Below are 57671 nucleotides of genomic sequence, written 5' to 3' on the forward strand. Positions count from 1 at the left end.
TGCCGGGCTTCCGTTCGTCGGGCGGGTCGAAAAATGCGCAGGCATTCATCGTGTAAAAACAGCCGTTCGTCCAAAATGTCAGCGCACGGCTGTCATGCTTCTTTGGCTGCCGCCCATGCGGAAAGCCACTTGCAAAGTGAAGGCATTTTAACAAAAAAAATTATTCCACACAAGTATTGGCAGGTGTTTTTTTCATTAAAAATGAAAAAAGCGACACTCATGGTGAGTGTCGCTTGGGGTGTGGGTTCTGCAGGATTCGAACCTGCGACCCCCTGCTTGTAAGGCAGGTGCTCTGAACCAACTGAGCTAAGAACCCTTTTGCTCAAATGCTGATGCAAAGGTACGGCAAGGTTTTATTTCGTGCAAATTATTTTTCAAGTTTTTTCTTCACAAAAAAGCAACCGGCTCAAAAGCAAGCGCTTGTAAAAAGCTTTTTGAGCCGGTGAAACAGCACATGGGCCGCCGCTTTATTGCAGCTGTGTCAAAATAGAGCGGAACGATACTGCTTCGCCAATGATGCGGGGCAGCTCGGCAATTGCCACGCGTTCTTGCTCGGTGGTGTCGCGGTGGCGCAGTGTCACGGTATTGTCTTCCATGGTTTGGTAGTCCACGGTAATGCAGAAGGGCGTGCCTATCATGTCTTGGCGGGTGTAGTTTTTGCCTATGGCGCCACGCTCTTCATAAATGGTGTTGAAGTCGTAGCGCAACAGGTTGAACACTTCGCGTGCTTTTTCGGGCAGCCCGTCTTTGCGCACCAAGGGGAATACGGCTGCCTTCACCGGTGCTATGGCCGGGTGAAACTTCAAGTATATACGTTTTTTCTCATTGCCTTTGGCATCCACGCCTATGTCTTCGGTGTAGGCATTCGACAAAACAGCCAAGAAAAGACGGTCGGCACCAATCGAAGTCTCAATCACATAAGGAATGTAGCTTTGCTTGATTTCGTCATCGAAATAGCGCAGTTTTTTCTTTGAGTACTGCTCGTGGTTGCGCAGGTCGAAATCGGTGCGCGAATGGATGCCTTCCAATTCTTTGAAGCCAAAGGGGAATTCATATTCTATATCGAGGGCGGCATTGGCATAGTGTGCCAGCTTTTCGTGCTCATGAAAACGCAACTTGTTTTCGGGCAAGCCTATGGCACGCAAAAAGTCATAGCGTTTTTGTTTCCAGTATTCGTACCACTGCATCTCTTCGCCGGGGCGCACGAAAAACTGCATTTCCATCTGCTCGAACTCGCGCATGCGGAAGATAAACTGCCGTGCCACAATTTCGTTGCGGAAGGCTTTGCCTATTTGTGCAATACCAAAAGGTATTTTCATGCTGGTGCCGCGCCCTGTTTTTTGCACATTCAAGAAATTGACAAAAATACCTTGTGCCGTTTCGGGGCGTAAGTAAATGGTCATGCTGTCTTCGGCTACGGCTCCTGCCTTGGTCGCAAACATCAGGTTGAACTGGCGCACTTCGGTCCAGTTGGCAGTGCCCGACACCGGGCAAACAATATTTTCTTCGATGATCAGATTGCGCAGCCCTTCGAAGTCTTCCCGGTTGAGCAGCTCGTTCATCTTGTCGAGCAGGGCTTGCGCCTTGGCTTCCTCGCCGGCTTGGCGGTATTCTTCGGCTTTGCCCTCGATGAGGTGGTCCACGCGGTAGCGCTTTTTAGAGTCTTTGTTGTCGATAAGCGGATCGTTGAAGCTGTCCACGTGTCCGGAAGCTTTCCATGTGGTAGGGTGCATGAAAATGGCAGCGTCCAGCCCCACGACGTTTTCATGCAGTTGGGTCATGGCTTTCCACCACAGTTGCTTGAGGTTGTTTTTCAACTCCACGCCATTCTGCCCATAGTCATAAACAGCCTGCAGCCCGTCGTAAATTTCACTGGAAGGGAAGACAAAACCGTATTCTTTGGCATGCGATACGATTTTTTGCAAGTTGGCTTCCTCCAAGGTCAGTGCTTGTTGCTTCTTCGACATATCGATTGTGTTTTTGTGTTCCTTTGTATTTTGCTAAGAAACAAAAATAAGCAAGTTTTAAGAAAGGCACGCCGGCCGTGCGTAAAAAGAAAACATCCGTACCGCTTTTTGACGTATTACATTTTACCGGCTGACCGAATGTAAACACAGCAACACACATTTACACATGAAACCACACGCTCTTTTCTTTCACATGCGGCGTTTTGCTTCCTTGCTGGGTGCATGGACGCTCCTGCTATGCAATGGCGGACAGACTCAAGCCCAAAGCCCTTGTTTTTATGCGCAGGGCTACCCGGCAAGTGCCACGCGCATACGGGCTTGTGTGCCTTTTACCATTGAACTGGTCGATTGCACCGGGGGTGGGCAAAATATTGCCTATCGCTTTCAGGAAGGGGGCGAGCGCACCGCTTCCAATACTTTTACCTATACTTCGCCGGGCTTGTACAGCGTGACACAGTACGGCAATTTTCCGGACGGCAACGGGGGCTTTACCGGTGACAGTCTGACCAAAAGTGCCTATGTGGAAGTGTTGGCTACGCCCACGCCCCAAGTACGTATGGAGCGCTGCAACGGCAGACGCCTGCGGATTACTGCCCCTGCTGCCCCTTATGAGCAATATGTAGTGAACTGGGGCGACGGCAGCCCCCCGCAAATACTGACGCCCGGCAACACACTGAGTCATGTCTATGCCACAGCTGGCAGCTACACGCCTGTTGTGCGCGGCGAGTACCTACTCAACCGCATCGACGGGCAAAATTGCGGCAAAGACACCACCATTACTTTGGCTATTTACGAAGATATAAACACTTCGAACTTCAACTTTCAAATGGAAGTGCAAAGCCCTTTGTCTGTTTGCGAAGGGCGTGTGCTGCTTTCTTGGGAAAACCTGCGTGCCGACTGGCAATATAGCTTGGAAGTATCGCGCAACAACGGCGCCTATGAGCCCGTCTTGCAGCTCGAAGACAGCACCGCCTCTTCGGTAGAGTATGTTTGGCAGGGCAATACGCTCACGCAAAGCCTGCGCTTCCGGTTGAATGTGCGCAATGCATGCGGCGAGTCGGTGTCTTTTGTGTCGGCTACCTACACGCCCCCCCTCTCGCAACTGCCCGTAAAAGTGCGGGACTTGCAACTGTCATTTACAAATGATAACCGCCTGCAGGCAAGCTGGAACGACAGCGAGAAGGCTTATCCCGAACTGCAAGAGCTGGAATTATGGCAAAACGGGCAATCGATAAAAGTGCTTCCCAACAGCGGTAATTTCACCGGTGAAGAGCCACAGGACATGCCCGCATGTTGGCAACTGAAAAAAGAAGGCAGCTGTGGACCTATAGCCCACAGCGATGTGGTGTGCCCCTTGTGGTTGACCATAGAGCAACAGGGGCGCAACCAATACAATCTGTCGTGGCAGCCTTACCGCCGCAACGACACGATCATCAGCAGTACCTACGAAATTGTGCTTAGCGATGAAGGGGGGGCTGAAATTGAACGTATTGCCGCAGGCAATAGCCTGCAAAGCAGCCTCGCGCCCACCGACACACTGCGGCAGTTGCTGTTTGTGCATATAGAAAGCGTTTTGCCGGGCGGCTTTGTGAGCCGCTCGAACCGGCAGCGTCTCGAACGCCCCCTGCAGCTGCATTTCCCTACGGCCTTCACGCCCAATGGCGATGGTTTGAACGACATTTTTCGCCCCAAAGGGACCTTTGTGCGCAGTTACCGCCTGCAAATCTACGACAGCAAAGGCAGTCTGCTTTTTGAAAGCAGCAATATGGAAGAAGGTTGGGACGGTGCCCAAGCGCCGCCGGGCAGCTACCTGTATCGCGCCGTAGCCGAGGATTACCTGGGCAGGCAATACAGCTTCGAAGGGGTGATAACCCTCATACGGTAAATGCTTTTTAAAGGCACATGCCGCTCAATCAGGCACGGCTTATCTGCTCACAGAACTCATCATTTCGAACGGAGCACAGCCTGTCATTTCGAACCGAACGCAGTGAGGTGAGAAATCTCAAAGCCCAACAAGCAAAAAGAAGTAAAAGAGATTTCTCGCTTGCGCTCGAAATGACAAAAGGGCGAATGTTAAAAAGGATACTTTTTGAAAGAGGAAAAAGCTATTTGTCATTTCGAACGAGCGAAGCGGAGTGAGGAATCTCTTCAAACCAAACACAACAAGAAAAAAGCGGTTTCCCGCTTGCGCTCGAAATGACAAAGAACAAACGCCCTAAGAATAGCAACAGGCGCTTTTTGTGCAGAAAGCGCCTGTTGAAGGTCTCACAAAGAAACAAAGCAAGTGTTTAGCAGGCTGTTTCAGGGCTTCGCCGGCACGCCCTCTTCATAGCGGCGCAATTTCACTCCGAAGCTCAGCACCTCGGGCAAGGGGTCTTCGCGCATATATTGCTGTATGAGGTAGATATACTTGCCCGGCGCCGGAAACTCGTATGCCGGCAAGGCAATGAGCTCATGCTCGAAGATGTCGCCCAGATTGGTACCATAAGGCTCGCCCGTCTTGGGGTCCATCAGCTCTATGTGCTGCAGATGCTTGGCAAGCACCTTGCCGGTGCTGTCAATCAATGTGTATTGCACATACATGTTGTAATAAGGGTAGTCGAGCGTGTTGCGTATGTGATAATATACATCGTATTTGCCGGCTTGAGCAATGGGCAGTTCAAAGCGCAAGACGGAGTCGGCATACCACTTGCCGCCCGGCAGCGAGTAAATTTTTTCATATACCAAACGGTCATCGCTGCAAGCCGTCAGCAGTAGTAGCCCCAAAAAGAAAGCAACAAGGTTTTTGTAGCTGTTCATGGTGAATTGTGTCTTATGATTTGTTGTTGCGGCGGTTGTTGTTGCGCCGGTTCCGGCTACGCCGTTTTTTATTTGAAGACGAAGTATTTTCGCCTTCCCCGCTCTTCGACTTATGGGCAGCGCCCTGCTGCTCTTTGTCACTTCTGCTTTTGTTTTTCTTGCGGCGTTTCTTTTTGCGCTTGGCATTTTCACGCCCCTTGATGCGCTCTTCTATACGTTCCAGGTCTATACTGATGTCGTTTTCTATGGCTTCGTCATCATCGAGCAAGGTGGTTTCCTGCAACGCATCGGGCATTTGCCCCGCTTCGTTCATTTCCATGATTTCGCGCACACGCTCCACACTAAGCGGATACCAGGTGCTCTCGTTCTCATAGGCAAACCACAATATCTTTTTGAAGATATCGGTTTTGCGCAGGTAAGCATTGCCTTTGGCTGTTTTGAGCACCTCCACCTCGGGGATGTCTTTAAGCGCTTCCACGTAGGTATCCAGCTCGTAGTTCAAGCAGCACTTCAGGCGCCCGCATTGCCCGGACAACTTTGCCGGGTTGAGCGACAAGTTTTGATAACGCGCTGCCGACGTGGCTACGCTCTTAAAGTCGGAAAGCCAGGTAGAGCAGCAGAGCTCGCGCCCGCAAACGCCAATGCCGCCCAGGCGTGCCGCCTCTTGGCGCAGGCTTATTTGCCGCATCTCGACACGTATTTTGAACTCCGACGCCAGTATCTTGATAAGCTCGCGGAAATCCACACGCCCGTCGGCCGTATAGTAAAAAGTAGCTTTGGTTTGGTCTGCCTGATACTCTACGTCGTTGAGTTTCATTTGCATGCCCAATTCGCGTATAATCTCGCGTGTGCGAAACAGCGTGGGCATCTCCCTGTTTTTGGCTTCTTGGAATTTCTGCATGTCTGCTTCGGTAGGCAGACGCAAGATGCGGGGCAGCTCGGCATCTTCTGCCAGTTGTTTTTTGCGCATCTGCAGGCGCACCAGCTCGCCCCGCAACGACACATGCCCAATATGATAACCGGTGGGCATTTCTACCACCACGGGGTCGCCGGTTTCCAACGCAAAGCCTTCGGTATTGCGGAAGAAGTCCTTGCGTCCGTTTTTGAAACGCACTTCTACGACGTCAAACTGTTCGTCGGGTGGTATATCCAGATGGCTCAGCCAATCAAATACATTCATTTTATTGCATCCGCCGGTGGCGCAGCTGCCGTTGCTCCGGCAGCCTGCGGGCTTGGCGGTCCCACAATTCGTACAAGCCATAGTGATTCTACGGTTTAAATGAAAAAGGTGAAGTACTTACCTCAACAAGGCAAATACGGTTTTAGTTTTGCTTTGAAGCCTCTGCTTCTTGCTGCCAGCGCAACAGGTCCAAGCCTATGTCGCGGCGATAATACTTGTTGTCGAAATGGATGCTCCCGGCCGCTTTCATAGCCAATTCACGGGCTTCGGGCAGGCTTTCAGCCAAAGCAGTAACAGCCAACACACGCCCGCCATGGGTCAGTATTTCGCCTTGGCTGCCTTGACGGGTGCCCGCATGGAACACAATGGCTTCTTCTACTTCATCGATGCCGGTAATCACCTTGCCTTTTTCATAAGCCTCGGGATAACCTTGCGATGCAAGCACTACGGTAACGGCCGTGTAAGGGCTAATCTGCAGACTTTGCTGCCCCAAGGTGCCTGCTGCCGTGGCTTCGAGCAACACCAGCAGGTCTGATTCGATACGCGCAAAAACGGCTTGTGTTTCAGGGTCGCCCATGCGCACGTTATACTCAATCACATAGGGGTCGCCTCCCACATTCATCAAACCCAAGAAGATAAAACCAGAGTAAGGGGCTTGCTCTTGCTGCAGCCCTTGCAAAGTGGGGCGAATGATGCGCTCTTCCACCTTGCGAATAAAATCCTTGTTCACGAAAGGCACCGGCGACACTGCCCCCATGCCGCCCGTGTTCAAGCCCGTATCGCCCTCACCTATGCGTTTATAGTCTTTGGCTTCGGGCAATACCATATAATCTTTGCCGTCGGTAAGCACAAATACCGACACCTCAATGCCTTGTAAAAACTCTTCGACCACCACTTTGCGGCTTGCTTCGCCAAATTTGCCGGAAAGCATGGCTTTCATTTCTTCCATTGCCTGCTCGCGCTGCTCGCAAATCAACACGCCCTTGCCGGCAGCCAAGCCGTCGGCTTTCAAGACCACGGGCAACGGATGCTGCCGCAGATACTCGAGCGCTTCGTCCAGCTGTCCTGCTTCAAAGGTGCGATAACGGGCAGTAGGAATGCCATAGCGCTGCATGAATTGCTTGGCGTAGTCTTTACTGCCTTCCAAGCGTGCCCCCGCTTTCGAAGGACCTACTACCTTCAGCCCTTTCAATGCAGGGCGTGCACTCAGCGCATCGCGGATGCCGGCCACCAAGGGGGCTTCGGGACCTACCACAAGCAAGTCGATGGATTGCGCTCCGCAAAAGGCGGCCACCGCTTCAAAATCCATGGGGTCCAAAGCCACATTTTGGGCGTGGCGGGCAGTGCCTGCGTTGCCCGGTGCAATGAACAAAGCCTCGCAAAGGGGGCTTTGTGCGATTTTATATACGAAGGCGTGCTCTCTGCCGCCGCTGCCTAAAACAAGAACTCGTGCCATAACAACAATCGATTGGTAAAAGTTATTTTATTGAGATTCGGATTCACCGGAATGACCGGAAGCTTGTCCTTTTTTCAGGACGCCTTCGGTCGAAAGACTTTCTTCGAGCAGCATAAAGAAAGTATTCATGATGCGCTCGCGCTCAATGTTCAAGTACTTCTGCAGCAAGGAACTTTTGTGATAAACCAGCTGCATGATGCCGTTTGCCATTGCCCACAAGCACTTCGATACCACCTGCGGATCCACGCCTTTTTTAATGCTGCCATCTTGTATGCCCCACTCGATGCACTCAGCCAGTATGTCGTCCATGCGCAACATTTCGCGCTCCAGGTCTTCGTCCAATTCGAAGTTATCGCCTGAAGTAAAATAAGCAATCACCTTGTAATAATCGGGGTAGCGGGTGGCGAAATCGAAGTAGGCATATCCGATGGCACGCACCTTATCTACTCCTTTCTCATGCCCTTCGATGGCTTCGCGCAGATGCTTCTGCAATATTTCATTACCCTTTTGAGCGATGGTAAAGAAGAGCTCGTCTTTGGTTTTGAAATAGCTGTAAAGGGTGGCTTTGCTCAAGCGTGCCCGCTTGGCCACGTCGTCCATGGTGGCTTGCCGGAAGCCTTTGGTAAAGAAAACCAATTCTGCCGCCTTCAGAATCGCTTCACGGCGATTCTGCTTTGCCTGTTCACGTCTCGATAGATTCTTTGACATTTTCTTTAACTTTGAAGGACAAATCTACAAAATTTATAAAGGAAGGGCACGGCCTTGTGCCTGTCCATTCAATCAAGCAAGTGTAAATCTGCATCAAAATACCGGTCATTATGCAACAGTGGGCAAAGTTATTGAGCGAAAAAAAGTTAAGCACGGAAGAGTTGAAACAGTTGTGGGATTTCCTGAGTCACTACATTACACCACGCCGCAAAGCACTGTTTGAAGAAAAGATAGCCCACAGAACTTATCACATCACCGTAGCCGTAGAAGACATTTACCAAGAGCGCAATGCCAGCGCGGTGGTGCGCTCCGCCGAATGTTTTGGTGTGCAGTCGGTGCATATTATCGAAAATCATAACGAGTACAAGATAGCCAAAGGCATAGCCAAAGGGGCTGACAAGTGGGTGGACCTGCACCTCTACGACCGCAAGGGGCAAAACAATACCGAAGCATGCCTGCAAGCGCTCAAAGCCCGGGGCTACCGCCTGGTAGCTACCACGCCCCACCAAGACGACTGCTATATAGACGAACTGGACCTCAGCCAACCGACGGCTTTTATCATGGGGGGTGAAAAAGACGGCCTCACACCCACCGCCATGTCCATGGCAGATGCTTTCGTGAAAATTCCTATCTACGGCTTTACCGAGAGTTTCAACATATCGGTGGCCACGGCTATTATCTTGTATGAAAGCACACGCCGCCTGCATCAGAGCACAGACATTGCCTGGCAGCTCGATGAAACCACACGCCTGCAAAAGCTGGTCGAGTGGGCACTCAAAAGCGTGTCGGATGGCAGCCGCTTACTGATGCGCTTTTTTGAAGAACAGACAAACGGCATAGGCTAAAGCATGGATATATCGAAAAAAAAGCCGGCTTATCCCATTCAGGGCTTTTTGCGCAAATATTTGTGGCATTACGACCGGATTAGCCGTTTGCCACTGCACTACGACGACCTCTTGCGTTATAGCGAAAGCTTTCCGGTCATCGACCAGTTTGGCAATGACACACTCTGGGAAAGTGTCATTTATCCTTCGTATATGTACGAAGAGCTCAACCATAAATTGACCACCATCTATGCCATTTTGCGCACCGACGGCGACATGGCTTTCAGCGAGCACCTGTCGGTGGACCGCATCGATTACTGCACCTTTGGCAATTCCAACCCCTTCCGCATTCGTATCATCAACCGCTACAACGACAACTACGATTATTTTTATGTAAAACGTGCCGACGCCTCGCGCATTTACGGCTTGGAACTGGAGCACTTGCTCTCGCCCAACCGTATCAATTTCTTGGTGTTTCGCGACACGCTCATAGAAGAACACATTGCCGGCATCCCGGGCGATGCCTTCATCAAACGCTACCTTGAGCGCCCCGAAACCAACCTGGTGCGGGTAGCCAAGGAATTTGTCAAGTTCAACGAGCGGTGTTTTGTGCGCCTCCTGGGCGATATGCGCGCCTACAACTATGTGGTGGACATCACACCCGACTTCGACAACGAGCAGTACCGTATCCGTGCCATCGACTTCGACCAACAGTCTTATGAAGGGCGCTACCGCCTGTATCTGCCGCAGTTCTTCAAAGAAAACAACCGCTTGGTGCAGCTCAGCCTGCAACTACTCAACGAACGCACCATCAAACAATATCAACAGGAAGAGCGCACTTTGATTGTGCGGCGCCTTAAAGCAGCCCGCTACCGCCTCAAAGACCTTATCGACTGCATGCGTGCCGATACGCTGGCGCCCCCCGAAAAGGTAGAGCAGCTCAAGCAAGAGTTGGCTGCCTACCATCATGACCGCCGTTTTTTGGCATGCCGTAATATGGGCGACATCGTGCGCCAACAACTGCGCAATGCGCTTACACGCCTGCATTAGGCAAACCTTATTTCCGGCAATGGGCTTTACTGAAGTGCTCTTTCTTGGGGCTTCGACACGGCCGCAGGCGGTCTTGCGGGTGTTTCGCGGGTGGTGTAAATCAGCAAAAAAGGCAGCACAAAAAACAACAACAACACAGCGACAAAGCCCAGCATGCGATGCTGTACGTGCAAGCGTCCCAAGCGGCTTACCATACGCACAATGCCTTCGCGTATGGGTTTCCATGGTGCCAGCAAGCACATGCCGCAAAGATTAAACAGCACATGCGTAAGGGCAATGGTAAGGGCTGCTTCGCCATGCCCCAATGATGCCAGCAAGGCGGTGAGCGTTGTGCCTATGTTGGCGCCCACAATAAGCCAAAAAGCGCGCCCCAGCGGAATGCGGTTCGAAGCCACAGCCGTTACTATCAGCGAGGTAGTTAATGAGCTCGACTGCACCAAGATGGTCAAAAACAAACCGGAAAGCAATGCACGCCAGGGTGTGCCGGTCAGCAGGTGTCCTACACGGTAAATCACCTGACGCTCCAAAAAACCTTTGAACATCAAGGAAAGCAGGCGGATAAAAGCAATCATCAACAAGAAAGCCAAGCCCAGCGCCACAAGCAAGGAGCCGCCAACCCACCGCATCAACTGCTCGGCCAGGGGATGCACCACCCAGTGGTTCAGCCCTTGAAAAGCCCACCCACCGGTGATACCCGCCATTTGTTGTGCCAGCCAATGTGCAGCCCCCGACAACACATGCCCGAAAAACTCCAAAGGAAACAACACAAGGGCAGTCAAGATGTTGAAAAGCATATGCAAGGCGCTACCACTCACTGCCCTGCGGAATTCTTTTTTCCGCATCACGTGCCCCAGCGTAACCAAAAAGCAGGTGAGCGTGGTGCCTATGTTGGCACCTATGATGACGGGCACCGCCTGTGCATAAGTGAGTGCGCCGGCTGCAGTCAGCGCCACCGTAATAGAGGTAATCGTAGAGCTGCTTTGCACCACTGCCGTGGCTAAAATACCCACAAACAGAGCTACAAAGGGGTTGTTTATCATTTGAAAAATGGCATGCACCGAAGCCTCGCCCTTTTGCTGCACCGCCACCACCATCAGTTCTATACCCACCAAAAACAAACAAACTACAGCTGCAAAGGCGAGCGTGCGCCCTATGAGCTTTAGCCAAGGCCAATCTTTCATCGTAATTATCTATCGCATTCTAAGAGGGCAAAATTAGCTAATTCATTGATAACAAAGGCTGTATGTCCAAAATTTAATATACAGCTAATATTCCCTTAACATACAGGACCGGTATCAAAGCATGGCCGACAATTCCTTCACCATCGCCACAAAGTAGCGCACACGCGCCGGGTCAGTATCCGGATACAAACCATGCCCCAAATTGGCAATATAACGCTGCTTGCCGGCAGCACTCAACACCTGTTCCACATATTGCTTGATGGCTGCTTCCGGAGCATACAAAGCGCAGGGGTCTAAGTTGCCCTGCAGCGTTTTTTGCTGCCCCACTTGTGCACGCACTTGTGCCAGGTCCATGGTCCAATCCAAGCCTATCACTTGGCAATCGGTCTGCAGCAAGTCGGGCACTATATAGTGTGCCCCTTTGGCAAAAACGGTCACGGGCACTTCTTGTATAGCCTCACAAATGCGGCGGATATAAGGCAGTGCAAAGGCTCTGTATTGCTGCGGCGACAAAATGCCTGCCCACGAGTCGAAGAGTTGCACTAAGTCTGCACCTGCTTTTATTTGTGCTTTCAGGTAAGCCGTCGTTACACGTGTGATGGCATCCAGCAAGCGGTGGGCAAGCCCGGGCGCTTCGTAAAGCATGCGCTTGGCTACGGCGAAAGTCTTCGAACCTTGCCCTTCCACCATGTAGCAGAAGATAGTAAAGGGCGCACCGGCAAAGCCTATCAAGGGCACCCGCCCATTCAACTCTTTTTTGGTCAGGCGTATGGCCTCGAGCACGTAGCTTAGGGCGTCCTCTACTTCGGGCTCCTGCAAGCGCTCCAAGTCAGCCTCCGAGCGTATGGTGTTGGGAAAGAAAGGACCGCGCTTTTCTACCATCTCATAAGGGCAGCCCATTGCCTCGGGCACTACCAATATATCAGAAAAGATAATGGCAGCATCTACCCCCAGCAAATCCACCGGCTGAATGGTTACTTCGGCAGCCAGCTCGGGCGTCTTTACCAACTCAATGAAGCCACTCAGGCGCTCACGCACCGCCCGGTATTCGGGCAGTACCCGCCCCGCCTGACGCATCAGCCACACAGGCACACGCTCCACCGCCTCGCCACGAGCGGCTCGCAACAACAAATCGTTCTTTAAAGCCATAGACAATCCATCGGTTTTGGACACAATTTTACGCAATCTTTCTCTATATTTGCAGCCGACCTGTGTTTTTTACAAAACCTGCCATTTTGACACAATTTGACAGTTCGGCAAAAAAGTTGCAGTCTTAGGCAAAAGAAAATCACCCGCTTCCTTAACCAAGGGATAGCCAGACTACCAAAAAAACAACACAAAAAGGAGGAATCCAACTATGGCAAAAAATAAAAAGAACACCCATCATCCAAACGAAGAACCCATCAAACAATCATCGCAACAGCAACCCGAGCAACAAACACACGATGAAGTAGTGGAAATACGGGAAGTGGAGGAAAAAGTGCCTTCACCCGAAGAAGTGGTGCAGGAAGCCGAAGCACACGCACAGGCACAAGCCGACAAAATAGCAGCTTTGGAAGCCGAAGTGGCAGAGTTGAAGGATAAGTATGTGCGCTTGTATGCCGACTTCGACAACTTCCGCAAGCGCACCAACAAAGAAAAGACCGAGTTTCTACAGCAAGCCAATGCCCAGCTGCTCAAAGATCTGCTGCCCATAGTCGATGACTTCGAGCGGGCACTGCAGGTCATGCAGCAAACCGAAAGCAACGACAAAACCAAAGAAGGCATTGAGCTGATTTACAAAAAGCTGATGCGCACACTTGAAAAATATGGTGTAAAGCCATTGGAAACACCGGCCGGCACCGACTTCAATGCCGACCTGCACGAAGCCATTACGCAAGCCCCGGCCCCCAACGAAGAGCTGAAGGGCAAAATCATTGACACCATAGAAAAAGGATACTATCTGCACGATAAAGTATTGCGTTTTGCAAAAGTGGTTGTAGGTAGCTAAACTCCAGGCGAAAAGTAAACAAAACCATGGCGAAAAGAGATTATTACGAGGTGTTGGGGGTGAGCCGGACGGCCACGCAGGAAGAAATCAAAAAGGCTTATCGCAAGCTGGCCATCAAATACCACCCGGACAAAAATCCGGGCAACCCCGAAGCAGAAGAGAAATTCAAAGAAGCAGCCGAAGCCTATGAAGTGCTGGGCAACCCCGAAAAGCGTCGCCGCTACGACCAATTTGGTCATGCGGGCGTCAATGGCGGTGCCGGCGGCTTCAGCAGTATGGAAGATATCTTTGAACGCTTCAGCAGTATTTTCAACGAAGGCGGCAGCCCCTTCGAAGCCTTCTTTGGCGGAGGTGGCGGACGTGGGCGCCGCCGGAAAGGAAGCAACCTGCGGGTGCGGCTGAAGCTGACCTTGCAAGAAATAGCCAAAGGGGTTGAAAAGAAAATAAAAATCAGACGGGAAGTCAGCTGCGATGCCTGCCATGGCACCGGCGCCAAAGGGGGCACTGCTTTGCGCAGCTGCTCTACCTGTGGGGGCACCGGCCAAGTGCAGCGCGTCACCAATACCATCTTGGGGCAAATGATTACTTCATCTACCTGCCCTACCTGCCAAGGTGCCGGCAAAATTGTAGATGAGCGTTGCGAGGTATGCCATGGACAAGGCGTTACTCAAAAAGAAGAAACCATCAGCGTACGCATTCCGGCAGGGGCTGTGGGCGGCATGCAGCTGTCGATGCGCGGCAAAGGCAACTACCCACCGGGCGGGGGCACACCCGGCGACCTCATCATCCTCATTGACGAGGTGGAAGATGATGTGCTCAAGCGCGATGGCAACAATGTAGTGTATGACCTTTATATTAGCTTCATAGATGCCGCCTTGGGCACCACCGTAGAAGTGCCTACCATCGACGGCGCCGTGAAAATCAAAATAGAGCCGGGCACCCAGAGTGGTAAAATCCTCCGTCTGCGTGGCAAAGGTATCCGCGACATCGACGGCTACCAAGGTGACCAGCTTATCCATGTGAACGTGTGGACCCCTAAATACCTTACCGACGAAGAGCGCAAAATACTCGAAAAGCTACGCCATTCGCCCAACTTCCAACCCAATCCCGATAAGCGGGAAAAAGGATTCTTCGATAAGATTCGCGAGTTTTTCAAGTAATGGCTACCGGATACAAAAACAGAAAGGCATCCTCTGCTGCCGGAAGGATGCCTTTTCTTTTTTCCTTTCAATACGTGAAGCCGTCTTTGGCGAGCCTCATCTGCTCCGGAACCTACTTACCCTCCTGCCCTTCAATGCGGTACACCGTGAAACGGCTGCGGTTTTGCATCTCATCTTCTTCTGTGTCGTATTCCTGCACCAGCAGGTGCTTGCTGTCGAGCAGGCATACAGGCCTACCCAGCTCTTTGGATACTTTTAAAGTAGCAAGCACGCCCCTTTCCGGGTGAATAAACGCTACCCGGTGGTCGAGCCTTACATTAGGGGCGTTTACAGGAAACTCCGGATACTTATTATGAAAATCTTTTAACATTCGCTCATCTGCCGCTACTTTGTATATGCAAGCCAGTGTGTCATTTCCAAGGTACTGCAAATACTCTACCCTTGCGCTCAAATATTGATCTAAGGCAGGCGACACAACGCTTTCTTTTTGATTTATGGGATAAGCATATACTTTAAAGCCGGGTAATTCGAGCGGCAGCGCGCGCACCTTCTTTTTTTGCTTTAAGTCATAAACAAACAACAAGGGTTCATTGAAAGGCTGCACATAAGCATGACGGCAGCTTTCATCGACTGTCATGCGCAAATGAGTAGCATAATAGGAAGTCTCCTTTCCGGAAGAAAAGCGGCTTTCGGCTTCGGGGTTTTTACCCAAAAACTCAAAAGCTGCCTTGTTGCTTTGCAAGCTGTCAAGTATGATGATTGCCGGGCGTGGATTCAAATAAGACTCCGAATCTGCAATATCGCCTGCTTCCATATGCAAGCCAATCATCTTTTCTTTGCAAAACACAGGGTCCATGATCTGCATAACCATCTGGCTGCTGCGTCGTGGCAAAGCTACATAGCGCAAAAACTTACCGTCCAAGCTGTAATATACAAGACTATTGAAAGTACTTACCACGACTGTGGTGTCATTATACACGGCTATGTTGCGCCATATGTTGTAATACTCATCGAAATTGCTGCCCCGCCTCCGGAAACTATGCGTGGTCTTTTGGTTTAAATCGTAAATTACCACGTCGAAAACAAGCATGTTGCTCAATAACAACTTGCCTTTTTGGAAGCCCTGAAACGTCAAGTTGCTTCCTTGTATCTCAAAACTGTCTGTTTTCACAAGGCGCAGCTCATCCTGCTGTTCGCTTGCCTGCTTGGCTTCCTGCTCCCGGCAAGCCCAAAAAGAAACAACGGGCAGCAAGCAAAAAATAAGTCGTAGCAATTTTTTCATGTTTGTTTAGCGTTTAAAATTTTTAAATACAACATACCAAATATAAAAAGGCAGCAGGAAAGTACATAAGGCTCTCCGTCTGCGTGGCAAAGGTATCCGCGACATCGACGGCTACCAAGGTGACCAGCTTATCCATGTGAACGTGTGGACCCCTAAACACCTTACCGACGAAGAGCGCAAAATGCTCGAAAAGCTACGCCATTCGCCCAACTTCCAACCCAATCCCGATAAGCGGGAAAAAGGATTCTTCGATAAGATTCGCAAGTTTTTTAAGTAAACAAACATCTTGTACCATTACACAAAAAGCGCCCGTCTTTGGACAGGCGCTTTTGTTGTTTGTTTTTCTTCACCCCTCCTGATTTCACCGAAGGCATTTTATTTTTAAATCATCCAATTCTCCCCGGGCCGGTTTGGAAAACATGCATAAAATATTTTCGTTGATTACTTAAACGCAAAAGCTTTTACAATTATGAAACAGCTATTTCTTTTTTTATGCACCTTATGGGCGCTGACAGCACACACGCAGCCCTCTGTTTTCGACAAAGCCAAGCTGGACAGCCTGTTGCAGCACATAGCGGCACACAACAAAGGCATGTTCAGCCTTTCTATATTTCAAGACGGACAGGAAGTATATCGAAACAGTGTAGGTTATGCACAGCTCGAAGCCCAAAGCAAAGCCCATGCAGAAACAGTCTATGGCATAGGGTCCGTATCGAAAACCTTTACGGCCATCTTGACACTGCAACTGATAGAAGCCGGCAAGCTGCGGCTCGACACGCCCCTGTCCATCTTCTTCCCCTCCCTGCCCAATGCCGATGCCATCACCATAGAACATTTGCTTCGTCATAGAAGCGGTATTTTCAACATTACCAACGAAGCCGATTATGAAGTGTGGCGCAAAAAACCCATGTCACAAGAAGCCATGCTTCGCAAAATAGCTGCCCATCCCCCACGGTTCACCCCCGGTGAGGCTTTCGAGTATTCGAACAGCAATTATATTTTGCTTTCCTACATTATAGAAAAAGTCACTCAAAAGAGCCTGCAACAAGTGCTGGATGAACAAATATGCAAGCCTTGCGGCTTGACACACACTTTTCTCGACCGGACATTTTATCCACAAGAGCAACGTGCCGCTTCCTATCACATGCAGCGCGGCGCGTGGGTGCGTGTAGAAGAAACACACCCATCGGTGCCTTTGGGTGCCGGCGGTCTTTACTCTACCCCCACCGACCTCAACCGTTTCCTCCATTGCTTGTTTGAAGGAAAATTGCTTGCCGACTCGATCCTGCAACACATGCTGACACTGCAAGACCTCTATGGCATGGGCATCACCGTTTTCCCCTTTTATGAAAAAAAGGCTTACGGGCACACCGGCGGCATCGACGGCTTCCAGTCAACAGCTGCCTATTTCCCCGCTGAAAAAGTGGCAGTGGCTTTTACTGCCAATGCTTTGGACATGTCTATGAATGACATCCTTATTGGGGTATTGAGCATTTATTTCGGACGCCCCTACCCATTCCCGGTGTTTCGTCCTAAAGTAGAAGTCAAAGAAAATGTGCTCCGCACTTATACGGGTACCTATGCAAGCGCGCAGCTGCCTTTAAAACTCACCGTTTTTCTAAAAGAAGGCACGCTTCATGCACAGGCTACCGGACAAGCCGCCTTTCCGTTGGAAGCCATTGCCGAAAATGTATTTGTTTTCGAAGCTGCCAAAGTAGAAATAGAGTTCACTACTGACGGGAAAAAGCTTATTTTACGCCAGCATGGGGGCGAATACGTCTTCCTGAAAGAAAACAATTCTGCGGAATAACCTTGTGAACAACAAACATTCCGGCCATTTAGTGGTTAAAAACCAGATTAAAACAACCATCGATTCATGAGTACACAACCTAAAGCCATCGTCATTGGTGCCGGTTTTGCGGGCTTGTCAGCCGCTACCTGCTTGGCACACCATGGGTGGAAAGTAACGATTCTGGAAAAAAACAATCAAGCGGGCGGGCGGGCACGACGCCTCTCACGGCAAGGCTTTCATTTCGATATGGGCCCCAGCTGGTATTGGATGCCCGACGTCTTCGAGCGCTATTTCCGACGCTTTGGCAAGCGTGTCGAAGATTATTATACCTTGCAACGCCTCGACCCTTCCTACCGGGTGGTATTTGGCAAAGAAGAGCAGGTGGATATACCCGCCCGCATAGAAGACTTCAAAGCTTTGTGCGAGTCCTACGAACCGGGCAGCAGCCGCCGCCTTGAGCAGTTTCTGCAAGAAGCTGCTTACAAATACGAAGTGGGCGTGGGCAAGCTCGTCTATAAGCCTTCGCTTTCAATACGGGAATTCATAGATCCCAAGCTGCTTGTGGACATGCTGCGCATGCAGGCTTTGCAGTCCTTTCACAAACACGTGCGCAAGTTTTTCAAGCACCCCAAGCTCATCGAGTTGATGGAGTTTCCCATTTTGTTTTTGGGGGCTACTCCTAAAAACACCCCTGCTCTTTACAGCCTCATGAACTACGCCGACGTGGCGCTGGGCACTTGGTACCCCATGGGCGGCATGTACAGTGTGGTGGAAGGCATGCTGCGCCTGGCACAAGAGCAGGGCGTAGAAGTAGTATATGGTGCCGAAGTGGAAAAAATAGACGTGCAGGCAGGCAAAGCACACAGTGTGCACACGGCTGCTCAAAGCTATGCCGCCGACGTGGTGATAGCCGGCGCCGACTACCACCACGTAGAAGCTGCCTTGTTGGAGCCCGCCTACCGCCAATACAGCGAAGCCTATTGGCAGAAGCGTACCATGGCGCCCTCTGCTTTGTTGTACTATTTGGGGGTAAGCAAGAAAATCAAAAATCTGCGCCACCATGTCCTGTTTTTTGATGAAGACTTTGAGCAGCATGCCCATGACATTTACACACAGCCGCAATGGCCACGGGAGCCGCTGTTTTACCTCTCGGCTTCCTCTATTACCGACCCACAGGCTGCCCCTGCCGGCAAGGAAAACCTGGTGTTGTTGATTCCCATTGCTGCGGGGCTGAATGACACACCGGCCATACGTGCCCGCTATTTCGAGCAAATCATGAAGCAGCTGGAGTACTACACCGGTGAAAGCATTCGCCCGTTCATAGAAGTGCATGAGTCTTATGCCGGCAGCGACTTTATACGCGACTACCACGCTTTCAAAGGCAATGCCTATGGGCTGGCCAATACTCTAAAACAAACAGCCATCTTCCGCCCAAGAATAAAAAGCAAGAAAGTCAGCAACTTATACTTTACGGGGCAGTTGACCGTGCCCGGACCGGGGGTACCGCCCGCACTCATTTCCGGTCAAGTGGTGGCAGATTACATCCGGGCGCAGTTCGAAAAAAATTGATTTTACACATTACACCACCGCCTTGCCGGAAGAAAAAATATTTATCCCGTTTCACAAAAGGAATGCAGTCTGTAAAGGCTGTTTCCTTTTGTTTTATATTTTTGATATTTGCTAAAAGACAGCACTACGCCTTTTTTATATACATACAACAAGAAAAAACTTACACCTGCAAAAAAACAGACACATCTCTCCTTTTTGATTTTCCCTTTTTTCTTTTTAATCTTTGTATCCCTTTTACGCATTCAAAATACAGCACAAATACTTAAAAAACAGCACTTTAAACAAAAAACCAAGATTAACAAACCATTACACGCTAAAGGCCGTTTAATAAGGCGAAGAGTCAATTTTATCATGTATAACCTAAAAAATTACATATCAAAGTGTTAGTTACGAAAAGAGACGGGCGCCTCGAATCGGTGAAGTTCGACAAAATCACGGCGCGTATAGAAAAGCTATGTTACGGACTCGATACCAACTATATCGAGCCGGTAGAGATTGCCAAGCGGGTGATTGCCGGTATTTATGACCGCATCCCTACTACAGAACTGGACGAGCTGGCTGCCAAAACGGCTGCTTCCATGGCAACCATCCATCCGGACTACGCCATCCTGGCCGCACGCATAGCCATTTCCAACCTGCATAAGGTCACGAGCCAGTCGTTTTCCAACACCATGAAGCGGCTTTATGAGTATGTGGACCCCAAAACGGGGCAAAATGCATCACTCATTGCCAAAGATGTGTATGAAGTGGTGCGCAAGCATGCAGCCCGCCTCGATGCCGCCATCAACTACGAACGGGATTACTATTTCGACTACTTCGGCTACAAAACTCTTGAGCGCTCCTATTTGCTCAAACTCAATGGCAAGATAGTAGAGCGTCCGCAACATATGTTTATGCGGGTAGCTGTGGGCATTCACAAAGACGACATCGACGCAGCCATAGAAACCTACAACCTGATGTCGGAAAAATGGTTCATTCATGCCACACCTACCCTGTTCAATGCCGGTACGCCCAAGCCGCAATTGTCTTCTTGCTTCTTGGTGCAAATGAAAGAAGACAGCATCGAAGGCATTTACGAAACCCTCAAGCAATGCGCTTTGATTTCGCAATCAGCCGGCGGCATAGGGCTCGCTATTCATAAAGTGCGGGCAACCGGTTCTTATATACGGGGCACCAATGGCACCTCCAATGGCATTGTGCCCATGTTGCGCGTATTCAACGACACCGCCCGTTATGTGGACCAAGGGGGCGGTAAGCGCAAGGGGGCTTTTGCCATTTATTTGGAACCTTGGCATGCCGACATCTTCGAGTTCTTGCAGCTGAAGAAGAACCACGGTAAGGAAGAGATGCGGGCACGCGACCTGTTTTATGCCTTGTGGATCCCCGACCTCTTCATGAAACGCGTAAAAGAAGACGGTGAATGGTCGTTGTTCTGCCCCAATGAAGCGCCGGGCTTGCATGAAACCTATGGGGAAGAGTTTGAGCGCCTGTATGAAAAATACGAACGTGAAGGGCGCGCGCGTAAAGTAGTGCGTGCACAAGACTTGTGGTTCGAAATATTGGAATCGCAAGTAGAAACCGGCACGCCCTATATGCTTTATAAAGACCACGCCAACCGCAAATCCAATCAAAAAAACTTGGGCACCATCCAGTCGAGCAACCTGTGTACCGAAATCATTGAGTACACAGCCCCCGACGAAATCGCCGTCTGCAACCTCGCTTCCATCTCTTTGCCCCGCTTTGTAAAAGACGGTAAGTTCGACCATCAGAAGCTTTACGAAATCACCAAAGTAGTCACCCGCAACCTGAACAAAATTATCGACATCAACTACTACCCTGTGCCGGAAGCACGCAAGTCGAACCTGCGCCACCGCCCCATCGGCATTGGCGTGCAGGGCTTGGCCGACACCTTCGTGATGCTGCGCATGCCCTATGACTCGGAAGAAGCGCGCGGTTTGAACAAAGACATCTTCGAGACTATCTACTATGCCGCTCTGGAAGCCTCTATGGAGTTGGCACAAAAAGACGGACCTTATGAAACCTACGAAGGTTCGCCCATTTCACAAGGCATATTCCAGTTCGACATGTGGGGAGTAAAACCCACCTCGGGACGCTGGGATTGGGAAGCCCTCCGCCAAAAGATTTTGAAATACGGCGTGCGCAATTCGCTGCTGCTGGCGCCCATGCCTACGGCTTCCACCTCGCAGATATTAGGCAACAACGAGTGCTTCGAGCCCTTCACTTCCAATATGTATGTGCGCCGGGTGCTTTCGGGCGAGTTCATTGTGGTGAACAAACACCTGCTGCGCGACCTCATCAAGCTGGGCTTGTGGGATGAAACCATGCGCAACAAGCTGATGGCTGCCAACGGCTCGGTGCAAAACATCAAAGAGATTCCACAGCACATCAAAGACTTGTATAAAACAGCTTGGGAAATCAAGCAAAAAGCCATCATCGACATGGCTGCCGACCGCGGGGCATTCATCTGTCAAAGCCAAAGCTTGAATGTATTCATGGCAGAGCCCAACTTTGGCAAACTCACCTCTATGCACTTCTATGCATGGGAAAAAGGCTTGAAAACAGGCATGTACTATCTGCGCACACAGCCGGCTGCCCAAGCCATCAAGTTCACTGTGGATCAAAAAATACAACAAGAGCTCAGCCGGGAACAACAGCAAAATGCCATCAGCTGCTCACTCGATGACCCCGACGGATGCGAAGCATGCAGCGCCTAAACAACCCAAAACGTGAAAACAGCAGCACCTGCCCGGCGGGTGCTGTTTTTATTATATGAAATGCCTATCTTTCAGTATCTTTGCACAAAGCAACCGGGCATCATGCAAAAGCATCATTTACAGCACCTTATCATTTTTTTCATGGCTGTATGTATGACAGCCTGCCACACTGACTCGCAAGAAGAAGAGCAGCCTGCCACAAACGACAGCCTGCAGACCGAAACGCAAAGCCAAAACAGCGATTCTTTGCCGATGCCACAAGCATGGGCAGAAACGGTAAAGAAAAACATACACCTCGAGCAGCCGCTCACCTTGAAAGAGCAGGCAGCTGAAGTGCAGCTAATCATCGGTAGTGATACAGGCGTGGTACGTGGGTTTTATTTAGGCGACAGCATACAAAAAGTCATGCAGCACGAGCAGGCATGGCTGATAGAAGACAGCACCGGTTTCAAAACTTTTAGCATAGACCTCAGCCGGCGACGCGCCGAAATGATTGACATACAATACTTCACCGACAGCCTGACGCATCAATTGGTCCAATCCATCATCATTGATATATACCAAGCCGATGCAGGCATGTGGTATGAAAAGATGTATGACTATTACACGGCACGTTACGGCAAACCCACCGAAGAAGAAAAAGGCAAACGGGCAGTATGGCAAAGCCCCGCCACCTACCGCGTGGTTTTAGAGAAGAAGACCATCAAACAAGCCCCCGGCATACGCATTCGCTATATGCCTCTTTAGCTTTAAAATAAAACCAATTACACTATGATGCGCATCGATATTATCACAGTTCTTCCGGAGCTGATAGAAGGCTTTTTGTTTCACTCCATCCCCAAAAGAGCCCAAGATAAAGGTTTGGTGGAAATACATCTGCACAACCTGCGCGACTATGCCACCAACAAATACCGCCAGGTGGATGACTACCCCTTTGGTGGCGGCGCCGGCATGGTGCTTATGATCGAGCCGATAGCACGTTGCATTGAAAAACTACAAAGCGAACGCTCCTACGATGAAGTCATTTATTTGACTCCGGACGGCAAACCGTTCAAACAAGCCGATGCCAACGAACTGTCCGGCAAGCAAAACCTGATACTGTTGTGCGGACATTACAAAGGCATAGATGAGCGCGTGCGCGAACATTTTGTAACCCGCGAAATAAGCATTGGCGACTATGTGCTTTCGGGCGGCGAGCTGGCTGCCGCTGTCGTTGCCGATGCAGTCATCCGCTTGATTCCGGGTGTCCTTTCCGACGAAACCTCTGCCCTGACCGACTCTTTTCAGGACAATTTGCTGGCACCGCCTGTCTATACCCGCCCTGCCGAATTTCGTGGATGGAAGGTGCCCGAGGTATTGCTGTCGGGCAATCATAAAGCTATAGATGAATGGCGCTACGAGATGTCGCTAAAACGCACCCAAGAGCGGCGCCCGGACCTGCTTTCCGGTAACGACCCAAAATAAACCAATCGATGGGGCGTTGCCTCTAACAGGTGTTTGCCTTTTTCTGTTTTTAGAAAACTCTACATCACACACAATGAAAAAAACACTATTCTTATGGCTTTGCGTGGGCATGGCGGTTTGGGCTCCCCTCCGCTGTGCTCAGGCGCAACAAGCCCCCTCGCCCCGCCATACACTCAGCGGCTACGTGAAAGATGCCGAAACAGGCGAAGATTTGATAGGAGTTACCGTATCGGTGCCTTCACTAAAAACGGGGGCTGTCACCAATGAGTATGGTTTTTACTCTTTGAGCCTGCCTGCCGGCGACAGCCTCACCGTAGAATTCTATTTCATAGGCTACGAAAAAGTAGCGCAAACAGTGTATATGGACCGCGACCGGCGGCTTGACATACGCCTGCGCCCCGAGCTGCTGTCCATAGAACAGGTGGTCATCAGCACAGACCCCTTCCAAGAGCAGCTCGATGCCCCGCAGATGAGCGTGGAACGGCTGAGTATGGAAGAGGTAAAAAGCATCCCGGTAATTTTTGGCGAAGCCGATTTGGTGAAAGTACTGCAGCTGAAGCCGGGGGTGCAGTCGGGCAGTGAAGGCAGCAGCGGGCTGTATGTGCGCGGCGGCGGTGCCGACCAAAACCTCATTCTTTTAGACGAAGCTTTGGTGTACAACCCCTCCCACCTTTTCGGTTTCTTTAGCATCTTCAATCCCGATGCGGTAAAAGATGTTACCTTGTACAAAGGTGATTTTCCTGCCAAATTTGGCGGCCGTTTGTCTTCGGTGCTGGATGTGCGGCTCAAAGAAGGCAACAAACAAAAGTTCAGCGGTGAAGGGGGCGTGGGGCTTATTTCCTCGCGCCTGACGCTGGAAGCCCCGCTTGCCAAAGACAAAGCATCATTTATTGTGTCGGGGCGCCGCACTTATTTCGACCTCATCACAAGGCAAATCAACAAAGCCAATGAGGACAATCCGGATTATGACCCTATCCCCGACTATTATTTCTATGACTTGAATACAAAGGTAAATGTAGAGCTGGATGAAAAAAACCGTTTGTTCCTGAGTGGTTATTTTGGCAGGGATGTGTTTCAATTCAACAACGACAATTTCAACTTCAATTTCGACTGGGGCAATGCTACCACCACTTTGCGGTGGAACCACATCATCAACCCGCGCTTGTTCATGAATGCCTCTTTTATCTTTTCCGACTACAAATACCAAATCAAAAACCAATTCAATGCTTTCAACTTCAATATAGGCTCGGGCATACGTGACTACAACGGCAAATTGGATTTCGAGTATAGCCCCAACAGCAAACATTTCATACAGTTTGGTTATCAACACACCTACCATCAATTTGAAGTGAGCCGTCTGCGTTTTGAAAGCGAAGACGGACGTGTGGATTTCGAATCGGGGCAGAACTTCGAAGGGCATGAAATGGGTGCCTACATACAGGATGACATAGACTGGAGCGAACGCTGGCGTAGCGAAGCAGGTTTGCGTGTGTCGGCTTTTGGCAATCAAGGCAAATGGTACTATGGCATAGAACCACGGCTATCGGTGCGTTGGCGTGCCTCAGACAAGACCTCTTTCAAAGCCGGCTATGCCCTCATGAACCAATACGTGCATTTGGTGTCGAACTCGGGCACCAGCCTTCCTACCGACATCTGGTATCCCTCGAACCGGGTAGTGGCGCCCCAGCAGTCGCAACAAATAGCCATGGGCATGAGCCGCACCCTTGCAAAGGGTAGCTTCTTTTTCAACACAGAGGTGTATTACAAATGGATGGCAAACCAAATAGATTACAAAGACGGGGCGCAGCTTTTCTTCAACGACAACCTGGATACGGAATTCGTCTTTGGCAAAGGGTGGGGCTATGGCTGGGAAGTGTATTTAGAAAAGAAAAAAGGGCGCACCACCGGCTGGATAGGCTATACTCTGTCGTGGACTTTCCGTCAGTTTGCCGACAGCAGCAACGGCAATGCCCCCATCAACAACGGAAAGGCATTCTTCCCGCGCTATGACCGGCGCCACGATGTGTCGGTAGTCTTGATGCACCGTTTCACCGAAAGGTGGTCGGCAGGTTTCAATTTTGTCTTTGGCACCGGCAATGCCTTTTCGCTGCCTACCGGGCGTTTTATATACCAAGACTTGCCGGGCAAAGACCCGGTGGTGGTGCCTGTTTATCCGGAACGCAACAACTATCGCCTGCCCGATTACCATCGCGCCGACATAAGCCTCACCTATAAACTGCGCCCGCGTTGGGGCGAAGGAAGTCTTATGTTCAGTGTGTACAATGTGTATAACCGGCGCAATGCTTTCTTCGTTTATTTTGAAGAGGTAAAAGACCCGGATACGAACCAAACCCTGTATTTCCAAGCCAAGCAGGTAACCCTCTTCCCCATCATTCCTACTTTTAGTTTAGACTTTAAATTTTAAAGCCATGCGCTACCTGCTTTTGTGGATGTTTGCAGCTATTATATGCTTACCGGCTTGTAACCTTGAAAAAGTCATTGAAGTAGATTTGCCTGCGCATGACTCACAGCTGGTTGTAGAGTGTTACCTGGAGCACGGCAAACCCTACCGCTTACTGCTTACCGAGAGTGTCAATTATTTCAGCAGCCCCACCTTGCCCGATATCGATGATGCCACGGTTGTCATCACACATCAAGGGCAAAGCGTGGTACTTGAATACAAACCACAGTTAGACACCCTCACCGGCAAAATATACAATTATGCCTCCGATGCGTTGGTGGACTCTACGGGTGGTGGCACCTACCGGCTCGAAATCAGCGATACACGCGGACGGCGTATCACCGCCGAAACGGCCTTTTTGCCCAAGGTGCCTATCACAGAAATCACGTGGGAGTTTGAAGACAAAGACAAAGAAGAAAAAGACAGCACCGCCAAAGCCCTGTTGCTCATACGCCACTCCGAAGACCCGGAGCAAGAGAATTATTACCGCATGCGCATTTTAAGGGACAGTGCACAAAAGCTTATCAACGAATTGGACTTTGTGTATCGTGGGCTCTTTGCCACCAACGGAGAACTTACTCTGGGCACTGCCTACCGCTTCGAAGACAAAGACACACTGCAGGTACTGCTTTATCATATCGACCGGCGCTTTTATGACTACTTCCGCACAATAGACGACGCCGTCGATGCCAACGGTAACCCTTTTGCTCCACCCGCCAATATCATTTCGGGGGTAGAAGGTGGCTGGGGGGTATTTGCTGCCTTAAGTTACGACCAAAAGACGGTGGTAGTTCGAAAAGACAGTATTACTCAACGACAACACCTACAACCGTTACATCGTCGTTAAGCCGGTCGCTACCTCTCCATGCCCGGATTGCATCTATCAGAAGTTGTTTTTGCTGCTCCGGTGTTTTATCTTTTATGGACTCAATCAAATGAAAAAGACAGCGGCTTCCATAACGCTTCGGGCGCTTTCCTTGTCTATGGCATAACTGATCTTTATAGCCATCTGTAAACAAATAAAAGCGATCACCGGCTTCAAGAAAAAATTCCACCTGATCACCGGGGGCATCATCGGCCGGCACTAATAAACGGTTGGCAAGTAAACCGGCACGTGAAGTGCGCAACTCATATAAAACTGCCTGTCGTGTCAATAAAAGTGGGATGCCTCTACCCGCAAAAGAAGCCTCTCCGGAAGGCGCTATTTTGAGTATACCTATATCGGCTCCGGTTTTCAGATAGAGCGCTTCATGATGTAAATAAAAATCCATTCTCTCCTCATAAAGCTCGAACAGCTGCACCGGTGACAACCTTTTGTGCCGCTGCAACAAGTCTTGCAATGCCAAAACCGACGCACAGCTGAGCAAAGCACCCGGTAGCCCATGCCCCGTGCAATCACCTATGCACACCCAATCATATCCATGGGCATGCATGCATAAGAAAAAGTCACCACTAACCCCATCTGCTCCTTGAAAAAGTAAGAACGACGAGGGAAAACGCTTTTTCAGATAGTTTTCGTAAGGCAGCAACAAGGACCGTTGTACCTGCCGGGCGCTTTCTAAAGCCTGCTTTAAGTCTTCCTGTTGTTGCTGTAATAGCTTTTTTTGTAACTCTACCAAGCGCTTTCCCTTTTCTTTTTCTTCTATGAAGCGATGTAAGCGCTCATTTTGCTTTTGCAGCACTTCTACTGCTCTTTGCAGTTTATCCTTCCGAAGTGCCACTTCATTTAGAACTTTGCTCAAAAGCTTGCGTTCTACATAGCGATTCTTGAAGTAAAAGTAACGCAGGGCACTGATAGAGTGACTTGCTACAATGCTAATAACCAGCCAACTGATTATGGGGGCATATTCTACAAGTGATAACTTGTAATAGAAAACATGCATTCCCAAATGCACCAACAAGGCATATGCACCTTTTAAAACTATGTATTTAGGGCGTAGCACAGGGATAACCGAGCCCACAAAAAACATAATGCTCAGGGATAATGCATATTGTGTGATATTGAGTGCATCGGTCCGGTAAGCGCGTGAGGTATAAAGCAACAGGCTGGTGCCCAGTAGCAACCATTCGTGGGATAAATGCTTGGTTTTATATAATACCACAAGACATGCAGTCAGCAGGATGGGTACCAGCCGCGTGTAAAACCATAGTGTTTCGTTGTCTTTGGGTACCGGTCCTTCTCTTAGGAACACCAAAGGAGAAAAGAATACAGCCAACAGAGTGCCCCAATAGTTATAAATGCTCCCTATCCGGTCGTATTCTTTTTTCCAATTGTCGTTCAGGTACGCATGAACCATTGACCTGCCTAATTACTGCTTCTTACCATATTCATACGGAAAGACATATTCTTCAAACAGTTGCGTAATGGCTTGGCGGTGCTTGCGTCTTTTGATACCTTTGAGCATGGGCAAATAATCCTCTTTCACATTCAGGCAATAGGGCGGCTGGCTCACCTCTTGGGCTTCGGGCACCCACACGCTGTGAATCGTAAAGCCAAAGAGCAAATCGGGATGCCCCAGACGGGCAAGCGGTCCTTGCGACAAATTGGCTGCATCGAACACCCATATTTCCGAGGTATATTGCCCGGCACGGCAAGGCAAAACCGTACATAAAATATAGCCGTCTTGCTGGGGGTGCACACCGGGCGTTGGCTTGCGGCGTGGCACAAACTGTAAGGACCACATGTAGGTGCCTTCATCGAAGCGATAAGCATCGGTGGCTTTCATCTGTGCCGTGTCCACACAGAAAAGCACAAAGGGGGCACCTTGTTTTGTTTTCTCCAGCACTTTCTCTACCGGCAAAAGGCGGTGCCGTTCAGGGGAGTCATAGAGGTTGTAAATGAAAGAGGTAAGGCGCTCTTCTGCCAAACCATAACTCTGCCAATAGACATAGCGTATGTCTTCCACGTTTTTCTCGGGCGAAAGCATGTCCCGGTAAGTGTAAAGCCCTATTGCCCAGGTGTGTGCCCCGGTAGGGTCTTCTTCTATATGCAAAAAGCGGCTTTCTTCTTCCAAAAGAAGCCCCTTTTCTGCATCAATCACGCATTTGCCTATCTTGCCTATGTCCATTTGCCCCACGGCAATCAAGCCATACAGCTCTTCTTTTACGGCTTTGCCGGAAATCTTCTCTGTATCGTAAGGGCGCAGCCACTCTGCCGGACACGCCGAGCAGTTGTGTGCGGTATGGATGGTTACTTTGCCGGCAGGATTGTCGTAGTTTACTGAAAAGTGCACTGTTTCGGAAGGGATGCGCACCCGCTTTGCTTTTACCTTCTTTGCACCGGGCTTGAGCGTGCGCCTGTCGATAAGATATACCGTAGAGTAGTCTGCCATCACCCCGCTCAGCAGTTTTCTAAAGAAAGCATCTATCTTGGAATTATGGGGAAATGGGTTGTTGAGCATGATGTCGAAAGAGAATTTAAAATTGGTATCGCCCAACACCAGGTAGTCTCTTGACAACCCCAGCTGATGCATATTGTGGCGTATTTCGATGCTCCGTCCCCGCTCGTCTGTCACCACCCAGGCTTCGGGGCGGCGCTGCCCCGTCCAACGAATCAAATAGACATTGTTGCGGTTGGAATAGAGGTGTCCTACGAGCCTGTACCACCAATCTTGCAGTTTGTGCAACCAACGGCTAAGCCCGGGACGGGTCTCTATTCTATCCCGTATTTTTTCAACACCTCTTCTACTTCCTCTACCAAGTCTATTTCTATATCCCTGTTGAGCCAGCCTTCCACTTTGCGCTCCAGCTCTTCTTCCAGTTCGTCGAGTGTTTCAAGGTTCCAGGCAAAGATGGTAGTTGCCTGCATGAGCGCCTTGGTTGTCTTTGTAAAATTCACAGAAAACACCTCGCGCGTTTCAGGGTCATATACGGGATGGGCGGTGGTGAGCACCATTTCAAAAGGTTGACGCATGAAAGGCGGCAAACCGGAGTGCCAGAAGGTATTTTCACCAATAGGCGTGATGCATTCCAAAGTAGCAGGGTCTATTTCAAAAGGACGCCCGGCATCGAAAGTAGCCAGCATACGCCATTCGCCATCATGCAAGCGAAAAGGCAAAAAAGCAGTATTCAGTTGGTTGCGGGTACCTAATAGGGGCGAAATGCGCGCCAACCCAAAACTGCGAAAGGCATAGCGCCAGAAGCGGTTGTCGGCGGGGTTGCACAAGGGGCTGGTTGCCACGTCGGCATGGTAACAAGGCGGGCGCAGTAAAGCGGTATTTACAACCACCTGCCCCCCATGGTTGAAGTCGAAACGAATCACATAACCATCGCCGTTGATAAGCGGCGAAGCATACTCTTGATTCACTTGACCACCGGGCAGCTGCTTTTGGTAAGGTAAACCACCGGAGTTGACGGTTCCGGCTGCCGTATTCAAAAAAACATAACCGTACCAGTCATCGGGCACGGCTCCCTCAAGTACATGCAATGCTACGTTACGAAGCTCTTTGCGGGAAGCAATAAAAGGGAAAGGGCGGTCAGGTATCATTTTTATGTGATGTTAAAGTAAGTAATAAGCCTCTGCCATAGACAATGGCAATTAAGCCTTCTTGCGAAAAGACTTAATAATTTATGAAAAACCGGCACCCCATCACAAGCAAATCCCCGCTTTTATGTTTAAAATTTTGTTAAGAACACTTATACCACCTTAAACCCTACCACCGTTATGTCATCTGTAAATGCCTTGCCTGCCCGCCACAGCTGAATTTCCTCTTCAAAAAGCCGGTGCTGACGCGCCATGGGCACACCATGTGCTTTTTCTAAAAGCCGGAAAAGACGTCTGCGGCCATAACGCTGCGGGCGCTTGCTCTCTTTTAGCTGGTCTTTAAAGCCATCGGTCAACAGGTACACGCTATCACCCCGTTCCAAAAACACATCTACCTTTTTGTCTTGTTCCGGTTCCGGGGCTGCCAACAGACGGTTGGCCAATACGCCTGCCCGGGATGTACTCAACTCGTACACATTGCCTTGACGTATCAGTATCAGGGGAATTCCCCGCCCGGCATAAGAAGCCGCACCGGATGGAGAAATCTTCAATATGCCAACATCAGCACCAGTTTTTAGATTGACTGCTTCTTTGTGCAGATAAAAATCCAGGCGCTCTTCGTACAGTTCAAGCAGCCGCTCCGGCGTCAGTTCCTTGTGCCGGTGCACCAAGTCGGCAAGTGCCATGACTGAAGCGCAGCTGAGCAGCACCCCCGAAACCCCGTGGCCGGTACAGTCGCCTACACACAGCCAATCTGCCCCGAAAGAACGTGTACACAAATAAAAATCGCCACTAATGCCCGAAGTTCCCTTGAAAAACACAAAGGACTCCGGAAACAGGCGCATTAAATGCTCCCTCGACATCCCCAACAGCCCTTCTTGCACCTGTGTGGCTTTCTGCAACATTACTTTCAACGTCTCCTGTTGCTCAAGAAGTGCTTGCTTCTGCCGTTCTAATGCCACGGTGCCTTCTTTCACCCGGATAATAGATTGCTTAAGTTTTTCGTTTTGCTTTTGCAATACCGCGGACACCCGCTCAAGCTGGTCCTGCTTGTGTAAAAGCTCACGCAACAGCTCGTTAAGCAGGCGGCGCTGAATGTACTGATGTTTGAAATAATAATAACGGGCAATACCTATTCCATGACTTACCACTATACCGGTCAACACCCACCCGGCTATCAGAGCGTGTTCCGCAACAGATTGTTTATAATAAAAGACATGCATGCCCAAATGAACCAACAGAGCAAACACCGCATTAAAGGCATAGCGGGCGGGACGCAAGACGGGAATCACCGCACTGGTAAAAAACATAATGCTTGCAGAGATGGTATATTGTGTTAAGTCTTGCGCATGCACCCGGTAAGCCCGTGAAGTATATAACAGCAGCCCTGTAAGTTGCACAAGTAACTCGTGTGAAAGCCGTTTTCTTTTATAGAGCACAATCAGTAAGGCAATAAGCACGACCGGTACCAAGCGCGAAAGCAACCACCATGTCTCATTGTCTTTTGGGCGGGCACTTTCGGTAAGAAACGCTAAAGGCGAAAACAACACTGCCAGCAGCGCCCCCCAGTAGTTGTAGATACCACCAATACGCTCATGTTCTTGCTCCCAACTGTCTTGTAAGTACTTCATTGGCTGTAATATTCACCCTGTCCTTCTCTTCCATAAAGTCAAGTTGTAATAAGTGGTCATTCCGCCCTGCAAGCATTATAGACGTACGCCTACAAGAGAAATATCGTCCAATTGCTTTTGTTGACCTTCTGCCATCCAGTTTTCCAACTGTTGTTCCAGTATTTTGCCTTGTTCAGGCATAGGCAAATGGCTAACAGACTGCAACAGCTCACGTAACCGGCGGGAACCAAACTTTCGTCTTCCCTTGGGCCCGCCAAACTGATCCTGATAGCCATCTGACAACAAATACAGACAATCGCCCGCCCGGTAATGAATCACTTCTTCCTTAAAGCGCTCATCTATAGACCGGAAGTTGCTTCCTCCCACATTGCGCCGGCTACCCTCTATTTTGTGTAATTCGCCATTCTTTACATACAAAATGGGACTATTGGCAGCTGCTACCTTCAAGACATTTTGGCGCCTGTCGATACAGACAATGCCCACATCCATTCCATCGCCGGATTGGCTTCCTGCTTGACGTAACAAATAAGGAATTTCTTTACTCATATGCTCAAGCACCGCTGCCGGACCGGTAACAGGATGGCGCAACACGAAGTTGTTCAACGAAGCATAGCCCAGCATGCTCATGAGGGCGCCGGGCACCCCATGCCCCGTGCAGTCCACCACTGCAAGCCAAAGCAGGTCGTCTTCTGTTTCCAAGAGCCAGTAGAAGTCACCGCTTACAATATCGCGTGGTTTATACAACACAAAATATTCCTTCAAAGCCTCATCAAGCTCTTCGCGCTTAGGCAGAATAGCCTCTTGAATGCGCTTGGCATAGTGAATACTATCGAGAATATGTTGGTTTTGCTCCTCAATAAGGCGCTTTTGCTCTTCTATCTCATCACGCTGTGCCATGATTTCTTCATTCTGTTGGCGCAGCTCTTCGTTTTTCTCTCTCAGCTCCGCTTGAAAGGCTTCCAGCTGACGGTTCTTTTCTTCCAAAGAAAGCAGTGCTTTCTGAAGCACCAGCTTATGCCTGAAAGCATTTTTAAAATAATAATAGCGGGCAATGCCCATGGTATAGCTCACAATAGCGCCCACCAAAAAGAGCGCAGCGATGCGCTGTGTCCAGAACTCTACAAAACTTTTTTCATTGAATACGATAAAAAAAGTGATGTTGATGACTATGGTATAAACGAAGTTCAGTACAAAATAGGCAGGGCGCATAATCGGTACCAGGGGGATAGTCAAAAATAAAGTGGCATTAAAAATTAAATAGCCCAGCCACTCGTCAGGATTTACCCAGTAGGCGCCCGAAGTAAACAAAAGCATCCCGGTCAGCTGCATCATACGGTCGTGCCGCACATAACCCAGGCGGTAAAGTACAAGCAAAAGACCAATAAGCAGAGAAGGAGCCAAACGAAACAAATACCACCAGTCCGGATCTGCTTTGGGCAGACGCATTTCAACCAAAAGGGCAAGTGGCAAAAAAAGAGCTGCCAAAATAGCGCCCCAAAAGTTATACAAAGCCCCTAAGCGTTCATATTCTTTCTCCCACTCTTTGTCTAAGTCAATCTTTAAAAACTGATCGATGGATGTCATAAAGTTTATTTGGTATTAGGCAAGCCGAATAAATACAGCCCACAATTTATAGAAAATGACGGTTTGAAATAAAACACGCCCCTTATGAAACATGTAATATTTTACAAAACAAAACACATAAACAAACTTTCACTTGCCTTAATAAAACGCCTGCACATTATTTAATTTTCCTTATATTCATAAGGGAAAAAAACAGTAGCTCATTTTTAAATTTTGCCTATCAAGATGGAAGATGTAATACTATTTTTTGAAAAGATCCCAAGCAGCTGGCGTGCCGCTTTTCTTATTGGCGGTCTGGCGCTATTCTGGAGCCTGGAAAGCATTGTCCCGCTCATGAAATTTTCTTACCATAAATGGAAACATGCAGGCATTAATATTTTCCTTACCCTTACGACCGTACTTATCAATTTGGCTTTTGCCGGCCTATTGTATTTATCAAGCCGCTGGGCAGTGGCACACTCCTTTGGTGTGATACAGTGGCTCCAACTGCCCCTTTGGGCAGAGATGCTTATTGGCTTGCTCTTGCTCGACCTGATAGGCGCCTACCTTATCCATTACTTAGAGCACCGCGTGCGCTGGATGTGGCGTTTTCATATCATTCACCACAGCGACCCCCACGTAGATACCACCACTGCCAACCGGCACCACCCTGTCGAGAGCGTATTCCGGGCTGTGTTCACCATTTTGGCGGTACTCATTGCCGGAGCACCTATGTGGCTGGTCATGCTTTACCAAAGCTTATCGGTGTTTTTTTCTCAATTTAATCATGCCAACATCAAGCTTCCTTCCAAGGTCGATAAGTGGCTCAGCTACTTCATCGTCTCGCCGGATATGCATAAAGTGCACCACCACTACCGCCTGCCACTCACCGATACCAACTATGGCAACATATTTTCTATTTGGGACCGCCTGTTTGGCACCTATGCCTTCCGCCCACCACAGCAGCTACGCTATGGCATAGATACTCACCTCAAAGAAGAAGAGCATAGCCGCATCGTGCGGCTTCTGACTATTCCCTTCGAGCCTTATCGCCCGGCTTCACCACCGGAGGAAGCAACCAAGCCTGTTAATGAGAAATAAGCTGCCACTCTACTATTGCTTTAAGATGAGCTCAGCTATTTGCTTTAAATCAGAAGCTTGTAACTGGGGCTGCGGCGCCAAGGGAAAAAGCTGTTTACCTGGTCTATGAATAAAAGCTGCTTGCCAACCTGCCCACAGTGCACCGGCTATATCCCACCCATGAGCTGCAATAAGCATAGCTTCGTGGGCCTTTACACCCATTTGGCGGGCTGCCCATTCATATGCCTCTTTAAATGGTTTAAAAACCCCCACCTCCTCTACACTTAGGCGCTCATCAAAGAGCTCCAATAAATTGGCATTCATCAACTGTTGTTTTACTCCCTCTTTCGAAGAGTTTGTGAAAGATACCAAAGTAAAACCGGCTTCTTTTAAACGTATCAGCCCCTCACTAACATCGGGATGTGGCGGCAACGAGCGCAGCGCTTGTAAAATAGCTTTCTCCCCTTCCTCTTTCGATATGTGTATTCCTTTGGCTGCCCCAACCATTTGAAGGGCAGCGGCCCCTATCTGTCCAAAATGAGCGTATTGACCTGCCGCACTCATAACCAACGAATGGTGTAACATGGTAGAAAACCACAAATCAAGTAACTCTTTTTCACCATTCAAATAAGAAGCTATTACCGCTTTCATGGCAGTTAGGTCTAAAAGCGTCTCATTCACATCGAAAAACAAAACTTTAGGTCTTGATATCATATACTTTTTCTGTTTATTACCATATACTTGATTGCTGATAAGAGAGAAGGTAGTGGCTCCCAGACCAATGGTGCCTATTTGCCGGATAAATTTTCTTCTTGAAATCATGGCCAATCTCGTTTAGGTCTAAAAATATGGGGCACCGGCTTCCCGGCACCCCATCCCTACTTTATTTTGCATACTTTTCAAACGCCTTATCCAATGGCGTATTGGCAATGTGGTTGACGTAATTGCTGATGATTTTTTGAGAAAGTCCTAAAATAATATCCAGCAAGTGGCGCTCCGTATAACCTGCTTCATAAAAAGCTTGCACTTCTTCAGCAGTGACATTTCCCCTGTTTTTCACAATAGAAAGCGTCATTTGGCGCAGCGCTTCCAATTTTGGATTCGGCAAAGGTGTTTTGTTCCGCAATGCCTCAATAATTTCATCACTTACCTTCATTGACTTGGCTATTGCCGTATGAGCAGGCACACAGTAGTGGCATTCGTGCTCCACATTAATAGTTTGCCAAACAACCGTCAATTCTTCTGCATTGAAAGAAGAAGTAGTAAACAACTCATGCAACTGCTGGTAGGCTTGTAGCAAATTGGGCGAACCAGCTAACACGGCATGTAAATTGGGGATGTAACCATAATTGCGTAAAGATTTCTCTAACAAGGGACGGCTCTCTTCGGGCGCAGTCTCAAGTGTGTGAATTTGCAGGTTTTTGTTTTCTGACGTACTTGCCATAATACTCACAATTTTAAAAGATGGAACAATATAACTAACCAATCAGTTAGAAACAATTCAAAAAAAAAGACTTACAGAGTTATACATTCATAAATACTTGCTCTATGTAGTCATACAATTGCTCTTTATCAAAGAGCTTGGTCGCTGCAGATAAGCCAAAAATAGACACCAACAAGTAATTGGCCTTTCTATTGACCTCTTCCATATCTTCATACTCCGCAGCCAATGCCTGTTTGAAAGCGCCACGCACCTGTCTGATAAAACACAATACTTCTTCTTTTACTTGCTCATTGTTTAACTTCCCCAACTCATTTACTGTATTAGCAATCAGGCAGCCTTTGCCAAAGTTGCCTTCCTTGGCCAACTCGACAAAGTCATAGAAATAGCGCTTGATAGCCTGCTTACCTAAGGAAGCATCACTCTGTAGTTGGCGTATAAACTTACCAAGAAGCTGCTCATAGCATTTCATGCTTTTCAGGAAGAGTCCATCTTTGCTTCCAAAAGAAGCATAAATAGAAAACTTATTGATGCCCATCTCCTTCTCCAGCAGCTGCATGGAAGCGCCTTCGTAACCATAAAGCCAAAATACATTCATAGCTTTGTGCAGCACCTCTTCCTCCTTATACTTCTTGGGCCTTGGCATTGTTTTTCGTTTTATGCTACAAATCTAAACAATCATTTAGAATAAAGCAAACAAAAAGCCCACTCTTTCGAGTGGGCTTTTTTTGCGTTGGCCGACCAGGGCTCGAACCTGGACTCTTCTCAGCCAAAGTGAGACGTGTTGCCAATTACACCATCGGCCAATTCCCTTGCGATGACGATGCAAATATAGAAAGGCTTTTTTTATCTACCAAATTTTTCTTGCAATTTTTTTTCACCCGAAACATGCTCAGGCGTCCGTTCGCCCAACATTTTCTTGATTTCCAAGCGTATAGATTCCACATCATATCCGCACTCTTTGTACTGTTCTTGTTGCGTTCCGTGCTCCACTACTTTGTCGGGCACACCCAAGCGGCGTACACGCACATGATAGCCATGGTCTGCCATGAACTCGAGCACCGCACTGCCAAAGCCCCCCATCAAGCAACCGTCCTCTATGGTCAGTATATTGTCGAACTTTTGGAATATCTCATGCAACAGCTCTTCATCCAGCGGCTTCACAAAGCGCATATCATAATGCGCCGGATTGTAGCCTTCGGCAAGCAAACTGCTGTATGCTTCCACAGCCAAGTTGCCCACGTGCCCTATGGTGAGAATAGCCAACTCTTCACCCTCACGTATGACACGCCCTTTGCCTATAGGAATGCGTTCAAAAGGCGTGCGCCATTCAACCATCACCCCTTGCCCCCGCGGATAACGTATGCTGAATGCCCGCTTGCCATATTCTTCGGCATCCAGCATAGCCGTGTACATCAAATTGCGCAGTTCTTGCTCATTCATAGGCGCAGACACCACCAAGTTCGGAATACAACGGAAGTAAGCAAGGTCGTAAGTCCCTTGGTGTGTGGCACCGTCGGCGCCCACCATGCCGGCGCGATCCAGGCAGAAAATCACGGGCAGCTCTTGTATGCACACGTCGTGAATTACCTGGTCATAAGCCCGCTGCATGAAAGTAGAGTAAATATTGCAAAACGGAATGAAGCCTTGTGTAGCCAAGCCTGCCGAAAAAGTAACGGCGTGTTGTTCGCAAATGCCCACATCAAAAGCACGTTCCGGTATTTCGCGCATCATGATATTGAGCGAAGAGCCGGAAGGCATGGCCGGCGTGATGCCCACCACTTTCGGATTCATGCGCGCCAGTTCCACAATCGTATGCCCAAACACATCCTGATATTTGGGCGGTTGTGGCTTCTCCACAGGCTTCTTGTGTATTTTACCGGTGAGTTTATCGAAGGTGCCCGGCGCATGCCAGATGGTTTGTTCTTTTTCGGCAGGTGCATACCCTTTGCCTTTCACCGTCACGCAGTGCAACAATTTAGGACCGGGTATTTTCTTCAGATCTTCCATCACATGCACCAAGTGCTCTACATCGTGACCATCTACCGGGCCGAAATAGCGCAAGTTCAGTGACTCGAAGAAGTTACTATGTTTCAACAAAAAGCTTTTAAAGGTATGCTCTATTTTCGAAGCCAGTTCTTGTGCATGAATGCCCAATTTATTGAGCACGCCCAGCATCTTCCATATTTCATCTTTCAGCTTGTTGTAGGTGGTAGAAGTGGTGATATCGGTCAAATATTCTTTCAATGCCCCCACATTGGGATCAATGGACATGCAGTTGTCATTCAACACTATCAACAAGTTGGCATCCGAAGCACCGGCGTTGTTCATACCTTCGAAAGCCAGGCCGCCGGTGAGTGCCCCATCGCCAATGACGGCTACATGATGACGATGCTCTTCGCCCTTGAGCTTGGAAGCAATGGCCATGCCCAGCGCTGCCGATATGGAAGTGGAAGAGTGCCCCACACCAAAATGGTCATAGGGGCTTTCTTTGATTTTCGGGAAGCCCGAGATGCCACCATAACGGCGGTTGGTGTGGAATAAATCGCGCCGCCCGGTGATGATTTTATGCCCATAGGCTTGGTGCCCTACGTCCCATACCAATTTATCATCCGGTGTATTGAACACATAGTGCAAAGCTACGGTAAGCTCTACCACGCCCAAGCTTGCCCCAAAATGCCCGCCATATACCGACACCACATCTATGATGTAGTCGCGCAACTCGAAGCAAAGCTGTTGTAGCTGCTCGATAGGCAATTGACGCAAATCTTCGGGGTAATTCACTTTTTCCAATAGCGGACCGGGCTTGAGTATATTGGGTGCACTCATGTTTCGATATTTTAAATCATCAATACTTTCAGGATAATACAACTACTTTTTCAGCAAATGGTTGCCTACACGTCAAACAAACATACACATTTTTCTAAATTTACCAACGTATTTTGCTAATTTTGAAGACGTAGGAAAGCATCTCTTTTTCAAGAGACTAAAAAAAGTTCAACTTCAACCTCTAATAAGTCAAGAAAGTTGTGAGCTTCGAAGTAAAATTACCTTTGTTTGAAGGTCCATTTGACCTGCTGCTCTTCTTTATAGAAAGAGATGAGCTGGACATTTATGACATTCCTATAGCCAAGATTACCCACGACTTTCTTGATTATATCCATCAGCTCGAGAAACTGAACATAGAAGTAGCCGGCGAGTTCATGGTAGTGGCGGCTACCCTCATGCGTATTAAATCAAAAATGCTGCTGCCCCGCCCCGAGCTGGATGAAGCAGGTAACGAAATAGACCCGCGCGAAGAGCTTATCAAGCATCTGCTTGAATACAAAAAATACAAATCGGTCATTGATGAGTTTGCCAAGCTCGAAGATGAGCGCCTGAAAAAAGAAGCCCGCGGCAACCTGCACAAAGAGCTGCAAAAGCTGGCAGCCGTCAACAATGTAGAAGCCGAGCTCCAAGGTATTGACCTGTACAAGCTGCTGAAAGTATATGAGCAGGTGATGGAACGCTACCGGCTGGAAAACAAGCGCCTCTCCCATACCATCGAGCAGTATCCGTTCACCATCGAAGGGCAAAAACAGATGATTCAACGGCTGGTTGCTCAAAAACGCCGGGTGGCATTTTCCGAAATCATTGAAACCAACCCGCGCCGGGTAGCCGTCATTTTCAACTTTTTAGCCATTTTAGAGATGGCACACTATGGGGAAGTGCGACTGATTATTGGCGAAGGTGCCAATAATTTTTGGTTGGAAGCCATGCCGGCCAAAGCCGAAAAAGCTGCCGTATAGCATGCTCCGGTGTATATTCGTTCGTCCGTATTCGAAATGCCCAATAGGTCCTGCCTTTTCACGCTGAAGAGCCAATATTGAAAAAGGCTGCCTTTCACATTCAAGAAAGGCAACCTTTTTTGTCAAGCAACAACTACAGCTTTTTTTACTCCTCAATAATATCGTCAGGAATGGGCAGGGCACGCTTCTGCTTAAATACCGACAGCACCACCATTGATTGCATGTGCTCAATTTCTTCGATTTCGCTCACTTGTTCGAGCATCAACTTTTGATAGGAAGCAATGTCTTCGGCTACGATTTTCAACAGGAAGTCAGCGGCTCCCGTCATATAGTAGCACTCAATAATGTTGTCTATTTTATTGATTTTATCGACAAAGCTTTCTATCACACTTTTCTTATGGCTGATAAGCGACACCTGCACGAAGGTCATCACGCCCAAGCCCACTTTCTCTTTGTCCACCACCGCATGGTAGCTTTGAATAATACCGGCTTGTTCCAACTTTTTCACGCGTTCCAAAGTAGGAGCCGGCGACAATCCAATGTCTTTTGATAACTGCGCATTGGTGATTCGCCCGTCTTCTTGTAAGATTTGTAGTATCTTACGGTCTATTTCATCGAGTTTCAATCTTCTGCGTTGTCCCATAGGTGATTATATTTTTTACACACAAATTTATTTTGGCAAAAATACAATTTATCATAATATATTTTTGAAAACATAAGTTTTTTTCTTGATTTTTAAAAACTTAAGTTGCACGAAGCATGGAAAAAATACAACAATACCTCGAACACACCTTGCTATCCCCAACTGCAGGGTATGGCGACTACGACCGCCTGGTGGCAGAAGCAAGGCAATATGCCTTTCTGGGGGTGTGTGTGCCTCCTTATTGGGTGAAGAAGGTAAAGCGGGACCTGCGCGATACAGCCATTCAGGTGGTTACGGTCATAGGGTTTCCGTTGGGTTATCAACGCACCGAAACCAAACTCGATGAAGTAAAGTATGCACTTCGCGACGGTGCCGACGAGCTGGACGTGGTACTCAATCTTTCTGCCGTTAAAAGTGGGGCTTGGGATTGGGTGAAAATAGAGCTTGTGCGCCTTGCCGAAAGCATTCATCAGGCAGAAAAAATTTTCAAATTGATTTTAGAAACAGCCTATCTAAACGATGACGAGCTTCAAAGGCTGTGCGAAATGTGCGGCGCCTATGGGGTAGATTACGCCAAAACCTCTACAGGCTTTGCTCCCAAAGGGGCAGAAATAGAGTGCGTGCGCAAAATGCGAAGCTGGTTGCCTGCTCACGTAGGCATCAAAGCATCGGGGGGGATATGCACCTTTACACAAGCCAAGGCTTTTATTGAAGCCGGGGCTGAGCGCATTGGCACCTCTTCGGGGGTTGCCATCGTAGAAGAAAGTCTTAAACAAACCAACACATAATCGAATAAACAACTTAAACTTTACGCTGACTTATGATTAACTACGCAGCATTGGTGCATCAAGTAGCCAGTTTATGCCGGGAAACGGGCGAATGGATTGCCGACCAAGCGATGCTCTTCAACCGTGAGCAAGTCGAATACAAAGGACGCAACGACCTGGTGTCTTATGTGGACAAGGAAGCCGAAAGGCGCCTGTTGCATGGGCTAAGCCGCCTGTTGCCACAAGCCCGCTTTCTAAGCGAGGAAAGCAATGCGCAAACCCAAGTGGCACAAGGTGCTTACTGGATAGTGGACCCACTCGACGGCACCACCAACTTTGTGCATGCCGTGCCCGTGTATGCCATCAGTGTGGCATTGATGGTAGATGGCGAACTAAAGCTTGGCGTAGTCTATGAAATCAACAGAAAAGAGTGCTTTTGTGCATACGAAGGCGGTGGCGCCTACCTCAACGATACCCCTTTGCGCTGTCATACGCATACCCCGCTGAGTGCTTCTTTGATAGCCACCGGCTTTCCTTATTACGACTTTGGTCTTACCGCCTATTATTTGCGCATCCTCGAGCGCTTCATGAAGAATACACATGGGGTGCGCCGTTTGGGGGCTGCGGCCGTCGATTTGGCCTATGTAGCCGCCGGGCGCTTCGAAGGCTTTTTTGAGTACAACCTGCAAGCATGGGACGTGGCCGCCGGCTCTTTGATTGTAAAAGAAGCGGGCGGATGCCTCTGCGAGTTTACGGGCGGCAACAATTATATCTTCGGACGCTCCATCATTGCAGCAGCCCACCCCTCTTTGCTCAATGAAATGCTCGAGCAAATACAACCTGTTTGGGAAGAAGCGCTGGCAAGTCAAAATAAGGCTTAGTCCCGGGCATTCACTATCTTCAACAAGCACTCTTGTAGAGTAGAAAAAGCAGCCGGGGGCGGCTCCGCCAAAGGGCTACTCCGATAAACCACCTTTTTGGTACGGAAACGAACGCCGCCCTTATCTTTTCCTCTTTCTTCCCATTGTACCTGTATGGTATAAGGGTAAAAACGCTGAGACGCCTCCACCCCATAAGCATCTTCCGGCAACTCCAAGAATCCGGACGTAAGCAAGCAATCCTGTAGGCTCTGTTTGTCCTCCTCTGTGAGCCATTTTGTGCTTCGTTGCAATCTCACGCCGGCAGGGGTAGCTGTGGGCTCTGCCCCATGCTCATAAACATACTTGGTTATATACAAGCTGTCGCCTTGGAAGTGAGCCTCCAACCAAGCCGACTTATAAAAGAAATCATAATCTTGGGCTTGCACGCTCCATGCCAAAAGCATAAGCGCCAAACAACCAACTGTTTTTTTCAATTGAAGGATAAGGCCCCTCATAAGGTTGAACTTTTTAGCTGCCATATTACATCAAACAGTCAAATTTAATACCATCCCCTCATGTCCTTTAAAAAGAGTTATTTCCTTTTCTTTTATTATCTTTTACATTAAATGCTTTAAGAGTCTCACACCCTATGCGCCTGTCTTATATTCTTTACATCACTATCAGTTTCATACTCATTACTCAAATATCCGGGATGGCACAAAATCTGGTGCCGGATGGCTCTTTTGAACAATATTTAGACTGCCCCCATGACTACGGCACCGTGCGTTTGGGTATCTTGCGACATTGGCGGGCAACCCCCGGTGATTGCACCCCTGACTATTTTCATCATTGTGGAAAAAATGACTTTTCTACCGAAAAAAATACATGTGGCGGACTGCCGCCGCAAGATGGACACGGCTATGCAGGCTTGATTATACGCACCGGTGAAGGGAAAAACCAAGCCGACCTTTATTACAGGGAAGCCATTCAAACCGAACTGTCGGAAGTACTGCGTCCCAATGCCCGCTATATTGTGCGGTTTTATGTAGCACGCTCGGTCTATTCTGCCTATGCGGCCGGTAACATAGGCGTGCTCCTTACGCCCCATCCTATTGAAATATCTGCCTTGAAAGACTACCCCGCCCAGGTAAAGCACCCGGAAATTATTACTTCTACCGAATGGGTGAAAATAGAAGATACCATTGTGGCGCGCGGGGGGGAACGCTATCTTACCATCGGTGAGTTTGAGCGCTATGAGAACCGCAAAATATTGCCCCTATCCGTGCCCGCCAAGTATAGCAAACGCTTCAGCTATCCCCGGGCTTATTATTTCATAGACAAGGTATCGGTCGAATTTCTCGACGAGCCGAATGCCTCACGTGAAGTAGTGCTTACCCGCGAAGCGCCCAGCAGTTACATTGTCAGCCATGACTTTGGCGATATTCAACCGGGAAAACCGGTCGTACTACAAGGCATTAAGTTTGAATACAACCAAGCCGAACTGCTTCCTCAATCCGAAGTCACCCTGAAAAAACTGTATCGCCTGCTGCTGCTGCACCCCCAGATAAAAATCATAATTGTTGGGCACACCGACGAAAAAGGCACTGCCGAATATAATCAGCTGCTTTCAGAAGAGCGTGCCCGCCGGGTAGCCATGTATCTTATCAACAAAGGCATCAGCCCCGAGCGCATTCGCTTTAAGGGAAAAGGGGCAAGCGAACCATTGAACACCGCCGACACCCCCGAAGCACATGAAGAAAACCGGCGTGTAGAATTTATCATTGAGCCTTGAGAAAAAAATTCTTGATTTTGCCAAACAGAACACCGGCAATGCATCCTGTTTCACATAAGGCATAAGTTACTCCATAACGAAACACAAAAAAGATCGTCATTTCAAACGGAGCAAAGCGTAGTGAGATTTCTCGCTGACGCTCGAAATGACAAGAGGGGAACTACCAAAGAGGTTTCTGAGAAAACAAAAGATCTTGAAAAGAAAGCTATTTGTCATGTCGAGCGAAACGTAGTGTAGCGAGACATCTCGTCAAACCAAGCTTTTATCTTGTCGCTTCGAACCAAGCGAAGCAAAGTGAGAAACCTCACACCCATCAAACCAAACAACAAGAAGCAAAGAGATTTCTCGCTTGCGCTCGAAATGACAAAGGGGATGACTCGACAGTGTGAAGCGTGGCTTGTCATTTTGAACGAAGCATAAATAAAGTGAGAAACCTTATTTTTATCTAATCAAGCCGCTTTTCAGCTTCTTGTCATCTCGAACGAGCGAAGCGAGTGAGAGATCTCCTCAATCCAAGCCACAAGAAACAAAAAGATTTCTTGCTAATGCTCGAAATGTCAAAAGGAAGGAGCACTCAAAATGACAAAGGGGGCGCCAAATAACAAACACAACAACCAAAGAGGTAAGCTATAAAGAAAGCACCTTTTGCCATGCTCAAAGCATAAAATGCTCATCACAAGCGAAGCATAAGCAAGAGCAAAAGCGCATCTATATCAAGCAACCTCAAAAAGCGGCTGCTATTCAAAGAAGAAGTACAGCGATACCCTTTGATTATAGAGTGCTTTCAACTGGCCGGAATAGGCATTTCCATCTTGCTCCAACACATTCATAATACCCTGCGAAAAACGCAATTCGGGGGCAAACTTAAACATCGGGAAAAATTTCTCCATGCCAAAACCAAACTCTATGGCTACATCAAAGGGTTTGACACGCACCAAATCCTCTTCTTCCACCTTTTTTGCCAAAGCAAAAGAAGCACTGGCACCAATCAGCATAAACATACGGGCATTGCCCCGGCGCGAAGACTTGAAACGAAACAGCAAAGGCACATCTATATAGGTGGCTTCCACCAGCTTATCCACGGTGTTGCCGTCGCTCAGGCTGGTGTATTCCAAGGTGCGCTCGTTAAAACTTGCCATAGGCGCCAAGCGCATCTCCCACCAAGGGTTTAAATGAAGCACGCCCAACAAGCCCAATGAAAAACCGGGCGATATTTTGGCTTGCACCACTGTATCGGAAGCGGCATAGCGGTCTTGAGTCTGGAAATGAAAGCGTGAAAAATTCAGTCCCAAAACAAAGCCATAGTGCAGCTTCTGTTCATCATAGTTGCGCAGGTTGATGTCGTTGCCCCGCAAATGCTGCGCATGTGCCGGTGCATAAGCCAACAAAACAATCAAAGCGGCTTGACACCCCAGTAAATAGAGCTGATTCCGAATGTTAAAGGATACCATTTTGTTTCTTTAAATCCTGTTTGGTTCAATATATCCACAAATTGCATACCATCGGGGAAAGCATCTACCGACTCGGGCAGGTAGCTATAAGCCGCCCGGTCTTTAGAAATCAATCTTCCCACCCATGGTACCCAACGCGTAAAGTAAAAACGGTAGAGTTGTTTTATTGGAAAACGCTTGGGCTTGGAAAATTCCAGCACCAACAGTACGCCGCCCGGTTTCAATACCCGGAAAATCTCTTTTAAACCTTGTTCCAGGTGGGCAAAGTTGCGCACGCCGAAAGCCACGGTAACCGCATCGAAGGTATTGTCTTCGTACTTCAAGTTTTCGGAATCGCCATATTCCAAAATTACTTTTTCACTTAATCCTTTTTGATGCACCTTCTCTCTGCCATATTCCAACATTTTTTCGGAAATATCCACCCCTATCACTTTCTGTATGGAAGGCATTTTACTTAGCTGAATGGCAAAATCAGCCGTGCCGGTGGCCACATCCAACAAGTATTGCGGCCGGCGGCGCGCCAGCATCTTGGTAGCTTTTTTACGCCAAAGCACATCAATGCCCAAGCTTAGCACATGATTCAGCAAATCATAAGTAGCCGCTATGTTATTGAACATGCGCGCTACCTGCGATTTTTTGTCTGACGGCTCTTCTTTGTAAGGTAATACAGTCATAATTGCTTCTTTCGAAATGATAATTCACGCTCCAACAACCAAGCTACACTTCTTTTGGTTTGGTCTGCCGGCTTTGTTCATACAAATAGGTCAATACTTGCTTCTCTGCTTCACTCAGCTGCTTGCCACGTCTTTGCATCATACGCCCGGCTGTGCGAAAAAGTTCTTCGAGGCGGTACAACTGCCAGCCATAGTGCGCCCCACCCCAGCTGAAAGATGGAATGTGTTTGGGCGGAAAATCACCACCAAAAATATTGGCAGCAACCCCCACCACCGTGCCGGTGTTAAACATCGTGTTGATGCCGGCTTTTGCGTGATCGCCCATGGTCAATCCACAAAACTGCAAGCCGGTGTCTATGTAGTCGTTGTGAAGATAGCTCCACACACGTACCGTACTGTAGTTGTTTTTCAAGTTGGATGTGTTGGTATCGGCACCTAAATTACACCAAGCCCCAATGACACTATTGCCTACAAAGCCATCGTGCGCTTTATTGCTGTATCCCCAGAAAACACTGTTGCTTACTTCCCCGCCCACCTTGCAATAAGGTCCAATGGTAGTATCGCCGCGCATCTTGCCGCCTATGTTTACTACCGCCCCTTCGCAAAGGGCAAAAGCGCCGTGAATGACGCTCATTTCTTGTACTTGTGCCCCCCTGCCGATATACACCGGTCCGTCTTCGGCATTGATCACACAGGCACGCAAGCGTGCCCCCTCTTCCACCAGCACATTGTCTTTGCCGTAAATGACGGTATGGGGGTCGGTCACGGCTATGGGCTTTGCCGTGCAAGCCAGCAAGTCGAAATCAAAGCGGATTTGTTCGCCATTGAAGCGGAACACGTCGGCAGGCATTTGCAAAAACATACAAGTGCCGGTCCATTCCGTAGCGTGGCTTGGCTCGAGAGGCTGGTCGTGTAAAAAAGTAGTTGCCCGCATGGCCAGCAGCTTATTGTTCTGCACCAGCCCCTCGCCGGGTGCCAATGCTTCGATGGCTTGTATTAAAGCGGCATCCGGCAACAGGTTTCCCGCAATATACAGCGTTTCTTCTGCCGTTCCGGGTACTTCGTAAAGCGGCTGCATATAAGCCGGCGTACGGCGGTAAACCTTTTGCACGCGCAAGAGGCGCTGCCATTTTTCGGCAATGGTGAGTGCCCCAACCCGCAAATCAGCCGTGGCACGGGTAAAGGTTAAGGGCAAAAGGGCGCGATGCGCTTCCGGGGTATCAAATAAAACAATATGCACAATTCAGCATGTTTTGAGAGCGTTCGCACAAATCTAATAAAAAAACGGTGTGCATGCCCCGGGGTATGCACACCGCGCACGGTGTATCCTGCTCACATGCCCTTCTTATTTCTGGTTGCGCATTTCTTTGCTCTTGGCTACGCGGCGGTTGAATTTCTCCACACGGCCGGCGGTGTCCAACACCAGCTTCTTACCGGTAAAGAAAGGATGCGACTTGGCACTTACGTCCAACTTAATAACAGGATAAGTGTTGCCGTCTTCCCACTCTATAGTTTCGTTCGAAGTCATGGTTGACTTGCTCAGAAACTTATAGTCGCTGGTAATGTCCCAGAATACAACCGGTTGATAGTTCGGATGAATATCTTTTTTCATGAGTTTAAATATTTAAGTTCCCTGCTATCCAAATCAAAGGACTGCAAATTTAAGAACATTTATTTATTCGTACAAACTACAGCACACTGATTTTCAAAAAGCTTTTTCGTGGTATCAGGCATTTTTTTAGAAATGACCGCTTCAAGTGCTAACTATAGCCCCCGGGCAGATACTAAGTAAAAAAAGGAACACTTTTTGCCGTTCATTCTTTTGAAAAAAAAGAACTTCTTTTTAAGTTAGAAAAAAACAAAAAACACAACTATGGGTATTTTCAAACGTATCGCCGACATTTTCAAAGCCAATGTAAATGATGCCTTGGACAAGGCAGAGGACCCGGCCAAAATGATTAAGCTAATGGTCATCGAGATGCAGGAATCGCTGACCAAAGCCACCGCCAGCTTGGCTAAGGCCATGGCACAAGAGCGCAAATTGAAAAACGAATATGAAAAGTATTTGAACCTGTCCGAGCAATGGAAGCAAAAAGCAGCGGCTGCCTTGCAACAAGGACGCGAAGACTTGGCGCGCCAAGCGCTGCAAAAAAAGGCGCTCTGCGACCAAAACGTAGCTCAATATAAGCAGATGTACGAAGCAGCTGCCCAACAGACCGCCCAGCTCAAAGAAACCGTTGACAAACTGAAAGCCAAGCTGGATGAAGCACGCGCCAAAGAGTCCATGCTTCTTGCCCGCAGCGAAACGGCTAAAGCACAAAAAGAAATTGTCAAACAAATTGGCGGCGTAGATACCTCCAGCATCTTTGCCAAGTTCGATAAGTTCGAAGAAAAAATACTTGAGCAGGAAGCCGAAGCACAGGCCTATTCCGAGCTTGCCAGCGATAACATGAGTTCACTTGAAGATGAATTCAAACAGTTGAATGCCGGCAGCCAAGTAGATGACGAACTGGCTAAACTAAAGGCACAGCTCAACGCCGGCAATGACAACAACCCGACCCCCTAAGCTACTTCACTTCTATTTTTTCAAACCCTAAAACACTTAAACAACAAAGCCATGCCTAAGTTCAAAGTTTTAAAAGAAGGAGTCAACGAAGCACTCATAGAAAAAACACACCAAAAGATACAGTCTTTCATACAAGAGTTGTTTCATGAAGATGAGGTGATTACACTCGACGGAACCTATTCTTTCACCTTTGGCACGGTCAGTGTCAATGTGCGGGTGTTGCCCTGGCACACCGAAGACGTCCTGGTAGAAGTTTTTTCATATGTAGCCGAAGAAATAGAGCTCACGCCTTCGGCGATGGAAGAACTCCTTCGCCTGAATGCCACCACTCATTTTGGTGCTTTTGGCCTGACCTTCGACAACTCAGTCATATTCAGCTACTCACTGGCAGGTGCCAACTTGGACCTCAATGAGTTTACCGCCGCTGTTCAAACCGTGGCTACCGTAGCAGACAGCTACGACGAGCTGCTCAAAGAGTTTAACGTATGATATATATCATCATTGGGGTGATACTGCTTGCTGTCGGTGGCTTTCTGGAATACAACCGCCGCCGGCAGCTGCGGCGTGTGCTCAATATTAAGTATCACCAAACAAGCAACATTGCCGATATCATAGCTACCTACAAGGACATTAGTCAGTCGTTGGGTGCCGGCAATTACTCGCAAATTGTGGAAGTCAAGGGCAAGGCAAAAGCCAAATCACCTTTGCAAAGTGAGTTCAGCAAAAAAGCCGTGGTTTACTGCGCCACCACGATTACGCGCGAATATGAGACCAAGGTGCAAAAACAAGACCAGGAAGGTAAGACCTACTGGGCAACCGAACGCCGCTCGGAAGTGGTAAGCCGGCAAGAAAACAAACTCCCCTTTCTGATAGAAGATGGCAGCGGTGAAATAGAAGTAAACCCTGAGGGGGCAGAACTGCATTTGATTCAGAGCGTCGATCGTTTTGAGCGCGAAGGGGAAGGTGAGTTTTTCAGCTACATCGCTCAAAACATAGGTGGCAGTGGCAACAACAAGACTTTGGGTTTTCGCTACCGGGAATGGATTATTCCGGTAGGTGCTCCTTTGTATGTGCTTGGTGAAGCGCATGACCGCGACGGCTACCTGCGCATAGGAAAACCGAAGGACGAAAACGAAAGCTTCATCATTTCTACCAAAACGGAAGAGCAATTGGTGAAGGAGTCGGAAGGCAGTGCAAAAATGTCGTTGGCAGGTGCTTTTGTCTTAGGCATCATCGGTATAGGGCTTATTATCTACGGCATAGTAAGCTAACATAAGAAGCTGCCTTACGGGCCTTTTTGCTTTTATGCAAAGCATATCATTTCGAATAAAACAAAAGTAAGACGGCTTGCCGCATGACAAGATGATGCATGAAAAAGACTTTGCCTGTTGCCGGGCGACTTGGCTTCCTTCCACCTGTTTTGTTATTGAAAAAAAAAGCAAAAGAGAGCCCGCAAAGGACTCTCTTTTTCCTCTTATAGTACTCTACCTCTTAGCGAATTTCACGGTTTTTCAACCATGCTTCACGCAAACGAAGCTGCGCCTCAGTGGGCTGTTCCATCGGAACGAAGGTGGGCACCGGTGAAGCACTGTCGCCTGTTTTGTAGTCGATACCTATTTTATTGAAATATTCTTTCAAAGGCAGCGGTTCGGCATTCTTCACATAGCGTTCGAAGAAATCGGCAATCTCCGGATAAGTCATTTCCACAAAGATGTCAAAAAACTTATCTTCGGGGAAAGGCTTCGATGCGCCGTATTTATCAATCAACTCAAGAATCACCTCTCTCAAACCACGCTCGCCATTTGATAGCTCCAGCAAGCGGATATCGAGCAAGGAAGCTACCAAAGCCCCACGGTAGTAAATGTTGCTGTACTGCTTCTGTCCTTCTTCTGTGTAGGAATTCAAGCTGAGCTGCACCAGGCTATAATTAGGGTCAAAATAGCGGCTATCTACATACACTTTTCTGCCCCATCGTTGCAAGAACTCATCGAGTGTAATCAATCCACCGCGCAACTGCATCATGTGGGCAGCCCACTCGGTAGTGCCCTCGTACAACCATAAGTGTTGCGAGGGGGTGGGCTTCACGAAGTTAAAATGCTCAATGATTTCACTGTGGATATTCAGCGGGGTTACAATATGGAAAAATTCATGTGCGGCAATGCTTACCACAGAGTTTTTCATTTGGTCGCTCCACTCGCCCTCTTTTAAGATGTATTCCGAGCTATAGGAATGCTCCCATGCGCCGGCGCTTTTGTCCGAAAAGTGGAAAAGGAAAGTATAGCGCTCTACGGGCAAGCCGTTCAGGAAATTGCTGGCTGCCGTCAGCATATCTTTCATAGCAGTAAGCAAGGTGGTAGAGTTGATTTTACCGGTGGCCGAATAGGTGTACACGTCGATTTGGGCGCCCCCTACCTCATCTTTGGCATAGGTAAGATTGCCCAGCAAAATAGGTGAGTCCACTGCATGGTCATAATTTTTGGCAAGCCAGTATCCCTGCTCGTTGCGGTTCAAAGCGGTGCCTACTTTCCAATCCTCGGGGTAAATCAGCTGAATGGTAAAAGGCTCTTGTTGCCAACCATGAAAATACCCAAAGACTGTTTGCCCGTTGATAAGCACATGATCATCTTCAATAGAAGAACCGCACATCAAATAAATAGGATGTTCTTTCACCGGCGTATCCCATGTTTCCGCTATTTCATAGCGGATGGTTCGCACCTTGGCAGGCTTCTTTATTTCCCACTGGTTTATGGATATTTGCTTCACTTCTACCGGGCGTCCTTTTTTATCGAAGGCTTCGAATTTGCGCACAAAGCGGCCCATGTCCATCACTTGATAGGTGCCGGGCGCGGTAGAAGCAAATTGATAAATAACCGGCTGCTTGCCTAATTTACCATTTACTTGCAGGGTTACTTTAAAAGTGTCGCCGGAGCGATCGTTCAGATTGACCACATAATGCAGTTGTTGAGCCCATGCCGCCACGCTCAGACTTACAGTCAACCAAAGAGTTAAAATAATTTTTGTGTTTTTCATACGGCTATTTTTTTAACTACGTTTTTGATGTGTAAATAAAACGCCCCACAGGGGGCGCATATTTTGATGCGTTAATATAAAGTTTTTCTGTGGGCTTCGCTTTATTCCTGCACCACCACGTCAAAAACCACCTCTCTGCCGGCATTGCCCTGCCCGTCCAAATCACCAATTTGACGCACCCGGATAAATCCTTTTTTGCCTTGCGCATTCACAAAGGCGTAAGTGGTATTGGTGCGCAGCACAATGACTTTCACCGCATCGTTGCCATTGATGGCTGCTACCTCTGCTGCCGATACTTTACTCAGGTCAGCCGGTCCGCCGGGCACTTCTTTAAAAACGGTACGCGTAGCATATGCGCCCATCGGGTTGTTCAGGGCACTGCCGTCGTAGCCGCTTGTTTGCTCGCGGGCATCCGGTGAAACAAAAGCGGGTTCACGCTCGGTGTAAATGCTGGCGAAGGTAATGTCTATCCGGTTCTTTTCGGTAGGTGTCAAGGTGGCGATTTCCACGGCGGGCAAGGCTTCGTCGGCAGAAGAGCTGTAAAAACTCCCCACTGCCGACCCTTGGTCACCCAACATGATGTTTCGTGCAAGGGGTTTGAGCTTGGGCACTGCCGGGGCAGGCGTTTCTGTATTGAGCTGGCAGGCATACAGACCTGCGAGCAACGCAACCGGTAAACACAGGTGTTTCAGTGATGCGTAAAATGTTTTCATGACTTGGTGTTTTTTTCAAAGGAACGAAAAAAAACACCAAAAGTTTATGAAACCGGTGCGTGCTGCTTCAATACTTGCAGCAGCTGTCCTGCCGAAAGCATGCCCGAATGACGCCATAACAATTGTCCATTCTTGAAGAGCATAAAAGTAGGCACACCGCGTATTTGATACTTCGCAGCCAAATGGGGGTTCTTGTCCACGTCTATTTTGATAATTTTAGCCTGACCGCCTACTTTTTCCGCCACTTCTTTCAATATGGGCTTCATGGCCTGGCAGGGACCACACCACTCCGCCGAAAAGTCTATCAGTACCGGTATGTCTTGGTTAATCAACTCTTCAAATTTTCCTTTCATGATAATTCCTCCTTTTTGTTTTTTCATATAAACAAAAGTTCATATAAAAAACGTTCAAAAAACAAGGCTGATTGCCTATCTTTGTCATACTTCCCGGATGCGGCTAAGCCGTTGAATTGCGTTACCTTCACTTAGTAAAAAAACAAGCCATGCAATCGCTTTTATTACCTACCTACTTTATAGACAGCGACCACCCCGCTGTAATTGCCTACACACGTGAAGTGTGTGACGGTGAACAGGACCTTCGACGCTGCGCCATCAAGTTATTTTATGCCATTCGTGACGGCTGGCGCTATGATCCCGGTGTAGTCAGTCTAAAAAAAGAAGAGCTCAAAGCCAGTCATTTGCTTAGTAAAGACAGCGGCTATTGTGTAGAGAAAGCTGTGCTTTTAGCTGCTTGTGCCCGGGCAGCGGGCATTCCCTCGCGCCTGCACTTCGCAAATGTAACCAACCACATTGGCACCGAGCGCATAGAAAAAATACTGGGGACACGTGTGCTTGTTTTTCATGGCTACACAGAGCTGTATTTGCAAGGGCAATGGGTAGCTGCCACACCGGCTTTCAACCGCTCTCTTTGCGAAAAACTGGGGGTGAGTGTCCTGGAATTCGACGGGGTGCATGATGCTGTCTTTCAGGAATACGACCCGGATGCAGGCAAGTTCATGGAATATCTGCACGACTATGGCAGCTTTGATGACCTGCCCTATGAGTTGATGATTGCCGAATGGCGGCGCCATTATGCTCATTTGTTCCGCAGGCTGGGCAACAAAGAAGTGATGGTGCTTACAGACAAGCCACACACGGCAGAATAGTTTTTGCTTGCTTTAACGGTTGAGCAGCAGAAACTTGTCTATATCGGGTTTTCTGCCCATTAAAATCAAAATATCGCCTTCATAAATCATGGTGGTGGGCGTAGGCACGCCAATGATATGCTCTACCCGGCGGGGTTGTTCTTCACCCTCCACGGTTTCTTCATAATAACGTTTGATGGTAATAAGGTTCAAATCGTATTTTTCGCGCAAGCCAATATCCGCCAACTTACGGTTGACAATCTTGGGGGGCGGGGGCACCTCTGCAATTTCATAGCCGTCGGGTAAAGGCAGGCGCACCAGTACATCGGGGTTGAGCAGCCCCTCCGACACGGTTTTGGCTACCTCGCGCTCGGGTGACAGTATTTTGGATACTCCCAGTTGCCGTAAAATCTTCTCTTGCTGGTCGCTGGCCGAGCGTACAATGATTTCTTTTACCTGTAGCTCAAGCAAGTTAACCGTGCACAACAAAAGGGCCTCGAAGTCTTCGCCTATGGCTACCACCACGGCATCCATTTCAGAAATATTTTGCGCTTGCAAGGCACGCTTATCGGTGGCGTCGATTTGCACAGCATAGGCCACTTCGTCTTTGATGGCTTCGATGTGCCCCATGTCATTATCCAAGGCAAGGACTTCTGCGCCACGGGCTGCCAAGGTGCGGGCAATCTCCATGCCGAACTGCCCCAAACCTATTACGGCAATTTTTCTCTTAGGCATTTTCTTTAATCTTTTGCTTCAAAAAAGCCTGTACCATTTCCAGGGCTGTGTCTATATGCTTGTTGTTGGGCACTATAATATCGGCATCTTCACGGAAAGGTGCAATATAACGCTCATAAGTGGGTGCCACGTGGCGTTCATAACGATAAAGCACGTCCTCTAAATCGTAGCCGCGCTCTATTTTGTCGCGTATGATGCGCCGTTTCAGTTTGATATGCTCTTTGGCCTCGATAAATATTTTCAAATCGAGCAGGGAAGCCACATCAGGGTAGTAAAACACAAAGATGCCTTCTACCACAATAATAGGGGTTGGTTTGAAAACCAATTCTTTCGGGATAAGGTTGGGGTTATTGAAGGTGTATTCTTTACGGCGTACCGTTTCGCCCCGCAGCAGGCGCTGCAAATCGCGAGCGAAGGCTTCGTGGTCTAACGATTGGGGGGTATCAAAGTTGGCAACGTTGTTCTCGTCGCGTGGCTGCTCTTCCAGCGGGCGGTAGTAGTTGTCTTGTGATACCAAACAAATTTCGTCTTCGGTGAAATGATTTAAAAGACTGCGAAGGAAATAAGTCTTACCGGATGCGCTACCGCCTGTAATTCCAACGATATAAGGCTTTTTCATTTGTATGAAAGAATTGGTCGAAAAGCAGTGCGAAGATACAACGCTTTATGCAAAGCTGCTAAATAAGCCGGGAATTACTTGTATTTTTGGGGCAAAATAGAAGCAAATGGGAAAATTATGGCTTGTCGCTGTGGGTGTGTTTACAACCGCCATGCTTAAGTTTGCCTTTGCCCCGCCGGCGGCTTTCATAGGGGGCTTGCCTTTGTGGAGTGCCATATTGCTGACCATTGCCGGCATGATGACCACAGTGGGGATAGTAGTAGTTGGCGGTATTCCGCTGCGCAACCGGATTGTTGCCCGGCAACGCAAGCGCAACCAACGACGCTTCACACGCCGCAACCGCATGATAGTGAAGGTATGGCGTCGCTTTGGCATTTGGGGTATTGCTTTTCTTACGCCTGTTTTATTAAGCCCTCCTATTGGCAGTATCTTGGCTGTAAGCTTGGGGGCGCCGCGCCGTGCCATCCTGCTTAGTATGTTTGTGAGTGCCTGCTTTTGGGCGGTGGTTATGTGTTTGGCTATCTATTGGCTCAATATAGATTTGCGCAAACTCAATCCGTTTTCATAGATGAATGAACTTTTTTAAATTCGCAGTCGTTTTCATTTGGTGAAAACACAAAGGGGGCCGACCGGTTTCGACAGCATGGACCGGAGGCATGCCTGCACGCCGGGCGATGGGAGTATCCCGTAAATCTACCTCCCGAACAATAAATGGCGAATCTAACTACGCCCTTGCTGCCTAATCAAGGATTACGGTAGCAAGTACCCGGGGCTTGAGGCGCCCTGCTCCCGGCGCTTCGCCCACTTATAAGGGTATCAAACCGGAACGGAGCTATGCCCAAAGGAGTGCCGCGCTCCGGCGGGCGAGACACACACGCGGCTTGGGGGTGTTTCAGGTGGTTGCCTACCATGGCACCCCGACATAAGAAGTGGCAACTAAGCGTGTAGACGGCATGTTGCCGGCATGCCTGGACGAGGGTTCGAGTCCCTCCGGCTCCACAAAGCAAACACCCACCCCGCCCATGAAAAGGCGAAGGTGGGTGTTTTTTTATGAGTGGGTTGGTGATGCGATGCCCTCGTTTCAGATAACGACACGGGTGCTTGAAGAGAGCACACACCTTAAGCGGTCGTCAATTCGCCGGCAATCAATTCGGCTTGTTTCAAAACGGTCTCTGTTGCCAGTTTTGCCATATCCGGCGGGTATCCATATTGGCGAAGTGTGCGCTTGATGATTACTTTTAGTTTTGCACGGACGCTTTCTTTGATGGTCCAATCAATTGTTGCATTGTTCTTCACTTTTTCAGTTAAGACAACGGCAAGCTCTCTAAGCTTTTCTTTTCCCATGAGCTCTCTTGCGCTCTTGTTTTCAGCCACAGCCGTGTAAAAAGCATATTCAAAATCGGACAAGCCCAGCTCTTCGGCTTGTTTGTCCAAGGCAACAATTTCCTTACTGATTTTTATAAGTTCTTCGATGACTTCGGCAGCCGTTAAAATTTTGTTGTGGTATTTTTTTATGGCGCTCTCCAGCATTTCTTTCAGCGACTTGCTTTTTACCAAGTTTGTTCTGGAGCGGGCTTTTATTTCGTCATTCAATAATTTTTTGAGCACCTCCATTGCTACGTTTTTGTGCTCCATGCCCTTTAGTTCAAGCAAAAACTCTTCTGAAAGAATGGAGATGTCGGGTTTTTTGATTCCTGCCGCATCGAAAATATCAATCACTTGCTCGGATACCAATGCTTTATCGATTACTTGCCGGATGGTGGTTTCAATTTCTTCATTCGTTTTTCCCGAGCCGGTAGCGTCAAATTTTGCCAAACGTGCTTTTACTGCCTGAAAAAATGCCACTTCGTCCTTTACGTCCATTGCCTTGTCGTGGGGCACAGCCAAGGCAAATGCTTTTGACAATGCCGTAACCTCATTGATGAAGCGTTTTTTACCGTCTTCCAAGGACAGAATATGTTCTTGTGCCTCTAATATGATAGAAAGTTTTTTTGAAGTAGCGGCACGGAAATAGGCTTTATAGTCAAAGCCATAAAGCATTTGTTGCACTACCTCCAATTTTTCGAGCATCAAATTCACTGCCTGCTCTTGCGCAATGGCAGGCTCTCCTCTTCCGCCCGAGTCAGAATAAAAAGACAGGGCTTTTTTCAAGTCGGAAGCGATGCCCAGGTAATCAACCACCAAGCCACCCGGTTTGTCTTTGTACACCCTGTTTACGCGCGCTATCGCCTGCATAAGGTTATGCCCTTTCATGGGCTTGTCGATATAGAGCGTATGCATGCAGGGGGCATCAAAGCCGGTAAGCCACATGTCTCTTACGATGACCAACTTCAGTTCATCGTTGGGGTCTTTCATGCGCTCTGCCAGTATTTTCCGTTGTTGTTTGGAGGTGTGGTGTTTGGCAATTTTTGGACCGTCGGAAGAAGAAGAGGTCATCACTACTTTTATAGCGCCCTTATCCAATTCATCGGAATGCCACTCGGGACGCAGCTTGATGATTTCTTCATATAGCTCGGCAGCGATGCGGCGTGACATGGTAACAATCATTCCTTTTCCTTCGAAAATTTCTTGGCGCTTTTCGAAGTGCTCCACAATATCTTTTGCTACGTTTTTTAAGCGGCTTTCACTTCCTATCAGCGCTTCCAGCTGTGTCCATTTGGCTTTTACTTTTTGGGTTTCGGTGAGGTCTTCTTGCTCGAGTTCTTCATCGAGTTGCTCCAGTAGTTTTCGCCCTTCTTCCGAAAGGTTTACTTTGGCTAACCTGCTTTCGTAATAGATGGGCACGGTGGCGCCGTCTTCCACGGCTTGCGCGATGTCGTAGATGTCGATGTAGTTGCCAAATACCGCGGGGGTGTTTTTATCGTCTTTTTCCACGGGTGTACCCGTAAAACCTATATATGTGGCATTGGGCAGGGCGTCGCGCAAATACTTGGCAAAACCATATTTCAGTTCGCCGGTAGATTTGTCTATTTTGCCTTTGAAGCCATATTGGGTGCGATGGGCTTCATCAACGATGACAATGATGTTTTCTCGTTCGGAAAGGGTTTCAAAGACATTTCCCTCTTCGGGTTGA

51 protein-coding genes, 2 tRNA genes, 1 other RNA gene and 1 pseudogene (1 of these 55 running past the window's edge) are annotated in these 57671 nt (G+C 48.6%); 24 read left to right on the forward strand and 31 right to left on the reverse strand.

The annotated features are described in order from the left end of the window. Positions 1 to 241: 241 nt before the first annotated feature. Positions 242 to 316 (reverse strand) — tRNA-Val (locus K384_RS07265). A 151-nt stretch (positions 317 to 467) separates the two neighbouring features. Beyond that, entirely contained in the window at positions 468 to 1967 is a 1500-nt protein-coding gene (locus K384_RS07270; RefSeq protein ID WP_038030906.1) for a glycine--tRNA ligase, read from the reverse strand. Positions 1968 to 2133: 166 nt separating this feature from the next. Between K384_RS07270 and K384_RS13365 the strand changes: the two genes are divergently transcribed. Continuing rightward, positions 2134 to 3852, forward strand: coding sequence for a T9SS type B sorting domain-containing protein (locus K384_RS13365; RefSeq protein WP_084147154.1), 1719 nt, complete (start codon positions 2134 to 2136; stop codon positions 3850 to 3852). 416 nt (positions 3853 to 4268) lie between these two features. Here K384_RS13365 and K384_RS07280 read toward each other — a convergent pair whose 3' ends face one another. From K384_RS07280 to K384_RS07295, 4 genes are all read right to left on the reverse strand, one after another. After that, on the reverse strand, positions 4269 to 4766 hold the full coding sequence (locus K384_RS07280; protein WP_038030908.1) for a gliding motility lipoprotein GldH: 498 nt from the start codon (positions 4764 to 4766) through the stop codon (positions 4269 to 4271). A 13-nt stretch (positions 4767 to 4779) separates the two neighbouring features. Beyond that, positions 4780 to 6027, reverse strand: coding sequence for a PSP1 domain-containing protein (locus K384_RS07285; protein ID WP_071837470.1), 1248 nt, complete (start codon positions 6025 to 6027; stop codon positions 4780 to 4782). A gap of 61 nt (positions 6028 to 6088) precedes the next feature. Then, complete coding sequence (gene purD, locus K384_RS07290; RefSeq protein WP_038030913.1) at positions 6089 to 7402, reverse strand: phosphoribosylamine--glycine ligase; 1314 nt, start codon at positions 7400 to 7402, stop codon at positions 6089 to 6091. A gap of 27 nt (positions 7403 to 7429) precedes the next feature. Continuing rightward, positions 7430 to 8110: a TetR/AcrR family transcriptional regulator gene (locus K384_RS07295; protein WP_071837471.1), complete on the reverse strand. Its 681-nt coding sequence runs from the start codon at positions 8108 to 8110 to the stop codon at positions 7430 to 7432. 110 nt (positions 8111 to 8220) lie between these two features. Here K384_RS07295 and K384_RS07300 point away from each other — a divergent pair, with 110 nt between their 5' ends. After that, positions 8221 to 8955, forward strand: coding sequence for a TrmH family RNA methyltransferase (locus tag K384_RS07300; RefSeq protein WP_051633221.1), 735 nt, complete (start codon positions 8221 to 8223; stop codon positions 8953 to 8955). Positions 8956 to 8958: 3 nt separating this feature from the next. Continuing rightward, on the forward strand, positions 8959 to 9984 hold the full coding sequence (locus tag K384_RS07305; RefSeq protein ID WP_038030916.1) for a hypothetical protein: 1026 nt from the start codon (positions 8959 to 8961) through the stop codon (positions 9982 to 9984). Between the two features lie 26 nt (positions 9985 to 10010). Here K384_RS07305 and K384_RS07310 read toward each other — a convergent pair whose 3' ends face one another. Continuing rightward, entirely contained in the window at positions 10011 to 11165 is a 1155-nt protein-coding gene (locus tag K384_RS07310) for a Na/Pi symporter (RefSeq protein WP_051633222.1), read from the reverse strand. Positions 11166 to 11279: 114 nt separating this feature from the next. After that, positions 11280 to 12314: a uroporphyrinogen decarboxylase gene (hemE, locus tag K384_RS07315; RefSeq protein ID WP_038030918.1), complete on the reverse strand. Its 1035-nt coding sequence runs from the start codon at positions 12312 to 12314 to the stop codon at positions 11280 to 11282. Between the two features lie 208 nt (positions 12315 to 12522). On the opposite strand from hemE, the gene K384_RS07320 reads away from it, so the two are divergent. Next, complete coding sequence (locus K384_RS07320; protein WP_038030920.1) at positions 12523 to 13155, forward strand: nucleotide exchange factor GrpE; 633 nt, start codon at positions 12523 to 12525, stop codon at positions 13153 to 13155. Between the two features lie 26 nt (positions 13156 to 13181). Next, positions 13182 to 14315, forward strand: a complete 1134-nt coding sequence (gene dnaJ, locus K384_RS07325; RefSeq protein WP_038030922.1) for a molecular chaperone DnaJ — start codon at positions 13182 to 13184, stop codon at positions 14313 to 14315. Positions 14316 to 14427: 112 nt separating this feature from the next. Here the strand turns inward: dnaJ and K384_RS07330 are convergent, their stop codons facing one another. Then, positions 14428 to 15597, reverse strand: a complete 1170-nt coding sequence (locus tag K384_RS07330; protein WP_038030925.1) for a hypothetical protein — start codon at positions 15595 to 15597, stop codon at positions 14428 to 14430. Between the two features lie 67 nt (positions 15598 to 15664). On the opposite strand from K384_RS07330, the pseudogene K384_RS13660 reads away from it, so the two are divergent. From K384_RS13660 to K384_RS07370, 8 genes and pseudogenes are all read left to right on the forward strand, one after another. Beyond that, positions 15665 to 15874 (forward strand): annotated as a pseudogene (locus K384_RS13660) (molecular chaperone DnaJ); the annotation flags it as partial. A gap of 192 nt (positions 15875 to 16066) precedes the next feature. Then, positions 16067 to 17407: a serine hydrolase domain-containing protein gene (locus K384_RS07335; protein WP_051633223.1), complete on the forward strand. Its 1341-nt coding sequence runs from the start codon at positions 16067 to 16069 to the stop codon at positions 17405 to 17407. A 66-nt stretch (positions 17408 to 17473) separates the two neighbouring features. Continuing rightward, positions 17474 to 18958: a phytoene desaturase family protein gene (locus K384_RS07340; RefSeq protein WP_038030930.1), complete on the forward strand. Its 1485-nt coding sequence runs from the start codon at positions 17474 to 17476 to the stop codon at positions 18956 to 18958. 380 nt (positions 18959 to 19338) lie between these two features. Then, positions 19339 to 21693 carry a ribonucleoside-diphosphate reductase subunit alpha gene (locus tag K384_RS07350; RefSeq protein WP_038030936.1) on the forward strand — a complete coding sequence of 785 codons (2355 nt, stop codon included), beginning with the start codon at positions 19339 to 19341 and terminating at the stop codon, positions 21691 to 21693. A 12-nt stretch (positions 21694 to 21705) separates the two neighbouring features. Next, positions 21706 to 22440 (forward strand): hypothetical protein, encoded by a 735-nt coding sequence (locus K384_RS07355; RefSeq protein ID WP_038030941.1) that lies wholly within the window; start codon positions 21706 to 21708, stop codon positions 22438 to 22440. Between the two features lie 27 nt (positions 22441 to 22467). After that, positions 22468 to 23157: a tRNA (guanosine(37)-N1)-methyltransferase TrmD gene (trmD, locus tag K384_RS07360; RefSeq protein ID WP_038031128.1), complete on the forward strand. Its 690-nt coding sequence runs from the start codon at positions 22468 to 22470 to the stop codon at positions 23155 to 23157. 73 nt (positions 23158 to 23230) lie between these two features. Continuing rightward, entirely contained in the window at positions 23231 to 25582 is a 2352-nt protein-coding gene (locus tag K384_RS07365; RefSeq protein WP_038030943.1) for a TonB-dependent receptor, read from the forward strand. 4 nt (positions 25583 to 25586) lie between these two features. Then, positions 25587 to 26465, forward strand: a complete 879-nt coding sequence (locus K384_RS07370; RefSeq protein WP_038030945.1) for a DUF4249 domain-containing protein — start codon at positions 25587 to 25589, stop codon at positions 26463 to 26465. On the opposite strand, the gene K384_RS07375 is transcribed toward K384_RS07370, so the two are convergent. The 5 genes from K384_RS07375 to K384_RS07395 all read right to left on the reverse strand — a co-directional run bounded on the left by K384_RS07375 (position 26425) and on the right by K384_RS07395 (position 33316). Further along, a complete protein-coding gene (locus tag K384_RS07375) occupies positions 26425 to 27915 on the reverse strand; it encodes a PP2C family protein-serine/threonine phosphatase (RefSeq protein WP_038030946.1) in 1491 nt (496 codons plus the stop codon). The two genes, K384_RS07370 and K384_RS07375, sit on opposite strands and share 41 nt — an antisense overlap. Positions 27916 to 27927: 12 nt before the next feature. Further along, on the reverse strand, positions 27928 to 29244 hold the full coding sequence (locus K384_RS07380) for a carotenoid oxygenase family protein (RefSeq protein ID WP_157630094.1): 1317 nt from the start codon (positions 29242 to 29244) through the stop codon (positions 27928 to 27930). A 26-nt stretch (positions 29245 to 29270) separates the two neighbouring features. Next, complete coding sequence (locus K384_RS07385; RefSeq protein ID WP_038030952.1) at positions 29271 to 30104, reverse strand: carotenoid oxygenase family protein; 834 nt, start codon at positions 30102 to 30104, stop codon at positions 29271 to 29273. A 149-nt stretch (positions 30105 to 30253) separates the two neighbouring features. After that, entirely contained in the window at positions 30254 to 31732 is a 1479-nt protein-coding gene (locus K384_RS07390) for a PP2C family protein-serine/threonine phosphatase (protein ID WP_038030954.1), read from the reverse strand. 75 nt (positions 31733 to 31807) lie between these two features. Continuing rightward, complete coding sequence (locus K384_RS07395; protein WP_038030955.1) at positions 31808 to 33316, reverse strand: PP2C family protein-serine/threonine phosphatase; 1509 nt, start codon at positions 33314 to 33316, stop codon at positions 31808 to 31810. Between the two features lie 225 nt (positions 33317 to 33541). Between K384_RS07395 and K384_RS07400 the strand changes: the two genes are divergently transcribed. Next, positions 33542 to 34396: a sterol desaturase family protein gene (locus K384_RS07400; RefSeq protein WP_038030957.1), complete on the forward strand. Its 855-nt coding sequence runs from the start codon at positions 33542 to 33544 to the stop codon at positions 34394 to 34396. Positions 34397 to 34408: 12 nt separating this feature from the next. Here the strand turns inward: K384_RS07400 and K384_RS07405 are convergent, their stop codons facing one another. The 5 genes from K384_RS07405 to dxs form a co-directional block, all read right to left on the reverse strand. Further along, the gene (locus K384_RS07405) at positions 34409 to 35197 is read right to left on the reverse strand and encodes a haloacid dehalogenase type II (RefSeq protein ID WP_038030959.1); all 789 of its coding nucleotides are present in this window, start codon (positions 35195 to 35197) and stop codon (positions 34409 to 34411) included. Positions 35198 to 35258: 61 nt separating this feature from the next. After that, positions 35259 to 35819, reverse strand: a complete 561-nt coding sequence (locus tag K384_RS07410) for a carboxymuconolactone decarboxylase family protein (RefSeq protein ID WP_038030961.1) — start codon at positions 35817 to 35819, stop codon at positions 35259 to 35261. A 79-nt stretch (positions 35820 to 35898) separates the two neighbouring features. Further along, the gene (locus K384_RS07415; RefSeq protein WP_038030963.1) at positions 35899 to 36462 is read right to left on the reverse strand and encodes a TetR/AcrR family transcriptional regulator; all 564 of its coding nucleotides are present in this window, start codon (positions 36460 to 36462) and stop codon (positions 35899 to 35901) included. Between the two features lie 87 nt (positions 36463 to 36549). Next, positions 36550 to 36622: transfer RNA gene (locus tag K384_RS07420), tRNA-Gln, on the reverse strand. Between the two features lie 40 nt (positions 36623 to 36662). Beyond that, positions 36663 to 38645, reverse strand: a complete 1983-nt coding sequence (gene dxs / locus K384_RS07425; protein ID WP_051633224.1) for a 1-deoxy-D-xylulose-5-phosphate synthase — start codon at positions 38643 to 38645, stop codon at positions 36663 to 36665. 200 nt (positions 38646 to 38845) lie between these two features. Here dxs and K384_RS07430 point away from each other — a divergent pair, with 200 nt between their 5' ends. Continuing rightward, positions 38846 to 39604, forward strand: coding sequence for a segregation and condensation protein A (locus K384_RS07430; RefSeq protein ID WP_038030965.1), 759 nt, complete (start codon positions 38846 to 38848; stop codon positions 39602 to 39604). Between the two features lie 145 nt (positions 39605 to 39749). Here the strand turns inward: K384_RS07430 and K384_RS07435 are convergent, their stop codons facing one another. After that, complete coding sequence (locus K384_RS07435; RefSeq protein WP_038030967.1) at positions 39750 to 40247, reverse strand: Lrp/AsnC family transcriptional regulator; 498 nt, start codon at positions 40245 to 40247, stop codon at positions 39750 to 39752. 116 nt (positions 40248 to 40363) lie between these two features. Between K384_RS07435 and deoC the strand changes: the two genes are divergently transcribed. Both deoC and K384_RS07445 read left to right on the forward strand, forming a co-directional pair. Next, positions 40364 to 41035 (forward strand): deoxyribose-phosphate aldolase, encoded by a 672-nt coding sequence (gene deoC / locus K384_RS07440; protein ID WP_038030968.1) that lies wholly within the window; start codon positions 40364 to 40366, stop codon positions 41033 to 41035. A gap of 32 nt (positions 41036 to 41067) precedes the next feature. Further along, positions 41068 to 41895: an inositol monophosphatase family protein gene (locus tag K384_RS07445; RefSeq protein WP_038030972.1), complete on the forward strand. Its 828-nt coding sequence runs from the start codon at positions 41068 to 41070 to the stop codon at positions 41893 to 41895. Here K384_RS07445 and K384_RS07450 read toward each other — a convergent pair. After that, positions 41892 to 42389, reverse strand: a complete 498-nt coding sequence (locus tag K384_RS07450) for a hypothetical protein (protein ID WP_157630095.1) — start codon at positions 42387 to 42389, stop codon at positions 41892 to 41894. The genes K384_RS07445 and K384_RS07450 overlap by 4 nt on opposite strands. Before the next feature lie 134 nt (positions 42390 to 42523). On the opposite strand from K384_RS07450, the gene K384_RS13370 reads away from it, so the two are divergent. Continuing rightward, positions 42524 to 43666, forward strand: coding sequence for an OmpA family protein (locus tag K384_RS13370; protein WP_051633225.1), 1143 nt, complete (start codon positions 42524 to 42526; stop codon positions 43664 to 43666). A 737-nt stretch (positions 43667 to 44403) separates the two neighbouring features. On the opposite strand, the gene porT is transcribed toward K384_RS13370, so the two are convergent. The 4 genes from porT to K384_RS07475 all read right to left on the reverse strand — a co-directional run bounded on the left by porT (position 44404) and on the right by K384_RS07475 (position 47403). After that, positions 44404 to 45117: a type IX secretion/gliding motility protein PorT/SprT gene (gene porT / locus K384_RS07460; RefSeq protein ID WP_084147155.1), complete on the reverse strand. Its 714-nt coding sequence runs from the start codon at positions 45115 to 45117 to the stop codon at positions 44404 to 44406. Then, positions 45060 to 45791 carry a bifunctional demethylmenaquinone methyltransferase/2-methoxy-6-polyprenyl-1,4-benzoquinol methylase UbiE gene (ubiE, locus tag K384_RS07465; protein ID WP_038030975.1) on the reverse strand — a complete coding sequence of 244 codons (732 nt, stop codon included), beginning with the start codon at positions 45789 to 45791 and terminating at the stop codon, positions 45060 to 45062. The genes porT and ubiE overlap by 58 nt, the downstream gene beginning before the upstream one ends. A 43-nt stretch (positions 45792 to 45834) precedes the next feature. Then, on the reverse strand, positions 45835 to 47031 hold the full coding sequence (locus tag K384_RS07470; RefSeq protein WP_038030977.1) for a GlmU family protein: 1197 nt from the start codon (positions 47029 to 47031) through the stop codon (positions 45835 to 45837). Positions 47032 to 47136: 105 nt separating this feature from the next. Further along, entirely contained in the window at positions 47137 to 47403 is a 267-nt protein-coding gene (locus K384_RS07475; protein WP_038030979.1) for a type B 50S ribosomal protein L31, read from the reverse strand. Between the two features lie 261 nt (positions 47404 to 47664). On the opposite strand from K384_RS07475, the gene K384_RS07480 reads away from it, so the two are divergent. The 3 genes from K384_RS07480 to K384_RS07490 are packed head-to-tail and all read left to right on the forward strand — an operon-like array spanning position 47665 to position 49628. Further along, complete coding sequence (locus K384_RS07480) at positions 47665 to 48357, forward strand: PspA/IM30 family protein (protein WP_038030981.1); 693 nt, start codon at positions 47665 to 47667, stop codon at positions 48355 to 48357. 51 nt (positions 48358 to 48408) lie between these two features. After that, a complete protein-coding gene (locus K384_RS13375; protein WP_051633226.1) occupies positions 48409 to 48846 on the forward strand; it encodes a YbjN domain-containing protein in 438 nt (145 codons plus the stop codon). Beyond that, a complete protein-coding gene (locus tag K384_RS07490; protein ID WP_038030984.1) occupies positions 48843 to 49628 on the forward strand; it encodes an E3 ubiquitin ligase family protein in 786 nt (261 codons plus the stop codon). Before K384_RS13375 ends, K384_RS07490 begins: the two co-directional genes overlap by 4 nt. Positions 49629 to 49848: 220 nt before the next feature. On the opposite strand, the gene K384_RS07495 is transcribed toward K384_RS07490, so the two are convergent. The 3 genes from K384_RS07495 to trxA all read right to left on the reverse strand — a co-directional run bounded on the left by K384_RS07495 (position 49849) and on the right by trxA (position 52453). Continuing rightward, positions 49849 to 51387 (reverse strand): M61 family metallopeptidase, encoded by a 1539-nt coding sequence (locus K384_RS07495; RefSeq protein WP_051633227.1) that lies wholly within the window; start codon positions 51385 to 51387, stop codon positions 49849 to 49851. Positions 51388 to 51488: 101 nt separating this feature from the next. After that, complete coding sequence (locus K384_RS07500) at positions 51489 to 52100, reverse strand: hypothetical protein (RefSeq protein ID WP_038030985.1); 612 nt, start codon at positions 52098 to 52100, stop codon at positions 51489 to 51491. A gap of 44 nt (positions 52101 to 52144) precedes the next feature. Continuing rightward, positions 52145 to 52453, reverse strand: a complete 309-nt coding sequence (gene trxA / locus K384_RS07505) for a thioredoxin (protein WP_038030987.1) — start codon at positions 52451 to 52453, stop codon at positions 52145 to 52147. 149 nt (positions 52454 to 52602) lie between these two features. Between trxA and K384_RS07510 the strand changes: the two genes are divergently transcribed. Next, positions 52603 to 53265, forward strand: a complete 663-nt coding sequence (locus tag K384_RS07510; protein ID WP_038030989.1) for a transglutaminase-like domain-containing protein — start codon at positions 52603 to 52605, stop codon at positions 53263 to 53265. A 12-nt stretch (positions 53266 to 53277) separates the two neighbouring features. Here the strand turns inward: K384_RS07510 and K384_RS07515 are convergent, their stop codons facing one another. Both K384_RS07515 and udk read right to left on the reverse strand, forming a co-directional pair. Next, positions 53278 to 53979, reverse strand: a complete 702-nt coding sequence (locus K384_RS07515; protein WP_038030991.1) for a potassium channel family protein — start codon at positions 53977 to 53979, stop codon at positions 53278 to 53280. After that, a complete protein-coding gene (gene udk, locus K384_RS07520) occupies positions 53972 to 54598 on the reverse strand; it encodes a uridine kinase (RefSeq protein WP_038030993.1) in 627 nt (208 codons plus the stop codon). The genes K384_RS07515 and udk overlap by 8 nt, the downstream gene beginning before the upstream one ends. Positions 54599 to 54704: 106 nt before the next feature. Here udk and K384_RS07525 point away from each other — a divergent pair, with 106 nt between their 5' ends. Next, the gene (locus K384_RS07525; protein WP_051633228.1) at positions 54705 to 55166 is read left to right on the forward strand and encodes a hypothetical protein; all 462 of its coding nucleotides are present in this window, start codon (positions 54705 to 54707) and stop codon (positions 55164 to 55166) included. 53 nt (positions 55167 to 55219) lie between these two features. Next, positions 55220 to 55600, forward strand: a transfer-messenger RNA (tmRNA) gene (gene ssrA / locus K384_RS13590). A gap of 117 nt (positions 55601 to 55717) precedes the next feature. Here the strand turns inward: ssrA and K384_RS13665 are convergent. Beyond that, positions 55718 to 57671 carry the 3' portion of an HsdR family type I site-specific deoxyribonuclease gene (locus K384_RS13665; protein ID WP_084147156.1) on the reverse strand. 1715 nt of this gene lie beyond the right edge of the window, so only the last 1954 of its 3669 coding nucleotides appear in the window; its start codon lies beyond the right edge, outside the window; it ends in the stop codon at positions 55718 to 55720.

This window comes from Thermonema rossianum DSM 10300 (assembly GCF_000426825.1).
Taxonomy (GTDB): Bacteria; Bacteroidota; Bacteroidia; order Cytophagales; family Thermonemataceae; genus Thermonema; species Thermonema rossianum.

Excerpts from the sequence above, each read along its gene's own strand:
- K384_RS07270 (WP_038030906.1), bottom strand. The coding sequence starts at position 1,967 with ATGTCGAAGAAGCAACAAGCACTGACCTTGGAGGAAGCCAACTTGCAA.
- K384_RS13365 (WP_084147154.1), top strand. The coding sequence starts at position 2,134 with ATGAAACCACACGCTCTTTTCTTTCACATGCGGCGTTTTGCTTCCTTG.
- K384_RS07280 (WP_038030908.1), bottom strand. The coding sequence starts at position 4,766 with ATGAACAGCTACAAAAACCTTGTTGCTTTCTTTTTGGGGCTACTACTG.
- K384_RS07285 (WP_071837470.1), bottom strand. The coding sequence starts at position 6,027 with ATGGCTTGTACGAATTGTGGGACCGCCAAGCCCGCAGGCTGCCGGAGC.
- purD (WP_038030913.1), bottom strand. The coding sequence starts at position 7,402 with ATGGCACGAGTTCTTGTTTTAGGCAGCGGCGGCAGAGAGCACGCCTTC.
- K384_RS07295 (WP_071837471.1), bottom strand. The coding sequence starts at position 8,110 with ATGTCAAAGAATCTATCGAGACGTGAACAGGCAAAGCAGAATCGCCGT.
- K384_RS07300 (WP_051633221.1), top strand. The coding sequence starts at position 8,221 with ATGCAACAGTGGGCAAAGTTATTGAGCGAAAAAAAGTTAAGCACGGAA.
- K384_RS07305 (WP_038030916.1), top strand. The coding sequence starts at position 8,959 with ATGGATATATCGAAAAAAAAGCCGGCTTATCCCATTCAGGGCTTTTTG.
- K384_RS07310 (WP_051633222.1), bottom strand. The coding sequence starts at position 11,165 with ATGAAAGATTGGCCTTGGCTAAAGCTCATAGGGCGCACGCTCGCCTTT.
- hemE (WP_038030918.1), bottom strand. The coding sequence starts at position 12,314 with ATGGCTTTAAAGAACGATTTGTTGTTGCGAGCCGCTCGTGGCGAGGCG.
- K384_RS07320 (WP_038030920.1), top strand. The coding sequence starts at position 12,523 with ATGGCAAAAAATAAAAAGAACACCCATCATCCAAACGAAGAACCCATC.
- dnaJ (WP_038030922.1), top strand. The coding sequence starts at position 13,182 with ATGGCGAAAAGAGATTATTACGAGGTGTTGGGGGTGAGCCGGACGGCC.
- K384_RS07330 (WP_038030925.1), bottom strand. The coding sequence starts at position 15,597 with ATGAAAAAATTGCTACGACTTATTTTTTGCTTGCTGCCCGTTGTTTCT.
- K384_RS07335 (WP_051633223.1), top strand. The coding sequence starts at position 16,067 with ATGAAACAGCTATTTCTTTTTTTATGCACCTTATGGGCGCTGACAGCA.
- K384_RS07340 (WP_038030930.1), top strand. The coding sequence starts at position 17,474 with ATGAGTACACAACCTAAAGCCATCGTCATTGGTGCCGGTTTTGCGGGC.
- trmD (WP_038031128.1), top strand. The coding sequence starts at position 22,468 with ATGCGCATCGATATTATCACAGTTCTTCCGGAGCTGATAGAAGGCTTT.
- K384_RS07365 (WP_038030943.1), top strand. The coding sequence starts at position 23,231 with ATGAAAAAAACACTATTCTTATGGCTTTGCGTGGGCATGGCGGTTTGG.
- K384_RS07370 (WP_038030945.1), top strand. The coding sequence starts at position 25,587 with ATGCGCTACCTGCTTTTGTGGATGTTTGCAGCTATTATATGCTTACCG.
- K384_RS07375 (WP_038030946.1), bottom strand. The coding sequence starts at position 27,915 with ATGGTTCATGCGTACCTGAACGACAATTGGAAAAAAGAATACGACCGG.
- K384_RS07385 (WP_038030952.1), bottom strand. The coding sequence starts at position 30,104 with ATGATACCTGACCGCCCTTTCCCTTTTATTGCTTCCCGCAAAGAGCTT.
- K384_RS07390 (WP_038030954.1), bottom strand. The coding sequence starts at position 31,732 with ATGAAGTACTTACAAGACAGTTGGGAGCAAGAACATGAGCGTATTGGT.
- K384_RS07395 (WP_038030955.1), bottom strand. The coding sequence starts at position 33,316 with ATGACATCCATCGATCAGTTTTTAAAGATTGACTTAGACAAAGAGTGG.
- K384_RS07400 (WP_038030957.1), top strand. The coding sequence starts at position 33,542 with ATGGAAGATGTAATACTATTTTTTGAAAAGATCCCAAGCAGCTGGCGT.
- K384_RS07405 (WP_038030959.1), bottom strand. The coding sequence starts at position 35,197 with ATGATTTCAAGAAGAAAATTTATCCGGCAAATAGGCACCATTGGTCTG.
- K384_RS07410 (WP_038030961.1), bottom strand. The coding sequence starts at position 35,819 with ATGGCAAGTACGTCAGAAAACAAAAACCTGCAAATTCACACACTTGAG.
- K384_RS07415 (WP_038030963.1), bottom strand. The coding sequence starts at position 36,462 with ATGCCAAGGCCCAAGAAGTATAAGGAGGAAGAGGTGCTGCACAAAGCT.
- dxs (WP_051633224.1), bottom strand. The coding sequence starts at position 38,645 with ATGAGTGCACCCAATATACTCAAGCCCGGTCCGCTATTGGAAAAAGTG.
- K384_RS07435 (WP_038030967.1), bottom strand. The coding sequence starts at position 40,247 with ATGGGACAACGCAGAAGATTGAAACTCGATGAAATAGACCGTAAGATA.
- deoC (WP_038030968.1), top strand. The coding sequence starts at position 40,364 with ATGGAAAAAATACAACAATACCTCGAACACACCTTGCTATCCCCAACT.
- K384_RS07445 (WP_038030972.1), top strand. The coding sequence starts at position 41,068 with ATGATTAACTACGCAGCATTGGTGCATCAAGTAGCCAGTTTATGCCGG.
- K384_RS07450 (WP_157630095.1), bottom strand. The coding sequence starts at position 42,389 with ATGAGGGGCCTTATCCTTCAATTGAAAAAAACAGTTGGTTGTTTGGCG.
- K384_RS13370 (WP_051633225.1), top strand. The coding sequence starts at position 42,524 with ATGCGCCTGTCTTATATTCTTTACATCACTATCAGTTTCATACTCATT.
- porT (WP_084147155.1), bottom strand. The coding sequence starts at position 45,117 with ATGGTATCCTTTAACATTCGGAATCAGCTCTATTTACTGGGGTGTCAA.
- ubiE (WP_038030975.1), bottom strand. The coding sequence starts at position 45,791 with ATGACTGTATTACCTTACAAAGAAGAGCCGTCAGACAAAAAATCGCAG.
- K384_RS07475 (WP_038030979.1), bottom strand. The coding sequence starts at position 47,403 with ATGAAAAAAGATATTCATCCGAACTATCAACCGGTTGTATTCTGGGAC.
- K384_RS07480 (WP_038030981.1), top strand. The coding sequence starts at position 47,665 with ATGGGTATTTTCAAACGTATCGCCGACATTTTCAAAGCCAATGTAAAT.
- K384_RS13375 (WP_051633226.1), top strand. The coding sequence starts at position 48,409 with ATGCCTAAGTTCAAAGTTTTAAAAGAAGGAGTCAACGAAGCACTCATA.
- K384_RS07490 (WP_038030984.1), top strand. The coding sequence starts at position 48,843 with ATGATATATATCATCATTGGGGTGATACTGCTTGCTGTCGGTGGCTTT.
- K384_RS07495 (WP_051633227.1), bottom strand. The coding sequence starts at position 51,387 with ATGAAAAACACAAAAATTATTTTAACTCTTTGGTTGACTGTAAGTCTG.
- K384_RS07500 (WP_038030985.1), bottom strand. The coding sequence starts at position 52,100 with ATGAAAACATTTTACGCATCACTGAAACACCTGTGTTTACCGGTTGCG.
- trxA (WP_038030987.1), bottom strand. The coding sequence starts at position 52,453 with ATGAAAGGAAAATTTGAAGAGTTGATTAACCAAGACATACCGGTACTG.
- K384_RS07510 (WP_038030989.1), top strand. The coding sequence starts at position 52,603 with ATGCAATCGCTTTTATTACCTACCTACTTTATAGACAGCGACCACCCC.
- K384_RS07515 (WP_038030991.1), bottom strand. The coding sequence starts at position 53,979 with ATGCCTAAGAGAAAAATTGCCGTAATAGGTTTGGGGCAGTTCGGCATG.
- udk (WP_038030993.1), bottom strand. The coding sequence starts at position 54,598 with ATGAAAAAGCCTTATATCGTTGGAATTACAGGCGGTAGCGCATCCGGT.
- K384_RS07525 (WP_051633228.1), top strand. The coding sequence starts at position 54,705 with ATGGGAAAATTATGGCTTGTCGCTGTGGGTGTGTTTACAACCGCCATG.